48 protein-coding genes and 2 tRNA genes (2 of these 50 cut by a window edge) are annotated in these 57,671 nt (G+C 32.8%); 17 read left to right on the top strand and 33 right to left on the bottom strand.

Annotation, left to right across the window (positions count from 1 at the left end):
- Positions 1-187: the final stretch of a hypothetical protein gene (locus tag AC4FQX_RS09635; RefSeq protein WP_491167479.1), read on the top strand. The gene continues 308 nt to the left of window position 1, outside the view; only the last 187 of its 495 coding nucleotides appear in the window; the start codon falls outside the window, past its left edge; it ends in the stop codon at positions 185-187.
- Between the two features lie 97 nt (positions 188-284).
- On the opposite strand, the gene era is transcribed toward AC4FQX_RS09635, so the two are convergent.
- Entirely contained in the window at positions 285-1,166 is an 882-nt protein-coding gene (gene era / locus AC4FQX_RS09630; RefSeq protein WP_491167478.1) for a GTPase Era, read from the bottom strand.
- 118 nt (positions 1,167-1,284) lie between these two features.
- Here era and AC4FQX_RS09625 point away from each other — a divergent pair.
- Positions 1,285-1,357 (top strand) — tRNA-Met (locus tag AC4FQX_RS09625).
- A 71-nt stretch (positions 1,358-1,428) separates the two neighbouring features.
- On the opposite strand, the gene AC4FQX_RS09620 is transcribed toward AC4FQX_RS09625, so the two are convergent.
- The 5 genes from AC4FQX_RS09620 to AC4FQX_RS09600 all read right to left on the bottom strand — a co-directional run bounded on the left by AC4FQX_RS09620 (position 1,429) and on the right by AC4FQX_RS09600 (position 9,571).
- On the bottom strand, positions 1,429-4,491 hold the full coding sequence (locus AC4FQX_RS09620) for an RCC1 domain-containing protein (RefSeq protein ID WP_491167477.1): 3,063 nt from the start codon (positions 4,489-4,491) through the stop codon (positions 1,429-1,431).
- A gap of 36 nt (positions 4,492-4,527) precedes the next feature.
- Positions 4,528-5,130, bottom strand: a complete 603-nt coding sequence (locus AC4FQX_RS09615; protein ID WP_491167476.1) for a phage tail-like protein — start codon at positions 5,128-5,130, stop codon at positions 4,528-4,530.
- Positions 5,131-5,992: 862 nt separating this feature from the next.
- Positions 5,993-8,188, bottom strand: coding sequence for a multicopper oxidase domain-containing protein (locus AC4FQX_RS09610; protein WP_491167475.1), 2,196 nt, complete (start codon positions 8,186-8,188; stop codon positions 5,993-5,995).
- 53 nt (positions 8,189-8,241) lie between these two features.
- On the bottom strand, positions 8,242-9,081 hold the full coding sequence (locus AC4FQX_RS09605) for a DUF3347 domain-containing protein (RefSeq protein ID WP_491167474.1): 840 nt from the start codon (positions 9,079-9,081) through the stop codon (positions 8,242-8,244).
- Between the two features lie 100 nt (positions 9,082-9,181).
- Positions 9,182-9,571, bottom strand: coding sequence for an HYC_CC_PP family protein (locus AC4FQX_RS09600; RefSeq protein ID WP_491167473.1), 390 nt, complete (start codon positions 9,569-9,571; stop codon positions 9,182-9,184).
- A 146-nt stretch (positions 9,572-9,717) separates the two neighbouring features.
- Between AC4FQX_RS09600 and AC4FQX_RS09595 the strand changes: the two genes are divergently transcribed.
- Positions 9,718-9,790 (top strand) — tRNA-Met (locus AC4FQX_RS09595).
- Positions 9,791-9,966: 176 nt separating this feature from the next.
- On the opposite strand, the gene AC4FQX_RS09590 is transcribed toward AC4FQX_RS09595, so the two are convergent.
- Complete coding sequence (locus tag AC4FQX_RS09590) at positions 9,967-11,874, bottom strand: ABC-F family ATP-binding cassette domain-containing protein (protein WP_491167472.1); 1,908 nt, start codon at positions 11,872-11,874, stop codon at positions 9,967-9,969.
- A gap of 78 nt (positions 11,875-11,952) precedes the next feature.
- On the opposite strand from AC4FQX_RS09590, the gene AC4FQX_RS09585 reads away from it, so the two are divergent.
- Positions 11,953-12,348, top strand: coding sequence for a DUF983 domain-containing protein (locus tag AC4FQX_RS09585; RefSeq protein WP_491167471.1), 396 nt, complete (start codon positions 11,953-11,955; stop codon positions 12,346-12,348).
- Here the strand turns inward: AC4FQX_RS09585 and AC4FQX_RS09580 are convergent.
- From AC4FQX_RS09580 to AC4FQX_RS09545, 8 genes are all read right to left on the bottom strand, one after another.
- Positions 12,342-13,379, bottom strand: a complete 1,038-nt coding sequence (locus AC4FQX_RS09580) for an NAD(P)/FAD-dependent oxidoreductase (protein WP_491167470.1) — start codon at positions 13,377-13,379, stop codon at positions 12,342-12,344. The genes AC4FQX_RS09585 and AC4FQX_RS09580 overlap by 7 nt on opposite strands.
- 68 nt (positions 13,380-13,447) lie before the next feature.
- A complete protein-coding gene (gene porN, locus AC4FQX_RS09575) occupies positions 13,448-14,338 on the bottom strand; it encodes a type IX secretion system ring subunit PorN/GldN (RefSeq protein WP_491167469.1) in 891 nt (296 codons plus the stop codon).
- A 54-nt stretch (positions 14,339-14,392) separates the two neighbouring features.
- Positions 14,393-15,937 (bottom strand): type IX secretion system motor protein PorM/GldM, encoded by a 1,545-nt coding sequence (gene porM, locus AC4FQX_RS09570; protein ID WP_491167468.1) that lies wholly within the window; start codon positions 15,935-15,937, stop codon positions 14,393-14,395.
- Positions 15,938-15,993: 56 nt separating this feature from the next.
- Positions 15,994-16,647 (bottom strand): type IX secretion system motor protein PorL/GldL, encoded by a 654-nt coding sequence (gene porL, locus AC4FQX_RS09565; protein ID WP_491167467.1) that lies wholly within the window; start codon positions 16,645-16,647, stop codon positions 15,994-15,996.
- Positions 16,648-16,763: 116 nt separating this feature from the next.
- Positions 16,764-18,128, bottom strand: coding sequence for a T9SS ring complex lipoprotein PorK/GldK (porK, locus tag AC4FQX_RS09560; protein ID WP_491167466.1), 1,365 nt, complete (start codon positions 18,126-18,128; stop codon positions 16,764-16,766).
- Positions 18,129-18,260: 132 nt separating this feature from the next.
- The gene (locus AC4FQX_RS09555) at positions 18,261-19,412 is read right to left on the bottom strand and encodes a formimidoylglutamase (RefSeq protein ID WP_491167465.1); all 1,152 of its coding nucleotides are present in this window, start codon (positions 19,410-19,412) and stop codon (positions 18,261-18,263) included.
- A 3-nt stretch (positions 19,413-19,415) separates the two neighbouring features.
- Positions 19,416-21,929, bottom strand: a complete 2,514-nt coding sequence (topA, locus tag AC4FQX_RS09550) for a type I DNA topoisomerase (protein WP_491167464.1) — start codon at positions 21,927-21,929, stop codon at positions 19,416-19,418.
- A gap of 64 nt (positions 21,930-21,993) precedes the next feature.
- Positions 21,994-22,764, bottom strand: a complete 771-nt coding sequence (locus AC4FQX_RS09545; RefSeq protein WP_491167463.1) for a hypothetical protein — start codon at positions 22,762-22,764, stop codon at positions 21,994-21,996.
- A gap of 143 nt (positions 22,765-22,907) precedes the next feature.
- Here AC4FQX_RS09545 and miaB point away from each other — a divergent pair, with 143 nt between their 5' ends.
- The 7 genes from miaB (at position 22,908) to groL (ending at position 29,588) form a co-directional block, all read left to right on the top strand.
- The gene (miaB, locus tag AC4FQX_RS09540) at positions 22,908-24,353 is read left to right on the top strand and encodes a tRNA (N6-isopentenyl adenosine(37)-C2)-methylthiotransferase MiaB (RefSeq protein ID WP_491167462.1); all 1,446 of its coding nucleotides are present in this window, start codon (positions 22,908-22,910) and stop codon (positions 24,351-24,353) included.
- A 93-nt stretch (positions 24,354-24,446) separates the two neighbouring features.
- Positions 24,447-25,706 carry a sigma-54 interaction domain-containing protein gene (locus tag AC4FQX_RS09535; protein ID WP_491167461.1) on the top strand — a complete coding sequence of 420 codons (1,260 nt, stop codon included), beginning with the start codon at positions 24,447-24,449 and terminating at the stop codon, positions 25,704-25,706.
- A 25-nt stretch (positions 25,707-25,731) separates the two neighbouring features.
- Positions 25,732-26,238: an LptE family protein gene (locus tag AC4FQX_RS09530; RefSeq protein WP_491167460.1), complete on the top strand. Its 507-nt coding sequence runs from the start codon at positions 25,732-25,734 to the stop codon at positions 26,236-26,238.
- Between the two features lie 16 nt (positions 26,239-26,254).
- A complete protein-coding gene (locus tag AC4FQX_RS09525; protein ID WP_491167459.1) occupies positions 26,255-27,127 on the top strand; it encodes a tetratricopeptide repeat protein in 873 nt (290 codons plus the stop codon).
- A gap of 3 nt (positions 27,128-27,130) precedes the next feature.
- On the top strand, positions 27,131-27,478 hold the full coding sequence (gene secG / locus AC4FQX_RS09520; protein WP_491167458.1) for a preprotein translocase subunit SecG: 348 nt from the start codon (positions 27,131-27,133) through the stop codon (positions 27,476-27,478).
- Positions 27,479-27,626: 148 nt separating this feature from the next.
- Complete coding sequence (locus AC4FQX_RS09515) at positions 27,627-27,902, top strand: co-chaperone GroES (RefSeq protein WP_491167457.1); 276 nt, start codon at positions 27,627-27,629, stop codon at positions 27,900-27,902.
- Between the two features lie 54 nt (positions 27,903-27,956).
- Positions 27,957-29,588, top strand: coding sequence for a chaperonin GroEL (gene groL / locus AC4FQX_RS09510; RefSeq protein ID WP_491167456.1), 1,632 nt, complete (start codon positions 27,957-27,959; stop codon positions 29,586-29,588).
- A 238-nt stretch (positions 29,589-29,826) separates the two neighbouring features.
- On the opposite strand, the gene AC4FQX_RS09505 is transcribed toward groL, so the two are convergent.
- From AC4FQX_RS09505 to AC4FQX_RS09485, 5 genes are all read right to left on the bottom strand, one after another.
- Positions 29,827-30,519 (bottom strand): DedA family protein, encoded by a 693-nt coding sequence (locus AC4FQX_RS09505; protein WP_491167455.1) that lies wholly within the window; start codon positions 30,517-30,519, stop codon positions 29,827-29,829.
- A 22-nt stretch (positions 30,520-30,541) separates the two neighbouring features.
- The gene (locus tag AC4FQX_RS09500) at positions 30,542-31,789 is read right to left on the bottom strand and encodes a dicarboxylate/amino acid:cation symporter (protein WP_491167454.1); all 1,248 of its coding nucleotides are present in this window, start codon (positions 31,787-31,789) and stop codon (positions 30,542-30,544) included.
- Between the two features lie 326 nt (positions 31,790-32,115).
- Positions 32,116-32,454, bottom strand: coding sequence for a heavy-metal-associated domain-containing protein (locus tag AC4FQX_RS09495; RefSeq protein WP_491167453.1), 339 nt, complete (start codon positions 32,452-32,454; stop codon positions 32,116-32,118).
- A 26-nt stretch (positions 32,455-32,480) separates the two neighbouring features.
- Positions 32,481-34,733 carry a TonB-dependent receptor gene (locus tag AC4FQX_RS09490; RefSeq protein WP_491167452.1) on the bottom strand — a complete coding sequence of 751 codons (2,253 nt, stop codon included), beginning with the start codon at positions 34,731-34,733 and terminating at the stop codon, positions 32,481-32,483.
- A 77-nt stretch (positions 34,734-34,810) separates the two neighbouring features.
- A complete protein-coding gene (locus AC4FQX_RS09485; RefSeq protein ID WP_491167451.1) occupies positions 34,811-35,233 on the bottom strand; it encodes an HYC_CC_PP family protein in 423 nt (140 codons plus the stop codon).
- A 200-nt stretch (positions 35,234-35,433) separates the two neighbouring features.
- On the opposite strand from AC4FQX_RS09485, the gene AC4FQX_RS09480 reads away from it, so the two are divergent.
- The 4 genes from AC4FQX_RS09480 to rlmB all read left to right on the top strand — a co-directional run bounded on the left by AC4FQX_RS09480 (position 35,434) and on the right by rlmB (position 39,661).
- The gene (locus AC4FQX_RS09480) at positions 35,434-35,889 is read left to right on the top strand and encodes a GAF domain-containing protein (protein WP_491167450.1); all 456 of its coding nucleotides are present in this window, start codon (positions 35,434-35,436) and stop codon (positions 35,887-35,889) included.
- A gap of 177 nt (positions 35,890-36,066) precedes the next feature.
- Complete coding sequence (rpsO, locus tag AC4FQX_RS09475; protein ID WP_491167449.1) at positions 36,067-36,336, top strand: 30S ribosomal protein S15; 270 nt, start codon at positions 36,067-36,069, stop codon at positions 36,334-36,336.
- Positions 36,337-36,480: 144 nt separating this feature from the next.
- Positions 36,481-38,625, top strand: a complete 2,145-nt coding sequence (locus tag AC4FQX_RS09470; RefSeq protein ID WP_491167448.1) for a polyribonucleotide nucleotidyltransferase — start codon at positions 36,481-36,483, stop codon at positions 38,623-38,625.
- 298 nt (positions 38,626-38,923) lie between these two features.
- Positions 38,924-39,661 carry a 23S rRNA (guanosine(2251)-2'-O)-methyltransferase RlmB gene (rlmB, locus tag AC4FQX_RS09465; protein ID WP_491167447.1) on the top strand — a complete coding sequence of 246 codons (738 nt, stop codon included), beginning with the start codon at positions 38,924-38,926 and terminating at the stop codon, positions 39,659-39,661.
- A 301-nt stretch (positions 39,662-39,962) separates the two neighbouring features.
- Here rlmB and AC4FQX_RS09460 read toward each other — a convergent pair whose 3' ends face one another.
- Together AC4FQX_RS09460 and AC4FQX_RS09455 are read right to left on the bottom strand one after the other, a co-directional pair.
- A complete protein-coding gene (locus AC4FQX_RS09460; protein WP_491167446.1) occupies positions 39,963-40,628 on the bottom strand; it encodes a hypothetical protein in 666 nt (221 codons plus the stop codon).
- Between the two features lie 252 nt (positions 40,629-40,880).
- Positions 40,881-41,627: a rhomboid family intramembrane serine protease gene (locus AC4FQX_RS09455; RefSeq protein ID WP_491167445.1), complete on the bottom strand. Its 747-nt coding sequence runs from the start codon at positions 41,625-41,627 to the stop codon at positions 40,881-40,883.
- Positions 41,628-41,857: 230 nt separating this feature from the next.
- On the opposite strand from AC4FQX_RS09455, the gene AC4FQX_RS09450 reads away from it, so the two are divergent.
- Positions 41,858-43,135: a replication-associated recombination protein A gene (locus AC4FQX_RS09450; protein ID WP_491167444.1), complete on the top strand. Its 1,278-nt coding sequence runs from the start codon at positions 41,858-41,860 to the stop codon at positions 43,133-43,135.
- A 201-nt stretch (positions 43,136-43,336) separates the two neighbouring features.
- On the opposite strand, the gene AC4FQX_RS09445 is transcribed toward AC4FQX_RS09450, so the two are convergent.
- The 8 genes from AC4FQX_RS09445 to AC4FQX_RS09410 all read right to left on the bottom strand — a co-directional run bounded on the left by AC4FQX_RS09445 (position 43,337) and on the right by AC4FQX_RS09410 (position 52,470).
- Positions 43,337-44,083, bottom strand: a complete 747-nt coding sequence (locus AC4FQX_RS09445; protein ID WP_491167443.1) for a hypothetical protein — start codon at positions 44,081-44,083, stop codon at positions 43,337-43,339.
- A gap of 27 nt (positions 44,084-44,110) precedes the next feature.
- Positions 44,111-44,806, bottom strand: a complete 696-nt coding sequence (locus AC4FQX_RS09440) for a YjjG family noncanonical pyrimidine nucleotidase (protein WP_491167442.1) — start codon at positions 44,804-44,806, stop codon at positions 44,111-44,113.
- 105 nt (positions 44,807-44,911) lie between these two features.
- Complete coding sequence (locus AC4FQX_RS09435) at positions 44,912-46,135, bottom strand: ABC transporter permease (RefSeq protein WP_491167441.1); 1,224 nt, start codon at positions 46,133-46,135, stop codon at positions 44,912-44,914.
- On the bottom strand, positions 46,132-46,761 hold the full coding sequence (locus AC4FQX_RS09430; RefSeq protein ID WP_491167440.1) for an ABC transporter ATP-binding protein: 630 nt from the start codon (positions 46,759-46,761) through the stop codon (positions 46,132-46,134). The genes AC4FQX_RS09435 and AC4FQX_RS09430 overlap by 4 nt, the downstream gene beginning before the upstream one ends.
- 95 nt (positions 46,762-46,856) lie before the next feature.
- Positions 46,857-47,552 (bottom strand): RadC family protein, encoded by a 696-nt coding sequence (radC, locus tag AC4FQX_RS09425; RefSeq protein WP_491167439.1) that lies wholly within the window; start codon positions 47,550-47,552, stop codon positions 46,857-46,859.
- A 208-nt stretch (positions 47,553-47,760) separates the two neighbouring features.
- Positions 47,761-49,116, bottom strand: coding sequence for a UDP-N-acetylmuramate--L-alanine ligase (locus tag AC4FQX_RS09420; RefSeq protein ID WP_491167438.1), 1,356 nt, complete (start codon positions 49,114-49,116; stop codon positions 47,761-47,763).
- A gap of 128 nt (positions 49,117-49,244) precedes the next feature.
- Positions 49,245-51,497: a hypothetical protein gene (locus AC4FQX_RS09415; protein ID WP_491167437.1), complete on the bottom strand. Its 2,253-nt coding sequence runs from the start codon at positions 51,495-51,497 to the stop codon at positions 49,245-49,247.
- Positions 51,457-52,470 carry a hypothetical protein gene (locus AC4FQX_RS09410; RefSeq protein ID WP_491167436.1) on the bottom strand — a complete coding sequence of 338 codons (1,014 nt, stop codon included), beginning with the start codon at positions 52,468-52,470 and terminating at the stop codon, positions 51,457-51,459. Before AC4FQX_RS09410 ends, AC4FQX_RS09415 begins: the two co-directional genes overlap by 41 nt.
- A gap of 436 nt (positions 52,471-52,906) precedes the next feature.
- On the opposite strand from AC4FQX_RS09410, the gene AC4FQX_RS09405 reads away from it, so the two are divergent.
- Positions 52,907-54,016, top strand: a complete 1,110-nt coding sequence (locus tag AC4FQX_RS09405; protein ID WP_491167435.1) for a porin family protein — start codon at positions 52,907-52,909, stop codon at positions 54,014-54,016.
- A 63-nt stretch (positions 54,017-54,079) separates the two neighbouring features.
- Here AC4FQX_RS09405 and AC4FQX_RS09400 read toward each other — a convergent pair whose 3' ends face one another.
- From AC4FQX_RS09400 to AC4FQX_RS09390, 3 genes are all read right to left on the bottom strand, one after another.
- On the bottom strand, positions 54,080-54,991 hold the full coding sequence (locus tag AC4FQX_RS09400) for an N-acetylmuramoyl-L-alanine amidase (protein WP_491167434.1): 912 nt from the start codon (positions 54,989-54,991) through the stop codon (positions 54,080-54,082).
- A gap of 376 nt (positions 54,992-55,367) precedes the next feature.
- A complete protein-coding gene (locus AC4FQX_RS09395) occupies positions 55,368-56,333 on the bottom strand; it encodes a hypothetical protein (RefSeq protein ID WP_491167433.1) in 966 nt (321 codons plus the stop codon).
- Between the two features lie 187 nt (positions 56,334-56,520).
- Positions 56,521-57,671 carry the 3' portion of a S46 family peptidase gene (locus AC4FQX_RS09390; protein WP_491167432.1) on the bottom strand. The gene runs 994 nt beyond the window's last position, so only the last 1,151 of its 2,145 coding nucleotides appear in the window; the start codon falls outside the window, past its right edge; it ends in the stop codon at positions 56,521-56,523.

Raw genomic sequence — 57,671 nt, 5'->3', positions numbered from 1 at the left:
TACTGTATTTGGAATTATAGTGTATTCCAAATGGTCAATGAATCAGCCTTTTACTTTTGATATTTTCGTTATGATCGTTATGATCAATCTTTGGTTATTACTTTATTTCATTGCCCGGTTAAATAGAAGAAAAGGAATGCACCAGACTCAGGAATTGATAGAAGTAATGGAACAAATACTGCATTAGATAAAATTTAAAGAGTTTAAAATTTAAGATTTCAAGTTTTTTCACAGATCGTTAAACTTGGACACTTTAAACTTTAAACTCTTTAAACAAAATATTTTTATTGATTGTAACCGAAACGTTTTAACTGATTCGCATTACTTCTCCAGTTCTTGTTTACTTTAACATACAGTTCAATATGAATTTGTTTACCAAAGAATTTTTCCAGATCAGCTCTTGCTGCTACTCCTACTTTCTTTAATGCCTCTCCTTTATGCCCTATAATAATTCCTTTCTGGGTATCACGTTCTACCATAATCAATGATCGGATACGAATGATATTCTCATCTTCAAAAAATTCTTCTGTAACAATCTCCACCGCATAAGGAATCTCCTTACTATAGTTCAATAATATTTTTTCACGAATGGTCTCATTAACAAAAAAACGTTCCGGTTTGTCTGTCAAAGTATCTTTTGGATAAAATGGCGGTGATACAGGAAGTAAATCTATAATACGTCCAAATACTTCTGTAACATTAAAATTCTCTAAAGCTGATATTGGAAATATCTCTGCATTGGGAACTTTGGCCGTCCAGAAAGCCACTTGTGATTCTAACTGTTCCTGATTAGATTTATCAATCTTATTCAGCAGTAATAATACAGGAATCTTCGCATGAATGATCTTATTAAAAAAAGCTTCATCTTTTAATTCCTGCTCTCCAATCTCAACCATATAAATTAAAATATCTGCATCTTCAAAAGCGGACTTTACAAAATCCATCATAGAAGCCTGCAATTCATAAGCCGGCTTAATAATCCCGGGAGTATCTGATAATATAACCTGAAAATCCTCTCCGTTAACAATCCCAAGAATACGATGACGGGTAGTCTGCGCTTTTGAAGTGATAATAGATAAACGTTCTCCTACAAACGCATTCATTAGCGTTGATTTCCCTACATTGGGATTCCCTATAATATTAACAAAACCTGCTTTATGTGACATTTTAAAATATATTTATGCTACAAAGGTAGTTATTATCAGTTGAATAGAGGAAATAAAATATTTTCATCTAAAAAAAATTGTTTATTGAAATATCCATCGTATCTTTGCACCCGAACATCGCGGGATAGAGCAGTAGGTAGCTCGTCGGGCTCATAACCCGAAGGTCACTGGTTCGAGTCCAGTTCCCGCTACTAAGCAAAAGCCACTCATTTCTGAGTGGCTTTTTTTATTGGTTTTTGCTTTATTTAATAATTTAAAATATCTATTTTTCTACTTTGGAACTAATACTCATAGGATTAATCATTATATAATTATTTTTAGCACCACCAATCTCAAGATTACAAAAATCTATATTGGGAGTATTTGTAAAATCATACTCTAGTATAGTACCACTCGATCCTGTTCCTATTCCCATACTACCATTTACTAGATGCCCTATATATCCAAACTTACCAAGTCTTTTATCCATAAGAGGAGTAACATGCCCCCCCATTTCAACATAAATAACATCATGAAAACCAGGAGTTATACCGTAAGGCACGCTTGGAAGGGACTGAGTGGACCAAGCCGAAGATCCTAAACGACCACTATCCGCATAACCCCAAAAATAAGGCACTCCTCCCTCATTAATCGCCCCAACAGCTCCACTATAAGTATCATGAGTGGTTGCGTTTATAAATTTAATGTTCTCCAATGCTCCCACACCTCTTTCATCTCTAACTACCTGCCAGGTACTTTGAGTTACAATACTCCCTATACCCAATATTCCATAAGTATTTATCCCTAAAGAGTAAACTCTTTTATCATCTCCTAAAACAAAATAAGAAGGCACTGTACCTGAACCAGATAAAGCAATCATTTTAATTTCATTAATTGTAGAAGGAAGAATCATTTTAACTGGGATTCCTACATCTTTAGGTGAACTTCCGTCCCCTAAATAAGTGTTTCTTCCCCATGTATACAATTCCCCTGAAACCGTTAAAGCTAACACTTGTCCATAAGCAGTAACTTTAACCGATTTCACATGAGAAACTCGCGCTTTATGCCATAATTCGTCTATTACTAAACTATTATCTCCATAAACAAAACGCGAAACACTACCTCCAATATAAACATCTCCACTTTTAGTTAAAACTAATAGAGCCTGACAAGCTCCTTCTATACTTTTTACATGGCTAGGTAAAACTCCTTCCGGCAATGCAATTTGCTGAAAATATGCCGAAGACGGTGTCCAAGATGTCGGAACAACTCTACCTTTATAACCCCAGGCATATAACCCTTTTGTCGAAAGTATAAAAAACTGATCTGTTGATGTAGTTACTCCTGCTACCCCTCCTAATGTGACATCCACTATATCACCTTCATAATAAAAACCATTTGCGGGAGTCATTTCTACAGGTTCAAAAAGATGATCCGGTCTAATTGGATTTGCTCCCTGACCAAATATAGAAAACCCTGTTTTTGTTCTTACCATTGTAGTATGGAAGGAAGATTGAGCCAGACCATAGTCATTTGTAATTTCATCTAAATTTATACAATGAGGATCCCCAATAGGCAACCCCTCTCCTGTACAAACATCTATTTTAGAATTTAAAAAATACAGATTATTCGGTGTTATATACCCTATTTCTGAAGTAACAGCCCCATATTCATCTACTGTAACCGGACCATTCCCTAATATACCGTCTCTATCCGGATCTTTGAATCCAGCCTCCAACACATCATCACAACTATCACCATCTGAGTTTAAATCCTGATGATTAAATTCACCATCACCATCTACATCTTCTCCTTCACATATTGACTTCGGATACAAAGAAGGCATATAATCCACTATTTCTCCTGTAATTTCTCTTATATACCTTTCTGGGTTTATTGTCTCCCCAGATTTCCCTAACAAACGATAAATCCGATAAAAATCCTCGTTTTTAGTTATAGAAATCCTATAAGAAGCAGGAGTAGTGGGTTTTCCCAGCTCAAGAACATCTGTCAAATCTACCCAAGTAACCCCATCCTTTGAACCCTGTAAAACAGCTGTTGCTGTTGAAGCAAAAAAACCTGTAGTACTAAATTCCAGCATAAAAGAAGAAAATTTCACACCTACAGTCAGTTTTGTTTCTAACTTAAACACTTCTAAATCAACTATAGAACTACGTGCTTTAACAACAATACCATTTGTTGTCGTACGAAGCCCATCAATCAACTGCTCCAGAGTCCCTTTATAAGACAGCTCAGTACTAACATTAAATAACTCTGTCCTGTCATCTGTTTCATAAAAATTTTTTAGTAAATAAAAACAGGACGGAGATTCAATATGATCATAAATACCATCATTATCATCATCAACATCAGCGAAATCTAAAACACCATCTCCGTCAGTATCTTTTGCTACATTAATATCTTTTAATTTATAAAACTCCAAAGGATGTATATAACCTCCTGCAGAAACAACAGCTCCATAAGAATCTACAGCAGCAGGACCATGACTGCTTCCTAACATGTTATCTCCATCCGGATCCGAAAATCCCGCTTCTAACACATCTGACCCCCCGTCTCCGTCTGAATCTAAATCTAAATGATTAGGCTGACCATCCCCATCAATATCCTCACCTATACAATCCGGCTTCAGCTTCGGATATAACGAAGGCATAAAATCACCTACCTCTCCTGTAATTTCCCTAATAGATTTAACACCAGAACCATGAATAGCTCCGGCTATTCCAAATACACGATAATGCTTATATATACCTCTATACGGATGATTTACAGCTAGCTCAAATTTAATAGTAGGAGAAGTTCCTAAATCATTGATACCATCTGTTAAATCTACCCAAGTAACCCCATCTTTTGATCCTTGCAAAATTGCCCTGGTACCTGTAGCAAAAAAAGACATACCATTAAACGTTACTGAAATTGAAGTATATTCTATACCTAAAGCTAGTGTAGTGGTTAATCGAAATAGCTCCTGATCTACTAAAGATGTACCAGGCGTAAAACCAATTGCATTTCTATTATTAATTCCATCTACTGCCTGCTCTAAAAAACCCGTATAAGCTAGTGTTGAACTAACATCTAAAAACAGGGTTCTATCTCCACTTTCATATAAACTCTTATCCATATAGAAACAACTCGGAGATTCAATATGGTCATAAATACCATCATTATCATCATCGACATCATATAAATCTAAAACACCATCACAATCAAAATCATCAGGACATCCCGTGGTTTGGGCATAAATAATTGAACTGCTAAAATTAAACAACAAAATCAACAGCAGAAAAAACTTTATTTTCCCTTTTGTTAATGTATAAAAATACACCATAATATATTATTTTTAATTGAATTAAAGGGTATCTCTCTACTTGACTACTAAGACAATATTCATAAAATCACACGCAGTACTCTTGGACTGAGCATCTTTATGTACTGTATAAGTCAATATACCCTCAGAGCTTACTTTTACACTATTTTCAACAAAAACAGTTTTACTATAATCTATTACATAGTAATATAAGTCTGAGGCATTTTTAAAAAAAGGAATTGAATCTGGTGCGCCCGGACTTCTCGCCTTTGGTTTTGCAAATTGCTCTTGATAGAGCCCAAACAGGTTATATTCTCTTTTTCCTCCTTCAGAAATATCCAGCTTTACTGACGGCATATAAAAGAATTTTACGACATTACCACTAATACATCTCCAATCCGGAATAGTATCAGTACCTATATTCTGACTCAAACAATTTCTATCTATATCATATACTAATAGACCATTAGCAGGGTTTTTTATCGTATCTTCTATCTTTGAAACTCTGGGAATCAGAACACCCATATTCTCACTTGCCACTTCTAATGCAGAAGATTGGTGTGGATTAGTAGTCCCTATCCCTGTAGATTTTTGAGCAAATGAGCCATAACCCTGTAAAATAAGAAATAATACTATTATTTTTTTTAATAAAAACTTCATGATTTTTTTAATTTAAACTTTATATTTTTTGACATACCTAACTCTAATTGTACTAATTCAGAATTAATTTTATAAAAATTATTATATAGATATATATTTATTGAAACTTATATTATAATTTAAAATCTACTTCAATTAAGGGTCTAATAGAATTCCCTTCAGGGATCCTTGTTGTTTGAATAATATATTTTTATAACATCAATCATTTTTTTAGAGTTTGATAAAATTTGCATTACTTAATATATCCAATTATATTATTTTTTTTATTTGCAAAAAAAACATTTAATCTTTAATTATTTAACAATAACCTAGTAAAATAAATAAAAGTAATATTTTGTATCGTTAAACAATACAAGTATTATAAATACTTAACGGTAATTAAGTTTGGATAAAAAACACTTAAACTGAAGTTTGTATCAAACAACAATACTCGCTATCTAAAAACTTAATAGCAACTAAACAAAGAAATATTGAAATCACTTATAGTATTTTTTAACAATACATAAAAATTACATATACATATAGGATTTTAACAAAAATATTAAATAGCATTAATATTTCAAAACTATTTGACATTCAAATTTAGTTAAAAACCTTAATAAACTAATAACCAGCGAAATATACAGTGTATTTATTTTTAATATATACGAAAATTATATTTTTATTTATATTTAAAATCAACATGTTTCATAAAAAATAAATAATTTAATAGTATATTTCACAAACTATTATATAACTATTCCCCAACAATACCAGTAAAGAAAAACAAAATATACATTCATATATGAATGTATATTTTGTTTAATTTATACAAAAGTGCTATTATTGAAACGGAAAAACCTACATAAAGCTTTTAATTCTTCTAGTATATAAATGCTATTCCTACCCCTAATCCCATATCACTATCATAATGACTGGATAATGAAATATTTTTTGTCATTATATATCGTGCACCAATACTGTATTCGAAATCGGTATTCCACGTTCCACTCATACGTAAACGGGAAGTTATCGGAATATCTTCTCGTGCTAACTGCACTCTGGCTTTTCCTTCATGATCGAGCCTTACATCAGCATTAATTAATCCGGGTAATATGTAAATCACTCCTATACAGAGAACAGCTCTTTTATTTTGTGTATTTTGCTGTCCGAAAAGATTTTTTTCTTTTTCATCTGAATTTCTGTATCTCACATCGACTCCTGCATAAGCTGCAAAAAATTGTTTTTCATCTAAATATCTTCCTATATGGATTTCGCTTTCGTAACCTTTTTTATCATCTAATCCTAAACGCCAGTCTAATTGTACAAAATTACGAGTATTTTCTAATCTGAATTTCGCATCACTTCCGTTACTTTCTAAGCCTACATCAGCAGAGAAATAATATCTTCTGTCTTCATTATACACTTTTTGTAAGGCAGAAGCTTCATCCGGTATTTGTGGATTAGGTGGTGAATTTTCATAACTGAATATCCTTCCCATCCCGGACATCATATGATACAGAATATGACAGTGAAAATACCAGTTTCCATATTCTTCTGAAGCATGGAATTCTATAACATCCGTTTCCATTGGCATTACATCAATAACATTTTTCAGAGGAGCATATTCTCCCTGACCATTCAATACTCTGAAAAAATGACCATGTAAATGCATCGGATGTCGCATCATGGAATTATTTTTAATAATAATTCGGATATTCTCTCCTTTTTTAATCATTATTCTGTCTGTTTCAGAAACCGTCTTATTATTAATCGTCCAAACATAGCGATTCATATTTCCCGTTAATTCAAAAACCAGTTCTCGAACAGGACCTTCCGGTAAAGTTGTTTTCACGGGAGACTTCAACATTCCGTAATTCAGCGTAACAATCTCCGGGTTTTGCTGTCTATGACCGGAGTGATCTTCTCCTTCTTTAGTTTCTTTCTTTTTCTCTTTTTCAGATTTACCGGTAATCTCTTCATACATCACGGTATTCATATCCATTTTCTGCATACTCATATTCATCCCCATATCTTTCATATTACCACCAAGAGTCATCATATCATTCATCATTTTCATACCTTCAAAATATTTTAGTTTGGGCAATGGAGCCTTTAATTTCTTAATACCATTACCTAACCATAATGAAGCATGAGAGGTTCTGTCTTCCGCAGTTGCCACAAATTCAAAAGCCGTATTTTCTTCCGGAATAGTAACTTCAACATCATATGTTTCTGATGTTCCTACTATCAGCCTGTCTACTTCTACAGGAACTACATCCATTCCGTCAGAAGCTACTGTCGTGATCTTTCCTCCGGCATAAGTAAGCCAAAAATACGTTGATGAACTACCGTTAATTACTCTTAAACGTACTTTTTGCCCTGGTTTAAACTGAGGAGCTTCGTCTTCAACTTTCCCATTTATCAAAAATCGTTCGTAGTAAACATCACTGACATCCATTGCTTTCATTCGCTTCCATTCATTCGTCAGTTTTGTTTTAAGATGTCCTTCTTTTATCGCCTGAACATAGTTTTGAGTAGTTCCCTTCTTAATCGCATACCAGTCAGATCCTTTATGCAACTTACGTTCAACCTCATGTGGGTTTTCATCTGTCCAGTCACTTAAAAGAACAACATATTCCGGTATCTTAGGCGCTTCTTTTTTATGGATTACAATTCCACCATACATCCCTATCTGTTCCTGAAGCATGGTATGAGAATGATACCAATAGGTTCCGCTTTGTTTTATCGGAAACTTAAAGGTATGTGTAGACATCGGTAATATAGGGGCTGTTGTCAAATAGGATACCCCATCCTGTTCATTAGGCAGGATCAATCCATGCCAGTGAACAGAGGTTTCATGATGCATCGTATTGTGTACTCGTATTACAGCAGTATCTCCTTCTGTAAAATATAATGTAGGTGCAGGTATCTGTCCGTTTATAGCAATTGCTTTTACAGATTTACCGGTATAATTTACGACTGTATCTCTTACATACAGATCGTATTCTTTTATGTTTTGAGCAAAACTAAATGAAGTCAGAAAAACAAAACAAAGCAAGATTATAATTCGTTTCATAATAAAATTGGAATTAAATAGAACGGGATTAAACTCATTCTACGGATAACTTCTTATTTGATTGTCTCTACTGTATTACCACAAGTCAGCATTGATGAACCATAAAAAGGATTCTTAATAGCTTCCTCTCTGCTTAACCAGTTTGATCCTTTATTAAACATCGGACAATACTGATAATAAATGGTTTCATTCGTTTTAAATACTTTTAGTACGGAAAACATATTTACAGACAGTTTAGCAAACTGCTCTCTCTGTAATTTAATCTCTTTTGATGTTGAAATCAATTTTGCTTCTTTTTGTATACTCTGAAGAACATTCATCCAGACCGTATGTTGTTCCGGCTTCATATTATCCATCGAAACTCCTGCTATTGCTTTTGACAAATGACCTGCATGTTCCGAAACTTTCGCTGCATCACCTGCAATCAGAGCGTCTTTCACAGAAAAATATAAGGTATATACATTATCCATTACACCTTTTTGCACAAATTCTTCTTTTACAGATGTATCTGTATGTTTGATATGATGTTCCTGCTGAGTGTTTGTACTTTTAGAAGGTCTGGTGTACTGACAACACTCTTTTAGATCATTATAAACTTCATCGGGAGCTAAAAAACGATCACTGTCATAACCTGCATAAGCTACTCTCTTTAATACAGCATCTGTGTTCGTTTTTTTAGCATCATAAGTTATTGCCAGTAAATCACTTTCAGGATTCCATTCTGCTTTTACAACACCTTTTTCATTAGCTGCTTTCTCAATTGTTTTTTTACACATTTCACAATTGCCATACACTTTTACCGTTTCTGCTTTCAGATTCTTAATTTGAGCTTCACAGCTTACTATTGACAGAAAAACGATTACTGCCATTATTATTTTATTCACTGATTCCATGATTATTTTGTTTTAAATTTAAAATTGATTTTAAACTGTATAAATACAGTCATCATCCGTCTACATAAATTGTATCGGATCATTAATTCTAATTAAAAAATCAAATTCGAAATACCTGATGAATCAAATAAAGAGGTGCCGCAAAAAGATCAGGTGGATGTACTAAATTATGATTTAGTTCATTAGAACTTATAACAGAATATGGACTTGCGAAAAAAGAATCCGGTATTAGCTGTAACAAGAAAGAAGCAACAAACTTTTGAGAAAGCAACTCTGCCTGTTGCTGACTATCTTTTATTTTAAAAGATAGTTGTTTATGTTCGCAACAACTTTTCTTTACTGTGTCTTTTCCGCAGAAATGATCTTTATTCTCTTTGTAAGAATGGGATATAAAAGCCAGTTCATTACTACAAAAATGTGCTGATATCGTAACACCAACTGCTGGTATCAGATATAATGTTGTCAATATTGTAATAAATAACTTCCTCATATTAAGACTGTAGAGTTGTAAAATTATATATTATTACCTGTAAAGTTAATAATTATTTGTTAAAACCTTCTAATAATTCAAACCTCTAAATATAATAACATTATTTTGGTCAGTTTGTAAATTGTTCTTACCTTTGCACCGAACATCGCGGGATAGAGCAGTAGGTAGCTCGTCGGGCTCATAACCCGAAGGTCACTGGTTCGAGTCCAGTTCCCGCTACTAAAAAAAGCCATTCATTTCTGAGTGGCTTTTTTCATTTAAATAAATTACGGAAGAATAAGTAGTTTATTCTCTGGAAAATTTAAGTTATATCAATAATTATATATCCTACAAGATTCAAAAAAACCTTGCAGGATAATCAATTCTTGGCTCTTTGTTCTAAAGCACCTCAAGCTTTATGCTTTATCAATCTCCTCCTGAACAACTTCCCATTCATTTAATAACTTATCCAGCTCTGTTTTTTTAGAATTATAAGCCTTAAAGAATGAAGCATCTTCAATATGTTTATCATAATTTGAAGCCAGCATTTTATCATCTTTCTGAATATCAATCTCTAATTGTTTGATCTGACTTTCAATCTTACTCAACTTATTTTGTAAAGTTTTTGACTTCTTCTGTTCTTCATAAGACAATTTATTATTTTCTTTTGGAGTTGCATTTTTAATAGTGTCTTTTTTCTCCACTTCACGCATATTTTCCAAATTACGCTGCTCTAAATAATAATTGATGTCTCCCAAATATTCTTTGATCTTTGTATCCTTAAATTCAAAAACCGTTTTAGTCATTCCCTGTAAGAAATCCCTATCGTGAGAAACAATAATCAGCGTTCCGTCAAACTTTTTTAAAGCTGCCTTTAATACATTCTTAGACTTAATATCAAGGTGATTCGTAGGCTCATCCATCATCAGCACATTAAACGGCTGTAAAAGCAATTTACAAAGCGCCAGGCGGTTTCTTTCTCCTCCGGAAAGGACTTTTACCTTCTTCTCTACTTCGTCTCCCCTAAACAGGAAAGAACCCAGCATATCACGAACACGGGAACGATTGGAATCCGTAGCAGCATCTTCCATCGTCTGTAATAAAGTAATTTCTCCGTCTAAATATTCTGCCTGATTCTGAGCGAAATACCCCACCTGTACATTATGTCCTAATTTTACATTTCCGGTATATTCAAATTCTTTATTGATCAGTTTTATCAATGTCGATTTACCCTGACCATTCTGACCAACGAAAGCGATCTTACTTCCTCTTTCTACTAATAAATCAATATCTTTCAGAATGACATGATCTCCATAACTTTTTGATACCCCTTCTAATTCGATTACCACTTTCCCCGGAGTCAGCGAAACCGGAAACGTAATATTCATTACGGAATTATCATCTTCATCTACTTCTATTCTCTCTACCTTATCCAATTTCTTGATAAGAGACTGTGCCATAGAAGCTTTTGAAGCTTTTGCTCTAAATTTTTCAATCAGTTTTTCTGTTTCTTCAATCTTCTTCGCCTGATTTTTCTGAGTAGCCAGTTGTTTTTCACGGATCTCGTGTCTCAATCCTAAATATTCAGAATAGGGTTTATTAAAATCGTATATCTTTCCTAAAGAGATCTCAATAGTTCTGTTCGTCACATTATCCAAAAACATTTTATCGTGAGAGACAATTACTACAACTCCCGGATAACTTCGTAAAAACTGTTCCAACCAGATAATTGATTCGATATCCAGGTGATTCGTAGGCTCATCCAGTAATAATATATCATTAGATTGTAACAATAATTTAGCTAACTCAATACGCATACGCCATCCTCCTGAAAATGTATCAGTCAAATTATTAAAAACTTCTCTTTTAAAACCTAAACCTAAAAGAATTTTTTCTGTTTCTCCTACATAATTATACCCTCCTAACAATTCAAATCGATGTGTATAATCGCTAAGATCTTCTATTATCTGACTATACTCATCACTCTCATAATCCGTACGGGTCACTAACTGATGATTAATATCTTCTAATTTTTTTTCAACTTCTTTAATCTCTACAAAAGCCTGATATGCTTCTTCAAGAACGGTACGTCCCTGTTCAAAATCAATATCCTGTCTTAGAAAGCCCATCTTCACTTCTTTCTCTGTTGCTATACTCCCTGAATCAGGAGCAACATCTTTAGAAAGAATTTTAAGCATCGTAGATTTACCAGCACCGTTTTTACCTACTAACCCCACACGGTCACCTGCACCTAATCTAAAGGTTACTTCTTCAAACAAATAAGTTCCTCCAAACGAAACTGATAAATTATGTATGTTCAGCATTATTTTCTATTTTGTATAATTGTTCTATGTTATTCTGTAAATGTATAGTAAATTTGCAATTCACTAATTTTTTTGCAAATGTTAAAAAAAGGATCCAAACTATATAGCATTTTAACAGGAAGTTGTCCTAAATGCCATAAAGAAAGTATGTATGAAGAAAAAAACCCATATATACTCTCTAAAATCTTTAAAATGCATGAAACCTGTTCCCATTGTGGCACAAAATATAAAATCGAACCATCTTTCTTTTTTGGCGCAATGTATGTCAGTTACGGGGTAGGAATCGCTTTTGGAGTAGCTGCATTTATTATTTCTTATCTTTTTATAGGTACAAATTTAAAAACTGCATTTATCTCCATTATAGCTACATTAATTGTTTTTATGCCTTTTATCATGAGAGTATCCCGTAATATCTGGATCAATTTCTTTATAAGCTATGATAAAGACGCTGTCTCAAAATATAAAAATCAATAATACCTATTGATATCTATTTCTTTATCAAGCGGTTTCTGAAATTCAACAAAATCATACAAAACCTCTGCCATTGTAGGTCCTAACATCACTCCTCTTGTTCCCAGACCATTTAATAAAAAAACATTTTTATACAAAGGATGTACTCCTAATAAAGGTCTGCGATCTTTAACTGTAGGTCTTACTGCTGCTAAATGTTCTACTACTTCAAAATCACAGTCTATTAACTCTTTTACTTTCTCTACCAGCTCTGCTTTACCTTTTTCTGTTGGTATATCTGTTTTATCATTCGGGTTATAAGTAGCACCTATTTTATATAGATCATTTCCTATCGGTAAAATAAAAACACTCGTTTTAACAATTACATCCAGATCTAAATCAGGTGTTTTAATAATCAGTAATTCTCCTTTTGTTCCATCTAATGGTAAATCTCTAAATAACGGATTAAAATGCATCCCAAAGCCTTCTGCGAAAACAATACTCTTTGCTTTTACATCTTTATACTGAACAAAATCTTCTTTTATTTCTAACAAATCGTAATCAAAAGAAGTCTCGCTCATAGAATCTATGGAATGGAGATATTTTTTATATCCGTCTAATAAAGTTGAGATCTCCAGATAACCAGTTTGTAAAACTTCACCATAACCAAAAGGAGAACGGAAATTTTTATATTTTTTATTTTTTAACTGCGTTGATAGAAAAGGTGCCAATGAAGGTTTATCCGCAGCAATAAACCAATTATTTTGCTCTTCAACTGAAAAAAACTTTCTGTAAACAGGCATTTTAAAATCCAGCTTAAGGCTTAATTTATCTTCCAGCCTATGATAGAAATCAGCTGCTTTTTTTATCTGTTCCTGCGCACCCCAGACTTCACTAAAACGTTTTAAGATCACAGGATTATAAAGTCCTCCTGCAACTCGGGAGGAATGTTGGGAATCATTATCAAACACAACGATGGATTTATTATTCTGCAAAGCTGTTTCTGCAAAAGAAACACCCGCAAGACCACAACCTACAATTATATAATCTTTCATAATTACAAAAATAAAAAACTCTTACCCCAAAAAGGTAAGAGTTATATTTGAATTGGAGAAACTTCTTATTAATAGTTCCACATATCCTGTTCGAAGTTGCGGATTTTATCTTTTATTCTTTCAGACTCTAACAATTGCATCTGCGCATTGTCTTTCATGTAATCTTCAACTTTTCTGTCACCATAAACATTTTCCTCTTTATAGATAACACCATTAAATCTTCTTGAATTCAGTAAATGATCAAAAGAGATCGGCATTGCTGAATTTCTGTCATTAAAAGCTTTCGCTTCATGAAGTACTTCACGAGCATCAGGGAAATATACCCAAAATAACTCTACATAGTCTTTTTCTTCATTATCTATTGTATAAACATCCGGAGCAATTGGAGCAATTCCAATCAATCTGTATTTTAACTCACCCTGACGTTTATCAAAATACCAGTATCCCATAATTTTATAATCACTGATATCTTCAGATGTTAAATCTCTTCTTACGATATATTCGTCAGAAATCTTCTCACCGGCATTGAATTGCTCTCTACCAGTATCTGTAGTATCAACTTTTGACAAAGAAGCCTGAATATCCTGTAACGATTTTTTTGCAATAAAATAACTATCTGTGTATACTTCTGTTATTTTACCGGATCTCATACCTGCTGATAAGGCATCATATAATGATCTTCTCTCTTTACCAATATTCATTGTATCAATAGGGTAATACAGCGGGAAATTAATTCTTTCGTCAAGATCAATAATCTCCCATACTTTTTTCCCCATTAACACATCTCTATCATCAACATAACCATAAGGTAATGGTTTGTCATTATCAGCTAAATCTTGTGCTTCAGACTTCACACCAATCTGATTTGGTGTTTTGGCATTAAGCAAATTAGATTGTGCAAAAGAAGTCATGCTTCCTAATAAAAGAACGACAACTGATAAAAAATTTCTCCAATTCATATTTTTAAATTCTAAGTTGTTTTTAAGTAAAGCGTCAAAGCTAACTTAAAATAATTATTGTATTTCAAATGCTACCGGAGCTGTTTTAGGTAACATATAGTTTCCTGCCCCGTCTAATTTTGTTTTAATCTCAGAAATAATAATCATATCGCCTCTGCTTGCTTTAGAAATAGCTGCTTTAGCTCTTGCATCTAATTTATTTCCTGAAACTACAACTGTTGGTTGTCCAGGTGCTTTAATATTAAATCCTGTAACTGACAATCCTATATCAAAATCAAAATCTTCTAATTTAGCACCTATTGTAGAAACTTCTAAGTTAGATTTAGGTCCTTTTACAGTTCCTGTTTCTCCTCTAACGGTTCCTACCGGGCTAGGAATTCCTTTAACTCTGAATGTTTTTGCATCAGTGACAGTTTTTCCATCAGGTAATTTACCTGTTACATTAATTGTAACTTCACGTCCCTGTACTGTAGTAACATCCATAATATATTTACCAGTAGTACCTGATTTAGATAATCCGGGACCACTAGCTGTTACACTATTATCAGCCACTCCGGCAAATGAAATCGACATAGGGTTTTTAACTCCTCTGTATACAACATTCATTTTATCTGCAGAAATTGTAGCAGAATTAGGTCTTGGTACAACAACATATTTTCCTTCAAACTTCAGAGGAATACTTTTTCCGTCCTCTAAAAACGAAAATTGTCCGTTAATTGATTGTTCTCCTATGCCACCTGCAGTTAATGAAATAACAGCTTGTCCGTTTATTAACTGACCAGGACCTTCAAACGAAGTGGGTTTAGTGTTTTCGTCATAACGACCTAACACAACTTTACCTTTAACCTCTTCACCTTGAAAATAAGCATTTTTCTCTAAAACTACGATCGCTTGATAATTGCTGTAAGATGCTGCCTGAACTGCTGCTTTTCCTAAAGCAGCACTGATTACATCAGACTCAGCCTTCTTAACATCACTTTGCCATGCTGATAATTTTGCTAAAGAGGCAATTGCTGGAAAGCCTTTAAAATGGTAATTTAAAAACTTATCTTTTAAACCATCTTTAGTAATAACATCAGAAACATCAAACGATTTATTAACTTGGTTTAATATTGCAACATATTTTTTTTCATCACTAAGAGCATTTTTCATTTCAGTTTTATAAACAGTAATAGCACTCATTACCTCATTACCTCTCTTCGTGTATCCGTCACCTGTAAACCAACTATTATCAAGATTATCTGCTTTATCCATTGATTCATAAGGCAGTTTACCTTCTACTGGTTCTACACCTACTAAAGCTTCTGTTTTTAAAGTAGCTATAAAGTCATAAAACTTTTTTGTCGCATCCTGAACTTTATGTGCTGTTGCTGCAGCAACGGCAAACTGACCTTTAGCTTCTACAGCTTTAGTGTCTAATGCCTGCATCATTTCCTCATTCGTAAAACTTGAAGATTCATTTGCTGCTTCAAATTTCTCATTCATCAATCCAAAAGCCGATAATACTTCTTTGGACATATTCAATGCTAACATCGCGATAAAAACCAGATACATCAGGTTTATCATCTTTTGTCTGGGGGTTAATTTTCCTCCTGCCATTCTATTTTCTAATTAGTTTTTTTTGTGAATAAATTTAATTTTATTAGTATAACTAATTAGCCTTTGTTAGTCATTGCAGAAAGCATACCACCATAAACATTATTTAATGAAGATAAGTTTGCACTTAATGAACTCATTTGTGCTTTTAACTTATCAGCATTTTCAGCTACTTCTTTATTAATTTCAGTATTTCTTGAAACACTTTCTAATTGCACTTTATAAAGACTGTTCAAAGATTCCATTTGTGCAGCAGCTAAAGACATCTCTTCACTATATTTTCTAGTAGAAGCTACTGAATCTACAGTTGGAGCAATTCCTTTTGCAGCTACTTCGAAATTTTTAATACTATTTCCTAAACTTGCCATTAATTCTCCATCAATTTTAGCATCTTTTAATAAGCTATCTAATTTTTGAGATAATAAACCCTGTGCTTCTGTTGCTTCCTGAGTATCTTTCTTAACCGTTTTGTTAGAAGCATTTCCCCCTGCAAGCTCCGGATAAACAAGAGACCAATCTAATTCATCATCAACAGGTTCAAATGCAGAAAGAGCAAAAATAGCCGCTTCCACAACAAGACCAATTGTTAACATTAAATTCCCTGATATTGGTCCAAATTCTATGTGAGTAATTTTGAATAATGCTCCAATAATTACAACCGCAGCTCCCATACCATATGAGAAGTTCATTACTTTTTTGCTTAAAATCGCCATTTTTTAATCTTTTTTTTGTTAATTTATTTTTCTTTTTTTGATATTCATAATAATCATCCATAAAGAATAAGTATTATATATTATATTACGATGTATAAGGAAATAAATATAATTTCTTATTTTCCAGTTACCTGAGTTCCCATATAATCCTGAACTGTTCTGAAACCAATATAACTTCTTGCTGAATCAGCATACTCATAATCTCTTGTACTTACCTGCAAGAAATAAGCAACATCTTTCCACGAACCACCTCTTGTTACTTTACGTTTATTAGTTGCATCAGAAACATTTGGATTCATAGTAGACACAAACTCATAAGCTCCTGCCTCATAGGATGAATCAGTCCATTCAGCAACATTACCTGCCATATTATAAAGGTTATATCCATTTGAACCATATGATTTTGCTTCTACTGTATATAAAGCACCATCAGCAGCATAATCTCCTCTATTTGGTTTAAAGTTAGCTAAAAAACAACCTTTGTCATCTTTAGCATAAGGACCACCCCATGGATAAGTTGCAGATTCTAAACCACCTCTGGCGGCATACTCCCACTCTGCTTCGGTTGGTAATCTAAAAGAATTTATCTGATCTCTTCCTTTTCTTTTCTTGATATAAGCATTTTTATACAATGTTCTCCATGCACAGAAAGCTTTTGACTGTTCCCAGCTCACTCCTACTACAGGATAATCGCCATAAGCCTGATGCCAAAAATAATCATTGTGCATTGGCTCATTATATGAATAAGCAAAATCTTTAATCCAAACAGTAGTATCAGGATAAATTAATTTTTCTTCAATTCTGATAAAATCTCTACGCTTACCTCCACCTTTAACTTTTGCAGCTGCCTGAATATCCATCCAGGTATAACGGAACTTTAATTTATTAACATCAACCGTTCTTCTTCCATTATATGATTCTTCTGCAGGAATGTACATAGAGTCCATTACTTCTACATAATACTCATCAGGATATTTCTGAGGATCTGTTATTAATTTCGCCTTACGATTTAATTTTCTGCCAGCATACGGATCATCATCCGTTCCTACACTATAGTAGTTCTCGTACATATATTTATCATAAGCAGATAATTTCGCTGGATCAGTATCACTAAAAGCATATTCACCGATACCACCTGTTCCGGCAGTCTGACCTAGCTCATCAGCTAAAATAGCTAACCTAACTCGTATTATCGAATCCTTAACCCATTCTACGAATTGTCTGTACTCACTATTAGTAATTTCAGTTTCATCCATATAAAAGGCCCTAACAGTAACCGTTTTAGTAGGAGCATCTTGTATATTAGCTAAATCATCATCTGATTTTCCCATAATATAAGATCCCCCAGGAACTAATGTCATACCAAAAGGCTTCTCTGGATGCCATTTTTTACCTTTAACACCTACTAATTCGCCTCTGTCGCTTGATCCACAACTAAACATTAATGACAAAATTGCTGTTAATGCAATGAACTTCTTCATATAAACTTGGGTATTATGTATTTAATTTTGAGTGCGCAAACCTATTTATTTATTTTTTAAAAAACAATTATTTTGTTAAATAAAACTTAAACCTCGCAAATCTACACTCTCCTTTTTCTGTTATTATTATTTTTAAAAAATATTTTTTCTCTGTGTTTTCCACCATCTTTCAGGCAATTCCTGGTTACAGGCACCTAAATAATCTTCATGTGTACATGGTAATAACGTATTTCTTTTTAATTTATTATTAACATTTGATATAAATGGTATTTCTATCCACCATCTTTCCGTTTTATTGCTTTTAAAAAAGATCAATTCTTCTTCTTCAAAAGGAACAATATACTTTATGTACTCCTCTCTACCGCCAAAAGGATACTCATTGGATCTATAATGAAAACCCTCTATGAAATACCACACAATCTGAGACATAAGCATTGCTTCTGCTTTAGAATTTTTATGATTAAACACACCAAAAGCAGAAACTTTGTCACTTATTCCAGCATATCTTGACAAAGAACAAATCTCTTTTCCATTGAAGCCATTTGGCACAAAAGTAATAAAATTACCTGAATCAGAGGATTTAACAACGGATAAATCTAAACTTACTAAGTCTGCATCTCTGAAAACAGGCTCCGCAATCGTCTGATTACCAGTTACTTCACCTAAACGATAAGCCTCAAAAAATAATTTTTCTATCAAATCAATTTCTTCTTGTGAATTATAGTAGGTCTGATAACCTATGTTGCTGTAATTAAACAAATTATTTGGTTCATCAACAATCATTTTCGTCAAATATGACGTTGCTGGTTCTGTTCTTTCTTCTTTTTCAAAATCAAACTTACTATCTATTGCAACCAAATTGACCATTTGTTCCAATTCATCGTATGCACGATACATAGCATAAGTCAAGTCCTGTGAGCCTCCTATAACAATTGGCACAACCCCGGTTTTTATAAGACTTGCAGTTATTTTTTCCAGTACATAATAAGTATCTGTTAAAGAATCTCCTGCATCTATATTCCCTAAATCTACAATTCTCGCATCCCAGTTTCCGGGAAACAACCTGTAAAATTCTTTTCTGAAATGGTTCAAATTTACTTTTCCTTCTTCGTCTTCCAACCCACGATTTTCTAAAACGCCAATAATTGCAATCTTAGTATTTGTCAATTCAGGAAACTCTTCTTCTGTATGCAGAATGACTTTATTCCCTAAAGACTGCTGAGAAGAAGCTTTGATAAATTCCAACATTTCCGTATCTATCGGTTTCAGAAAATCAAATTCCATTTCTTATTTCTTTTTAGTTACTGTTTTTTTTGCAGTAGTCTTTGTTGTTGTTGTTGTCTTAGTCGCTTTCTTTTCAGGAGTTTTTTTAGCAATCATTTCTTTCACTTCATCTAAAGTCAGCTTTGCAGCATCAACATCTTTACTTAATTCAATCTTTATTTTTCCTTTAGTAATTACTGATCTGCCCCAACGTGCTTTTTCTACCTTAATGCCTTCTGCTTCCCAGTTATGAATTACTTTATCAATATCTTTCTGTAATTTATCTTCTATTAATTCTACAATATCGGATTGAGATAAATTATCAAAATTATATTTCTTGTTTACATTAATAAACATTCCATTCCATTTAATGAAAGGACCAAAACGCCCTACTCCTTTTTGTACAGCTTCATTTTTATAAGTTGCAATTGGAGCATCTGCCTTTTCTTTTTCTTTAATCAGTTCTTCTGCTCTTTCTAATGTTACATCCAGTGGATCTTCTCCTTTTGGTAACGAAATAAAAGTTTTACCATGACGTACATAAGGCCCAAAACGACCATTATTCACTTCTACCTCTTCTCCTTTATAATTCCCTAAAGCCTTTGGAAGTAAAAATAAATTCAAAGTATCTTCAAGTGTAATTGTTCCTATATTCTGATCGGACATTAAACTTGCGAATTTTTTTTCTTCATCATCTGCTTCCCCAATTTGTGCCATAGGACCAAACTTTCCTAGCCGAACACTTACCTTTTTTCCGGTTTTAGGATCTATACCTAAAACTCTTTCACCTGATTCTCTTTCTGCATTTGCTTCTACTTCAACAACTGTTGGATGAAATTTATTATAAAAATCTTTCATCATTTTAGTCCAATTCTCATTTCCGGAAGCAATTTCATCGAAATCCTGCTCTACCTTCGCAGTAAAATTATAATCTAATATCGCTTCAAAATGATTTACTAAAAAGTCATTTACAATCGTCCCAATATCTGTCGGAACTAATTTTCCTTTATCTGAACCAACATTTTCTTTTAATTTTTTCTCTACTATTTTTCCGGATTGAAATACTAATTGAATATATCCTCTTTCCTGACCTTCAAAATTTCCTTTTTCAACATAATTTCTATTAATAATAGTAGAAATTGTCGGAGCATAAGTCGATGGTCTACCTATTCCCAGTTCTTCTAGTTTTTTCACTAAAGATGCTTCTGTATATCTGGCAGCCGGTCTTGTAAAACGTTCTGTTGCTGTAATATAATTATTCAATAACTTTTCATTTACTTTCATTATAGGTAACATTCCTTCCTGCTCTTCCTCTTCATCATCATGTCCTTCAAGATATACTTTTAAAAATCCTTCAAAAAGTAAAACTTCTCCTGTTGCTGTAAATAATTCTTTATGATTTGATGCTTCTATCTTAACATTTGTTCTTTCTAACTGCGCATCACTCATTTGAGAAGCTAAGGTTCTTTTCCATATCAGATCATACAATCTTGCCTGATCCCGATCTATATTAACAGAGTGTCTTGACATGTCTGTAGGACGAATTGCTTCGTGTGCTTCCTGTGCTCCTTTATTTTTATTAGCAAAAGTTCTCGGTTTACTGTATTCTTTACCATATGACTTTATAATTTCTTCCTTTGCTGCTTCTACTGCATCATTAGACAGATTTACACTATCTGTTCTCATATAGGTAATTAACCCAGCCTCATATAGTCTTTGCGCCATCATCATAGTCACTCCTACAGGAAAATATAATTTTCTTGCCGCCTCCTGTTGTAAAGTAGAAGTTGTAAAAGGTGCTGCCGGTGATTTTTTTGTTGGTTTTGTCTCCAGATCAGAAACTTTGTAATCAGAACCCGTATTTTTATTTAAAAATTCTTCCGCTTCTTTTTTTGTAGCAAAATTCTTTGGTAGTTTTGCTTTAAACACTTTTCCTGCCTCATTCGAGAACTCTGCAACAATACTATAAGAAGCTTCTGTTTTGAAATTCTGGATTTCACGTTCTCTTTCTACAATCAACCGAACAGAAACAGACTGTACTCTTCCTGCTGATAATCCTCCTTTTACTTTTTTCCATAACACAGGAGAAAGCTCATACCCCACCAGTCTGTCTAACACTCTTCTTGCCTGTTGCGCATTAACCAAATCGTAATTAATACCTCTTGGATTTTCGATTGCTTTAAGAATAGCTGATTTAGTAATCTCATGAAAAACAATACGTTTTGTTTTCTTCTCATCTAATTTTAATTCTTCTGCCAAATGCCATGCAATAGCCTCTCCTTCACGATCCTCATCACTCGCCAACCAAACAGTATCTGCTGCTTTAGATAAATCTTTAAGCTTTTTTACTAAAGCTTTTTTATCAGAAGAAACTTCATATTTAGGTTTAAAATCTTTCTCAACATCCACACCTAATTCTTTTGAAGGCAAGTCAGCAATATGTCCGTAACTTGACTCTACCTGAAAATCTTTTCCTAAAAATTTTTCTATAGTTTTAGCCTTAGCAGGCGACTCCACGATTACTAAATTCTTTGCCATTTCTCTTATTTTTGTGGGACAAAAGTATATGATTTTTTATAAACAATGATACCCGAACAATTAATTAATCACTTATTCCCTCTTCAATTCGTCCAATTTCATCAATTTCATCTTCTTTTTCAAAACCTATAAAAGCCTTGTAACTCAAGTATATTGGCACATAAGTATAAGCCACTGTAAACAAAATTCCTATACCACAAAGAAAAATCCCCATCTGTGCGATCATTCCTGCAACTAAAGTCAACAAGAAAGTCATTATCCAGTTTTTATTCCCTATTTTGAAGGAAACCTTCACAATTTCAGAAACAGATAACTCCGGATTAAAAGCATAAATTACAATTAAATAACTTAACGGGACAGACAGATATATTAAAGGGAAGAAACAAAGCATATATCCAATAATCATTATTCCAAAATATATTGTTCCCAGAATAAATGTTTTTAAAATATATTTTCCGGAAAAAAACCGAAATAAATCTCCGGAACCGGAATTTTCTCCAAAATCCTTCTCTTTACATACTGTAAAAAACCCTGCTATGAAACCAATCATTATAGCACATATCACAAAAAACCCTACAATTATTGAAATAATCAGAATAATTCCTCCTATTATATCTGAAACACCGTCTGAAACAATAGATTCCCCATCCATAAAAATTATCAGAGGAAATACAATAATCCCTACAACTACCATCATCATTACAAACATAGCCAAAACCATCAGAAATCCCTGAACCCATACTTTTTGAAATAAATCGAATGATTTACTCAATATGTTGCCAAAATCCATTGGCTTACTATTCTCTATCTTAGAATTTATTACTGAAAAATCCATAATTATATATATTAAAAAGATTATATTAAAAACTGATGCAATGATATAAAATAAAACTAGATTTTTACTCTGTCATTATGTCACCTTTTATTTTATAAATTCTATCTTTGCAAATTAAGGAACAATTCCCTAGTTGATACTTTATGGAAAAGATAATTGAAGAAGATAAACAAGGTCAGACTCTTGTATTAGAACAAAAACAAAATAATAAACGTAAGTTATTTATAGAAAGTTATGGTTGCCAGATGAATTTTGCAGACAGCGAAATTGTCGCTTCAATCATGGCAAATGAAGGTTATAATACAACTCAGATTCTTGAAGAAGCAGATTTAGTACTGATAAACACTTGTTCTATCCGGGACAAAGCAGAATTAACAATCAGAAAAAGATTAGAAAAATATAATGCTGTAAAAAGAACCAACCCTAAAATGAAAGTAGGGGTACTAGGCTGTATGGCAGAACGTTTAAAAAGCCAGTTTCTTGAAGAAGAAAAAATAGTAGATCTTGTAGTAGGTCCTGATGCCTATAAAGATTTGCCGAATCTACTTTTGGAAGTAGAAAGTGGAAGAAATGCAGTAAATGTTATTTTATCTAAAGATGAAACGTATGGAGACATCTCACCTGTTCGCTTACAAACTAATGGCGTTTCTGCATTAGTTTCTATTACTCGTGGTTGTGACAATATGTGTACTTTTTGCGTAGTACCTTTTACTCGTGGTCGTGAACGTAGTCGTGATCCTCAAAGTATATTAGAAGAAATAACTGATCTGGAGAATAAAAATTTTAAAGAAGTTACATTATTAGGTCAAAACGTAGACAGTTATTTATGGTATGGTGGCGGATTAAAGAAAGATTTTGAAAAAGCCAGTGAAATACAAAAAGCAACTGCCACTGATTTTTCTCAATTATTAAGTATGGTTGCCAAAGCCTTTCCTAAAATGAGAATTCGTTTTTCAACGTCTAATCCACAGGATATGCATGAAAGTGTTTTACACACTATTGCTAAATATAAAAACATCTGTAATCATATTCATCTTCCCGTCCAATCCGGAAGCACCAGAATTTTACAGGAAATGAACCGTCAACATACTCGTGAGGAATATATAGAACTTATTGATAAGATTAAAACAATTATTCCGAACTGTGCCATATCTCAGGATATGATTATCGGTTTCCCAACAGAGACAGAACAAGATCATCAGGATACTTTAAGTTTGATGGAATATGTACAGTATAATTTTGGTTATATGTTCTCCTATTCTGAAAGACCAGGAACTATGGCTGCCAGAAAAATGAAAGATGATATCCCTGAGGAAGTAAAGAACCATCGTTTACAGGAAGTTATTGATCTGCAACAAACACATAGTTTAAACAATAATAAAATGTATATAGGCAAAACAGTTGAAGTTCTTGTTGAAAGAATATCAAAAAAATCAGACATGCATTGGTCCGGAAGAAATTCGGAAAACACTACTGTAGTTTTCCCTAAAGCAGATTTTAAAATAGGTGATTTTGTACTAGTTAAAATAACAGACTGTACATCCGGAACACTGATAGGTGACCCTGTTTCAATAGCACTTGATAATTAAACCATAATCTTTCTGTTTTCTATTCTTATATCCTAAGAAATAAAACAGAAAATAAAATACAAACTCCGAATATCGGAAATTAAAGAATAATAAATGGAGTCTATTCAAGCAACAAAACAACGATTTGAAATTATCGGGAATGATCCGAAATTAAATCGTGCAATAGAAAAAGCTATTCAGGTTGCTCCTACAGATATTTCTGTATTGGTTACCGGAGAAAGTGGAGTTGGTAAAGAAAGTATTCCTAAAATCATACATTCTCTTTCACACAGAAAACATGGTAAATATATTGCTGTAAACTGTGGTGCAATCCCGGAAGGAACAATCGACAGTGAACTTTTTGGCCATGAAAAAGGATCTTTTACCGGTGCTACAAGCACTCGCGAAGGCTATTTTGAAGTAGCTGACGGTGGTACTATCTTTTTAGATGAAGTAGGTGAATTGCCTCTTACCACACAAGTACGGCTATTACGTGTTCTTGAAAATGGAGAGTTTATTAAAGTTGGCTCTTCCCAAGTACAGAAAACAAATGTAAGAATTGTAGCTGCAACTAACGTTCAGATGTTTGAAGCAATAGAAAAAGGACGTTTCAGAGAAGATCTTTATTATAGATTAAGCACAGTAGAGATAACACTTCCTCCTTTAAGAGATCGCAAAGAAGACATTCATTTGTTATTCAGAAAGTTTGCTTCTGATTTCGCTCATAAATACAAAATGCCTGTTATCAGATTAGAAGATAACGCTGTTGAACTATTATTAAAATTCCGTTGGAATGGAAATATTCGCCAGCTTCGTAATGTTGCCGAACAGATATCTGTATTAGAAACCAATAGAAATATTTCATTAAAAACATTACAATCTTACTTACCTCATGAAGAGACTAATCTTCCGGCAATAATTAAAAATAAAAAGAACGAAGGTGACTTCAGCAATGAAAGAGAAATTCTTTATAAGGTGCTTTTTGATATGAAAAGCGACCTAAATGATCTAAAAAAACTAACTCTGGAATTAATGCAGAAAGGAAGTCTTAAAACCCAGGAAGCTAATCAGAATCTGATAAAAAAAATCTATGGTTCTTATAATGAAAATGAAATTGATTTTGAAGAAGAACCACATGTGTCTGTTTTAAGACCTCCGGTTAATAATCAAAAGGAAGTCTTTGAGGAACCGGAAGACAATTACCTTTTTGCAGAAACAGTTGAAGAAGAAGAAACATTAAAATTAGAAGAAAAAGAAATCGAATTGATAAAAAAAGCCCTAGAAAGAAATAAAGGAAAAAGAAAAGCTGCAGCGGATGAATTGGGTATTTCCGAAAGGACTTTATACAGAAAAATAAAACAATTTGATTTATAGTTTATTTAAATTTTCAAAAAAGAATATGAGTAAAATTAAAAACATAACTTTTATTATAGTAATTTTATTTTGTTTCAGTAGTTGTTCTGTTTACAACTTTACCGGAACCGGAAAAATTGACGCTAATACTTTTCAGGTGAATTACTTTCAGAACAATGCTCCCTTAATTGAACCGGGAATTGAAAGAACATTTACACTGGAATTACAGGATCTAATCCAAAATCAAACTAACTTAAACCTGGTAACTTCCGGGGGTGATTTAGTATATGAAGGTGAAATTGTTGAATACAGAGTAAGTCCAATGACTGCTACAGCTAATCAAACTGCTGCTCAGAGTAGGCTTTCTTTATCAGTAAATGTCCGTTTTACAAATAAAAACACACCTACTGATGATTTTGAAAAAAGATTTTCTTTTTACTATGATTATAATGGAACGGAATTATTAACAGGAGCAAAACTAAATGAAGCTTTAGATGCAATCTTTGAAAGAATTACACAAGATGTTTTTAATGCTTCTCTAGCAAAATGGTAATACTAAAATTTTAATTTTGAATTTAACAGATTACATATCTTTACTAAATAACTCAAATGCTATTAATAACGAGCAGACTCTTTCTTTGGAAAAAATTTTGGATGAATTTCCATATTTTCAGAGTGCAAGAGCCTTACGCTTAAAAGGATTGTATGATCAGAATAGTTTTAAATACAATCATGCTCTGAAAATTACTGCTGCTCATACTACAGATAGAACTGTCTTATTTGATTTCATTACCTCTGATCATTTTATTTCTGTTCAGAAAGAACCTGTCTCTACTATAGAGGAGATACCTTCTCATATTGAAACTACAGAAAGTATCAGTACTGAAAAAGAAAAACAGGAACTACCGACCAACACTCTCGAAGAATCTATAAAAAATACCATAAAAGAAGCTTCACTTATTATAGAGAAAGAATCAACAGAAGAAAGTAAAGAAGATACGACTGAATCAATAGAAGAAAAATTATCTATCGGAAAACCTCTGGATTTTTCTAAAGAAGAGAAATATTCTTTTCAGGAATGGCTTCAGTTATCTAATTTTCATACTGTAAAAAGAGAGGATGATCCAATAAAAGAAGATTTTTTTGACGAATTAGATCCTGAAAGACAAAAAAAATTAGACCTGATTGATAAATTTATTGAAACCAATCCAAAAATCATAGCCAGTAAAACAAGTACTATAAACATTGCGATTTCAGAGAAAAACATTCAGGACAGCGCTTATTTAATGACCGAAACTTTAGCTAAAGTATACCTTGAACAGAAAAAATATCAAAAAGCAATTCAGGCATATGAAATTTTAATTTTGAAATATCCAGAAAAAAGTACTTTCTTTGCAGACCGAATTGACGATATAAAGACATTACAACAAAATAATAATTAAACGATGAATACATTTTCAATTTTTTTAGTTTTAATAACAATAGTTTGTTTCCTATTAATCATAGTTATTATGGTACAAAACCCTAAAGGTGGTGGATTATCTTCTACTTTTGGAAGCTCTCAGATGATGGGTGGTGTACAAAAAACTACAGATTTCTTAGATAAAAGTACTTGGGCTTTAGGTACCATACTAATCGTTTTAATTTTATTATCCGGTTTAAGTTTTGATGGCGGAAGTGCCGGAGGTTCAAAAATCATAGATGAAAAAGCGATTCCTACTGCTACCGTACCACCTGTACAAAAGGAAGTACCGACTGCAACACCAACAACTACTACTGAAAAAACAGAATAAATAATAGCATAATAATATTCTTAGTTATAGAAAATGTCAGCATGTCAGTGTTGACATTTTTTTTTAACCAAAAATGGCAATTTAACCAATTGGCATAATTTCTGTCTATTTCATAGCAATCAATTAAGTAATAACAAAATCATATATTATGGCATTAAAAATCAAACCTCTTTCAGATAGAGTTCTTATTGAACCTATAGCAGCAGAAACAAAAACAGCTTCTGGAATTTTTATTCCCGATACTGCAAAAGAAAAACCACAACAAGGTACTGTAGTAGCTGTAGGAAACGGTTCTAAAGATCACACAATGACTGTAAAAGTTGGAGATACCGTTTTATACGGAAAATACTCCGGAACAGATTTAAAACTTGAAGGTAAAGATTACCTTATCATGAGAGAAGATGATATTCTTGCAATAATCTAAAAAAAATATAGAAATTTTAACTTAAATGTTTAAAAGCAAAAAAAGACTACTAAAATGGCAAAAGAAATAAAATTTGATATTGAAGCTCGTGACGGTTTAAAACGCGGAGTTGATGCATTAGCAAATGCAGTAAAAGTAACTTTAGGACCTAAAGGTCGTAATGTAATTATTGGAAAAGCATTTGGCGGACCAACTGTAACAAAAGATGGTGTTTCTGTAGCAAAAGAGATCGAATTAAAAGATACTCTGGAAAATATGGGAGCACAAATGGTAAAAGAAGTTGCTTCAAAAACAAATGATTTAGCAGGAGACGGTACAACAACAGCTACTGTACTTGCTCAGGCAATTGTAAAAGAAGGATTAAAGAACGTTGCTGCAGGTGCTAATCCAATGGATTTGAAAAGAGGTATCGATAAAGCAGTAGAAGCTATCGTTGCTGACTTAGCGAAACAAGCTAAAGAAGTGGGTGGATCTTCTGAAAAAATAAAACAAATTGCAGCTATTTCAGCTAATAATGATGAAATCATTGGTGAATTAATTGCTACAGCTTTTGATAAAGTAGGAAAAGAAGGTGTTATTACTGTTGAAGAAGCTAAAGGAACAGATACGTATGTAGATGTTGTTGAAGGTATGCAGTTTGACAGAGGATATCTTTCTCCTTACTTTGTTACTAACTCAGAAAAAATGGAAGTAGAACTTGAAAATCCATATATTCTTTTATATGATAAAAAAGTTTCTTCTCTAAAAGAATTACTTCCTGTATTAGAACCAATCGCACAATCAGGAAAACCTTTACTTATCATTGCTGAAGATGTTGACGGTGAAGCTCTATCTACTTTAGTAGTAAATAAACTAAGAGGTTCTTTAAAAATTGCAGCTGTTAAAGCTCCTGGTTTTGGAGACAGAAGAAAAGCAATGTTAGAAGATATTGCTATTTTAACCGGAGGTACTGTAATCGCCGAAGAAAGAGGGTATACCCTTGAAAGCACTACTCTGGAAATGTTAGGTACTTGTAACAGAGTAACTATCGATAAAGACAACACAACGATCGTTAGCGGTAGCGGTGAAGCAGAAATGATCAAAAATCGTGTAAATCAGATTAAAGGTCAAATGGAAACAACAACTTCTGATTATGACAAAGAAAAATTACAGGAACGCTTGGCTAAATTGGCTGGTGGTGTTGCCGTTCTTTATGTTGGTGCTGCTTCTGAAGTAGAAATGAAAGAAAAGAAAGACAGAGTTGATGATGCATTACACGCAACCAGAGCCGCTGTAGAGGAAGGAATTGTTGCTGGTGGTGGCGTAGCCCTTTTAAGAGCTAAAAACGCCTTATCTTCATTAAAAGCAGACAATGCTGATGAAGCTACCGGTATTCAGATTGTATCTCGTGCAGTAGAAGCTCCTTTAAGAACTATTGTAGAAAATGCTGGTTTAGAAGGGTCTGTGGTAGTAGCTAAAGTAGCCGAAGGAAAAGGTGATTTTGGATACAATGCAAAAACAGACGAATATGTAGACTTGTTAAAAGCCGGTATTATTGATCCTAAAAAAGTAACTCGTGTAGCTCTTGAAAATGCTGCTTCTGTTGCTGGTATGATCCTTACTACTGAATGTGCTTTAGTTGACATTAAAGAAGAAAATACTGGTGGTGGAATGCCTCCAATGGGTGGTATGCCGGGCATGATGTAATATAAAATAATTAATTTTCTAAAAAGCAGGTTGTTTAAAACAACCTGCTTTTTTTATTCATTTATCCTAATACCATAACGCATCCATCCTGTATCTGTAGTAGAGAGGCACAGCTGTGCCTCTCTACTACAGATACAGACAGGCATATGTTTTTATATGAAATAATTACACAAAAACAAAACAGGCTGTTCTATGAACAGCCTGTTTATATTAATGAAGCAGAAATACAATTCTTATACTACAATTGTTCCTCTTCTTTCTTTGGTCCCTTTTTTAATAATTTGAACAATACAGGAACGGTTGTAAACAACACTATAACAATAATGATGACCTCTATATGCTCCTTTAAATCAATCCCGAATTTCTTTAGAAAAATATCATATAAATAGTGCCCTGCCAATAATAAGCTGAAAGACCATAATATGGAACTTACAATATTATACAACATAAATTTTTTCTTATCCATCAAAACAATCCCGGCTACAATAGGTGCAAATGTTCTGAACACCGGTAAGAACCTAGCAAAAACAATTGCTCTTCCTCCATACTTCTCAAAAAAGTCTCTGGACTGAAATAAATATTTTTTCTTAAACCAGAATGTATCCTGTCTATTATAAAGATACTCTCCACTTTTTGCTCCAAACCAATATCCTACGATATTACCTAATATACCTGCTAATGCGATCATACTGGCTAAAAGAGCAACATTTAAAAAATCACTTTCAACTACAAATAACAACTCAATCAGCTGTCTGCTGTATATACCTGCTAAAAACAGCAAACTGTCTCCAGGCAAGAAAAAACCAGCAAATAGCCCTGTCTCTGCAAAAATTATAAAAAGAACCACATAAAGCCCAATACCTACTCCTCCGATTTCCATATTAATATAGAATTCCGGATTTATAAGCTGTTTCCAATCAAAATTATCCATCTAAAAATATCTAAAATAATAACTACTCTTCTTTGCTCCCTATTCCAAGTTCACCTTCCCATTTACTTACTGCACTAGTAGATAATGCATTCCCTAATACGTTTGTCATACTACGCGCCATATCACAGAAATGGTCTATCGGAAGTATTAAAAGTATTCCTTCCGGTGGAATTCCAAACATAGTACATGTTGCCACAACCACTAATAAAGAAGCTCTAGGCACACCTGCAACACCTTTACTGGTAATCATCAACACTAATAACATGATGAACTGCTGACTAAGAGGCATGTGCACTTCATAAACCTGTGCAATAAAAATACTTGCAAAAGTCATATACATCATACTTCCGTCTAAATTGAATGAATATCCTAATGGTAAAGTAAAGGAAACTATTTTACTTGGACAACCAAATTTTTCTAATTCTTCTGTTAATTTTGGAAAAACAGCTTCACTACTGGTTGTCGAAAAAGCAATCAACAAAGGACTCTTTATTCTTTTCAGTAATTCCCATAAACGATTCCCTAAAATCAAATATCCTATTATTAATAGAACTACCCATAAAGCAAGAATACCTAAACTGAATGCAAACAAGTATTTTGCATATACAACAAATATTTCGAAACCATAACTTGCTACAGCTGCAGATACTGCTCCAAAAACACCGAATGGCGCTACCCACATAATATAACCAACCATATTCAGAATTACTTTTGCAAGTGCTTCCAATAATTTCATAAGAGGTTTCCCCACTTTTCCTAATGCTGCTAACGCTATACCAAATATTATAGAGAATATTACAATCTGAAGAATTTCATTAGTCGCCATCGCCTCAAATATACTTTTGGGAACAATATGAACTACAAATGTTTCTATTGAAAATTCATGACTCGTTTTTAATAATTCTTTTGCAGCTTCTAAATTTGCTTCAGGTGGCTTAACATCTTTTCCCGGCTCTAGCCAGTTTACTAATATCAATCCTATTAACAAAGACATCCAGGAAGCTGATATAAACCAAGCCATTGCTTTACCTCCTACTCGTCCCACCATTTTCATATCTCCCATCTTTGCTATTCCAACTACTAAAGTTGAAAAGACCAAAGGAGCTATAATCATTTGAACCAAACGGATAAATATAGTCCCTAAAAGTCCTACATTTTTAGAAAACTCTTTTGAACTGATCTGTTCATCATAGTGTATCCACCCTCCTAAGGCTACTCCTAACACTAACGCTATTATTATTGCTATAAATAGCTTATTGTTATTTTTCATTTAATTCCGTTTTAGGGTCGTGAAAGTAATTATAATTTTTTTGATTTAAGTTAAAAAATGAAAAAAAAACATAGTCCTTGAATCGAAATTACTTTTTTATCACAATGATTTCTTCGTAATAGCTTACAAATGAGAAATTTTAAAAATCTCTTATAAAAATCTGCTCTAACTTTTTTCAACAGTCTGATCACAATATTAATTCGGTATTACCTGATAATTATCAAAACCGACTAGCAACCATCTCTCTTTTTCACTTCCTTTTTTCACTCCTGTAAACCCAGAATACAAAAAAAAGTCCCAAATCATAATTTGGGACTTTTTTTATTTTAGTTTCTCTCATACATACAACAATGATGCAAATTATTATAGACTTCATCTGTTGCTTTTATTTCATCTGTATCATGACCTACTTTAGCAACTGCCGTCTTTACTGCTTTTTCATCAGCTTTTTGCTCATTCATAATCAAACGTAATGTTTTATCTTCCGGCTGCCAGACTGCAGACTTTACTCCTGAAACACTGTATGCTGCTTTTTCAATTCTTTTTTTACATAGCTCGCAATTACCATTTACTTCAATCTCATGCTTAGCATTTTTCTTTTTTTCCTGTGCAAATACTGACACACTCATTAATATTGTTAACAGAATAAAAACTATATTTTTCATATTTATTTATTTTTAAATTTTCTTATTTATTTTATCTTGAAACGTAAACCGGCATAATACATACTTCCATAAATTGGAGCATATATCATTGAACTATCAAAATAAGTACCAAAAGGATCATTACTTCCTACTATTGCATTTTTTTGTCTGTAATTTGTGATATTCTCACCTCCTACATACACTTCAAACGTTGAAGAAAAAGCTCGTGTTACCTGAGCATTCATCAAAGAAAAGGCAGAAGAAAAATTTGGTAATCTGTATTGTTCCGGATTAGATGCTGTATTTGGTAATTTTTGTTTTCCCATCCAGTTATAGGTATAATCGACCCTCCATTGCTGTCCTTTCTCTCCTACATGGGTTTCATAGGACAAATTTGCAAATAAACGATTTTTAGCCTGCAAGGGCCTTTCATCTTTACCACTCAGGTAATCTGTCTGAATATCATAATATTTATAAGCTGTTCTTAAGCTTAAATACTGACTGAATTCATAATTAAACTCTAACTGAAAGCTATTCGCGTACGATTTACCATCTAAATTATAGAATAAAACCTGTTGTGGTCCCTGATATAAATCTACTACAGCCTGATTCTGAAAATCAGTTCTGTAAAAATCTACTACTACTTCTGCTTTTTTATGAAAAAGGGAGAATCCCTGCATAAAACTAATACCATAATTCCATGCAATTTCCGGATCCAGACCATATACTTTTCCATTTGCATTCAGAATTTCAAATTTTCTTGCTGAAGCAAACAACTGCTGATTTTCAGCAAAGATATTTGCACTTCGTTTTCCTCTTCCGGCAGAAACTCTAAGTACCGCTTTTTCCCATGGATTATAGCGCATATGAACTCTTGGAGTAAAAAAGGTTCCCAATCTGTTATGTGTATCTAATCTTCCTCCTGCTACAAAGCTGAAATTATCGGTGTTATCATAAGTATATTCAAAAAAAGCACCAATGGAATTATCGGTTCTTCCAAAATCACTTGTGTTTACAAATTCATCATAATGATCATACATAAAATTCAGACCTGTCGCAAATTTATGCATTGTATTGCTTATAATAGAATTGAATATCAGATTGGAGTATAAACTTTTATGGTCTATATTATATTGATTTAAACCAAAATAAGAATCTTGTTTGTGACTATTGAAAGCGGTTTGAAATCCAATACTCTGAAAAGGCATATCCGGAAAAACATACCCCAGTTTTGTAGAAACATCTATTTTCTCTGTATTTACTTCAGACCCCCAATAATTTGTAGTAAGTTTATCTCTTTTCTTATCAAAATCCATTTCCCCAGCCTGTTTTTCATCTTTCATATAACGGAAATTTAAAAAACTAACCCAACCTTTTTCTGCATTGGTATATTGCCAGCGGTTTAATACATTTATCTGTTTCCCTAACGGATTGTCTAAAAATCCATCGTCATTCATATCATTTTTTGCAACTCTTGCATTACCATGAAGAAATAAACTGGTACTCCATTTATCACTTATCTTTTTATTAAAATGGGTATTCAACTCAAATCTACTATCTGTTGAACCATACAGATTCAGAAAAAACGGAATATCATTTATCGGTTTAATTAATTCTGTATTGATCTGACCTGAGATACTTTCAAAGCCATTTACAACAGAACCGGCTCCTTTAGTAACCTGAATACTTTCTACCCAGGTTCCGGGAGTAAAAGACAATCCATAGGCTTGTGAAGCTCCTCGAACAGAGGGAATATTTTCTTCAGTAATCAGAATATAAGGACTGGTCAATCCCAGCATTTTTATTTGTTTACTCCCTGTAATAGCATCTGAGAAATTAACATCAATAGACGGATTTGTTTCGAAACTTTCTGAAAGGTTACAACAGGCCGCTTTTAATAATTCTTTACTGCTTAACGTCTGAACATTTGCTGTTTGCAGATAAGAACGTTGCAGACTTTGTCTTTTCTGACGTATTACGATTTCTTCTAAAGAATTTTCTTCTGAAAGAGCATGTTTTATAAAATTGGTATTATGAACTGTAATAGTATCTGTTTTAAATCCAACAAAAGTTACAATCAATCGATTATTCTCCTGGTTATAGGGTATTGAGAATTCTCCTTTTTCGTCTGTTTGTGTCCAGATACTTGTATTTAACCAGCCTACATTGGCTCCGAATAACGGTAATTTTTTATTTGTAGCGGATGATGCTTCATATAGTATTCCTTTTAGAACTGTTTCCTGAGAAGAAACTGAAACAGAAAATATTACAAATAATAAAGCTATAATTTGTTTATGCATAACAATAATTTTAATGTTTTAAAAATTTAAAAGGATCGCAAAAAAATACGATCATATCGTCTTAATAAACATTAAAATTAGGCGTAAAGAGTATATTGGCAATAGAGCTTAAAGAGAGGTGGTGCATTCGCATCACAATAGTAAGTCACAGGTGAATTTGAAATTGCAACTACATCAGTTAGAAAAAACAACGGCTTCCATTCTTCAAAAAAGAAAAAAGAGTCAACATTAAAAGAAAATGTTTTAACAATAACCGTATCTGATTTATCCTGTAAACTGATTATTTCATCATCGCAACATTTAGAATGATTTTCTTCGTTTTCCGCACAATGAGATTTCTCAATCTCTTTAACTGGCATCTTACAACTTTCATCTATAGAATAAATAGAAGAAACAGAAGCTATTTCTCCTCCACAATAATGCACACTAAGAGCCATACCACTGTTAGATAACAGCAGCATAAGAGTCAAAAAGTAAAGTGTACATTTCTTGATATTCATCTATATAACCATGATTTGGGCGCAAAAGTACTTAAAATTTTAAAAATAAACATTATTTTTAATGTGAGATGTGAAATAGGGGAATATAGAGGAAGGAAACCGATAGCCCTCTTACCTTTCTCACAAAACATTTTACCTCTTATAGAAAACATCTCACAATTTCATAAAAAACAGCTACTTTTGTATAAAAAGCAACCCACATGAATTTTGAACAACTAAAACCAAAAGTAACAGATATACTCTCTCATAATAAAACAATAAGAGAAGAAAAGCTTTTACAAATCTGTCACTTACTGAGAGATAATATTGATTATTATGACTGGGTCGGCTTTTACTTCCGAAACGGAGATAAAGAAGAACTTATATTAGGACCTTATGCCGGAGAACCAACTGACCATACTGTTATCCCTTTTGGAAAAGGAATCTGCGGACAGGTGGCTGTTTCAAATGAGAATTTTGTTGTTCCGGATGTAAAAGCACAGGATAATTATATTGCCTGTAGTTTTACCGTTAAATCTGAAATTGTAATTCCTCTGTTTGTTGAAGGAAAAAATATAGGACAAATCGATATCGACTCTAATGTACTTGACCCTTTTACAAAAGAAGATGAGTACTTTCTGGAATTTGTAAATCATTCTATTGCAAAATTATTTTAAAGATCATCTAAAACATTAGGCTTTAAATCATTAAACAAACAAGACACAGAATCAACTTATTAATAAACAATTGAACAATTTTTCATTTTTTAATTGTCTGTTCAAAAATAAATAGTAATTTTGCGCCTTGACATAATAGATATGTCTTATACATAAGAATCATTAAATAATATTGGCATGTATTTAACTAAAGAAGTTAAAAGCGAAATTTTCGCAAAACACGGTAAAACAGCTACAAACACAGGTTCAGCTGAAGGACAAATCGCCCTTTTTACTTTTAGAATTAACCACTTAACAGAACACTTAAAAAGAAATCGTCACGATTATAATACTGAGCGTTCTCTTGTAAAACTAGTAGGTAAAAGAAGAAGTTTACTGGATTACTTAAAGAAAAAAGAGATCAATAGATACCGTGAGATTATCAAAGAATTGAATATTAGAAAATAATCAACATAAAAAGAGGCGCCAACGTGCCTCTTTTTGTTTTTATATATTTTGCCAAAAAAAAGTTTGGTTTTTCATTGGGTTACAGATAACTACACACAACAACTACACAACTAAGACCCATTGTTTAATTTAGAATTTAAATTTATGATTCCTAAAGTTACCAAAGAAATTATCGATTTAGGAGATGGAAGAAGCATCTCAATCGAAACAGGAAAACTGGCAAAACAGGCTGACGGTGCTGTAATGGTACAAATGGGAGATACAATGTTGCTTGCAACAGTAGTATCTGCTCGTAAAGCCAGCCCCGTTGACTTTTTACCTTTAACGGTAGATTACCGTGAAAAATTTGCCGCTGCCGGACGTTTCCCGGGAGGTTTTTTCAAACGTGAAGCCCGACCAAGCGACAGCGAAATATTAACCATGCGTTTAGTGGATCGTGTTTTACGTCCACTTTTTCCGGATGATTATCATGCAGAAACACAAGTTATGATTCAGTTAATGTCTCATGATGATACTGTTATGCCGGATGCTTTAGCAGGATTAGCCGCTTCAGCTGCATTAGCTATTTCTGATGTTCCTTTTGCAACATTGATCTCAGAAGTACGTGTAGCAAGAGTTGACGGTAAATTCGTAATCAACCCAAGCAGACAAGATTTAGAAAGATCTGATATCGACATGATGATCGGTGCTTCTAAAGACTCTATTGCTATGGTAGAAGGTGAGATGAAAGAAATTTCAGAAAAAGAAATGGTGGAAGCTATTAAATTTGCTCACGAAGCTATCAAAGTTCAGATCGCTGCACAGGAAAGACTAAAAGCTATTGCTGGAAAAGGTGAAGTGAGAACGTATGAAGGAGAAAGAGAAGATGCAAATATTCTTTCAGCAGTTCACACTGCTGCTTACGATAAAGTATATGCTATCGCAAAAGAAGGAACTTCTAAACATGAAAGAACAGAGAAATTTGATTTAGTAAAAGAAGAAGTAAAAGCTTTATTCTCTGAGGAAGAATTAGCAGAAAACGAAGATTTAGTTACTAAATATTTCTACAAAACTCAAAAAGAAGCGGTGCGTAATGTTATTCTGGATTTAGGCTTACGTCTTGACGGAAGAAAAACAACAGAAATCAGACCAATCTGGTGTGAGGTGAATTACCTTCCTTCTGTTCACGGTTCTGCTTTATTTACAAGAGGTGAAACTCAAGCTTTAGCTACTGTAACATTAGGTACTTCTCGTGAAGCTAATGTTATTGATTCACCGACAGAACAAGGTGAAGAAAAATTCTACTTACACTATAACTTCCCTCCTTTCTCCACAGGTGAAGCAAAACCTTTAAGAGGTACTTCAAGAAGAGAGGTTGGACATGGTAATTTAGCACAACGTGCTTTAAAAAACATGATTCCTAATGAGAATCCATACACCATCCGTATTGTTTCAGAAGTATTAGAATCTAATGGTTCTTCTTCTATGGCAACTGTTTGTGCGGGTACATTAGCATTAATGGATGCAGGTGTTCAAATGATTAAACCGGTTTCCGGAATTGCAATGGGATTAATCTCTGACAGCAAAACAGGAAGATGGGCTGTATTATCTGATATTCTTGGCGATGAAGATCACTTAGGAGATATGGACTTTAAAGTTACAGGTACTGCTGACGGTATCACTGCTTGTCAGATGGATATAAAAATCGAAGGTCTTGCATATGATATTATGGAGAAAGCTTTAGAACAGGCTCGTGATGGTCGTTTACATATCTTAGGTAAATTAACCGCGGTTATTGCAACTCCAAATGCTACTGTTAAACCAAAAGCCCCAAAAATCATTAAAATGGAAATCCCTAAAGATTTCATTGGAGCGATCATCGGACCTGGAGGAAAAAACATTCAGGCTTTACAGGCAGAAACAGGAACTACAATTGTTATTAATGAGGAAGGGGATTTAGGTATTATCGAAATCCTGGGAACTGATCCTGATGGAATCGAAAAAGCTATCTCTTCTGTTCAGAACTCAATATTCTCACCGGTTGAAGGAGAAACATACACTGTAAAAGTGGTAAAAATCCTCGATTTTGGTGCTGTTGTAGAATTTGTTCCTGGTAAAGAAACATTACTGCATGTATCCGAAATTGACTGGAAACGCATTGAAAATGTTGCTGATGTAATGAAACTAGGTGATGTTTTTGATGTGAAATACATGGGTATCGATCCAAAAACTAAAAAAGCAAAAGTGTCTAAAAAGGCTTTATTGCCAAGACCTCCGCGTGAGGAGAAAAAAGATGCTCCACAAGCATAATTAGAATAAGGTTAATTCATAGAAAACCCCGTATCCAAATTTTTGGATCGGGGTTTTTGCGTTTTTTTAGTGGATAGTTTTTAATTGATAGTTCTCAACTTTATTACACATCATTATTATAAGAATTTATTTTATTCAGAACACCTACAAGGTTCAAAAAAACCTTGCAGGAAGAAATCTCATTATATTTATTAAAGATTAATAACCGACAATCAAGCAACAGAAACAACTAAAACAAAGAAAATGAATTAACCCAAAATACGTCTTTAAAGAACCCTCTTTTTTATATCTTTGCCAAATGGAAAAAGAACATCAGATATTTGGAATCAGAGCGATTATTGAAGCGATACAGTCCGGAAAAGAAATAGATAAAGTATTTATACAAAAAGAGGCTCAGGGCGAGCTGATGAAGGATTTAATGAAGGTAATGAAAAGAAATAACATCAACTTTTCATATGTTCCTGTTGAAAAACTAAATCGTCTTACTCCTAACAATCATCAGGGAGCTGTGGCAACAATCTCTCCTATCGCATTTCATGACATGGAAAGCCTAATCAATACGGCCACTGAATCAGGAAAAACACCTTTATTTTTAATACTGGATCAAATCTCTGACGCCAGAAACTTTGGCGCTATTATCAGAACAGCTGAATGTACTGGTGTAAATGGAATCATTATTCAGAAACAAGGAGCGGCTCCTGTAAACGGAGATACGGTTAAAACATCTGCGGGAGCTGTATTTAACATTCCAATCTGTAAAGTAGAACATATCAAAGATGCTATTTTTTATCTTCAGGGTTCGGGAATTAAAACAGTGGCTGCAACTGAAAAAACAGATTCAAATATCTATGATATCGATTTAACAGTACCTGTTGCTATTATCATGGGATCTGAAGACAGAGGTATTAATCCTTCTGTACTTAAATTCGTAGATGAAAAAGCAAAATTACCAATGTATGGAACTATTTCTTCTCTGAATGTTTCTGTTGCTTGTGGTGCTTTTTTATATGAAGCAGTAAGACAAAGAATTCTATAAAAGATATTTCATATTATCCGATTATTAAATCATTCGATTAATTAGACAGTTCTAAATTATATCGATCCTACATAAAAAATTAAAAAAAGCTTTCTGATTAAAACTCAGAAAGCTTTTCTTCTTCTAGTAGATTTTTACCCCTATATCCTTTAAATGAAATACCAACAAGCTAAAATATTTTATCTTGTTCTGAAATTATTATTTTCCCCAACGAATTCTATAATAATAACCAATATCAGGATTAAGTAAATGATATTCATAGCTTTTAGTACGGCTATCAAAAGAGATTTCTTTTATTTTTTCAAAGGAAGGACTTAAATTTGAATTGATACAACATTCTCTCTAAAATTGCATTTTGAGTATACTCTAAGGGTTTATTTTTAAGTATGATTCGATAATGTATTATATCAACTTCTGTTGTTACTCTAGTTTCTACATGAGGTTTTGATTGTTGATCTACATCATCAAGTCTTGCTTTAAAATGTAAAACTAAATTTTGATTGTAATAAATTGGTTTTTTAAACCTCAATAATGCTCTGTCATATTTTGTTGGATCTTTTTCATCAACAATATCTATAACTTCTTGTAAATCGGAAGTTATTTTTGGTAAATGAGTTCCGGTCCATTTAAAATTATAGTCTGTTTCTGTAAGAACGGGTACTTTTACTTGGATTAACTTATACGTTTCATAGATAATTTGCTTCTCATCTAAAGTTTCATACTTTATAAAAGTTGACCTATTTTCATAGTTCATTTTTTTTATGAGTAAATTCTTGTAAAGTACATAAACAAGATAAGAAGTGAAAACCAAAAGCATTATACAAAAGAAACATAACGCTATTAATATAGCCCAACTCTCCGCGATAAACAATGTTATTAAACCTAAAATTGAAGCTAAAGAAGCGAAAAAAGCAAATTTTCCTGAAAATAAAGCATTAAGTGTTGTAGTAAAATTATAATTACTCATAAAATGTAGTTTACACAAAACTACATTTTTTTCTTATATTAAGCGTCTCCTCCCATAATATTTCTATTGATTTAATATTATAACACATATGTAAACTACATATATGTTGTACAAATATACAATAAATTTTCTCCTAACAACTTCTATTATATACATTTTATTCAGTATTTTAAACATCTCTGTCAAAGCATAACCTTTATCTAAATCGTACCAAAACCTTCAAAATTTTGAAAATTTTTAAAAAACAAGAAGCTACAAATCCTTTTCTTCTTTCTTTTCTACTAAATTATAAATTACTTCTTCTTCTCCTGTTGACGTTTGCTCTGGGAACTGAATAAAATTACCATCCTCATCAAAATGACGCATGAAAGGATCTAACTGTGGATTAAAATCAGGATGTTCCCAATCATATTTTATTAATTTCTTATAAGCTGTTGTTTTATAAACTGCTGCTAAAACAAATCCTGTAATAAATCCCGACAAATGTCCTTCCCATGAAACTCCATCTTCTACAGTTGGATTGGGAAATGCATACCAGATTAGTCCACCATAAAGAAATACTATAATAAGCGACAATGCCATTAACTGATAATGTTTAATCATCATTCCTTTGAAGAAAACAAAACTTACGAGAACATAGAACAAACCACTGGCTCCTATATGATAAGAAGGTCTTCCGATAAGCCAGGTCAGAAAACCGGATAACAGAATTCCATAAATTACGATCTGAAGAGATTCTTTTTTAAAAAAATAACGAAGTATTCCTAACAGGAATAACAACGGAATAGAATTATTATACAAATGTTTAATGTCTCCGTGTAAAAAAGGACTGAAAACAATCCCTCTCAGACCTGAAAAGGTTCTGGGATAAATTCCGTATTCTGTAAGATGTAAGTTAAAGCGAACTTCAATCCAGAAAACGATCCATAATGCCATAACAAAAAAAAGCGGTAAAGCAATTACGGATGGTGTAAATTCTAATTCTTTATTTTCCTGCATTATTTTAGCTTTCTATATTGGAATTCCTTCTGTTTTAGTTTATTTCTTATAACAACACAGAAATAAAAATAATTGTTATGAAATAAATATCAAAAACGTATCCAATTTAAAATCAATGCTATTTTGGCAGAAACATCTTGTCACGAATGAAACCGATCCAATCCCCTTCGGAAGTCAGGAAGTAGGACAACACGTCTTTAGTTATTGATAAAATCTGTATTTTTGTAGTTATGAAAGCACCATTAGCAGAAAGAATCAGACCGGAACAATTAGCTGACTATGTGAGCCAGGAACATCTGGTGGGACCTAACGGTTCTTTGACTCAGCAAATTGCAAAAAGTATTATTCCGTCACTAATCTTATGGGGACCTCCGGGAACAGGTAAAACCACTCTGGCACAGATTATAGCTCAGGAATCAAAACGTCCGTTTTATATCCTGAGTGCGATCAATTCCGGGGTAAAAGATGTTCGTGATGTCATTGAAAAAGCAAAACAAAGCGGTGGTCTCTTTACTACAAAAAACCCTATTCTGTTTATTGATGAAATTCATCGTTTCAGCAAATCACAACAAGATTCTTTATTAGGAGCTGTAGAAAAAGGCTGGGTAACTTTAATTGGGGCAACAACGGAAAATCCGAGTTTTGAAGTAATACCTGCATTATTGTCACGTTGCCAGGTTTATATTTTAAATCCTTTTACAAAGGGAGATCTGGAAGCTCTTTTACAACGTGCGATGACTAAGGATGAATTTTTAAAGAGTAAAAAAATAGAATTGAAAGAAACGGAAGCTCTGATACGTCTTTCGGGTGGTGATGGAAGAAAATTACTGAATATATTTGAACTGGTCATTAATGCTTCTAATGAAGATACGATCACAATTACTAATCAGAGAGTATTTGATCTGGTACAACAAAACACGGTTTTGTATGACAAAACGGGTGAACAGCATTATGATATTGTATCTGCTTTTATAAAATCAATAAGAGGAAGTGATCCCAACGGGGCAGTTTACTGGTTAGCAAGAATGATTGAAGGTGGTGAAGATGTTAAATTTATTGCCAGACGTATGCTTATACTTTCTTCTGAGGATATTGGAAATGCAAACCCAACAGCTCTAATCATGGCTAATAATACGTTTCAGGCTGTAACAACGATTGGTTACCCGGAATCCAGAATCATTTTAAGTCAGTGTGCTATTTATCTGGCTACGTCTCCAAAAAGCAATGCGAGCTATCTGGCAATAGGAAAGGCACAACAACTGGTAAAACAAACGGGAGATCTACCTGTCCCGATACATTTACGTAATGCACCCACAAAGCTGATGAAAGAACTGGGGTATGGTGATGAATATAAATATGCTCATGATTATGCTAATAATTTCACTGAACAGGAATTTTTGCCGGATATTGTAAAAAACACCTCTTTATATGAACCGGGCAACAATGCAAGGGAAAATAGTACGCGTGAATTCCTTAAAAATCGCTGGAAAGAAAAATATAACTATTAATATACAATTTACGATATTTTAGAGAAAAGAGGAAAGAAGAAAGAGATTTACGATATTGTAATAAAAATTTTCAGTCACAGCACTCAGATCTAAAATAACTATGTTCTTCAAATCCAGAGACTTTGAAGAACTGAGAAACAATACTTTAAAAGAAAAATAATACAATAAAAAAGGGGAAATCAAATGATTTCCCTTTTTTTATTAGAATTTGATTGGTACTGATTCAACAATCAGTTTATCATTTTTATAATATTCGAGTAACCATTTATCTTCTTTTTTATATAAAATTCCCTGATACTGATCACCCACAGCTATATAATAATCCGGTTGAGTGGTCTTATATATTTTTAAAACTACTTTTGGGGTAGTATCCACTAACTGATATCCGTTATTTATAGGTTGAGCAAATAAATAATTTTCATTTACTTTCACGGCAGGAACCAATTCTGTTAACGACACTCTAGTATTTACTTGTACTGTGGGAGTTAATTTAGTTGCTGGAACAGACGTTCCAACTTCCTTTCCATTATAAGCATAATGCAATGCTTCTACCGGTTTAAAAGCATTCCTTAAAGCTTCTGTATAAGCTTTTTTAAAATCTTTCTCCTTGCTCTTTCCTTCTGTTCCTTCAAACAGTACTTTTCCGGAACAATCTTTTAAAGTCACCTTTAATTTTGTAACCAGAAAACCTTTTACTTCTTCTACATTTGCCAACAAAGCATTACATCTGTTATTTGCCAAATCTACCGGGAAATCCTGATTAGACATTACAGTCTGAAATCCGTACTTAGCAAATAAGAATTCAGCCAAAGAATTCAGATCATATTTGTTCGCTTCTTTAAAAAAATCAAACTTATCCGGAACAATAATATATTTATAATCATTAACAGTCTGTGCAATACCTAATGTTGAAACAAATAAAAACAGAAACAGAATATATTTTTTCATATAAAGTAAATTAAGTAGTTATAGTTCTTAAAGATAATTTTTTAAATCTAATAAATGACTGACCTTTTTAATATTTTCAGAAACTTCTTTATGCTCTTCATTAAAGTAAATAGCATCTATTCCACAGTTCAGTGCTCCATAAACATCTGAATCAATACAGTCCCCGATCATAATACTATTAGCCGCATCTGCATTTGCTATATTCAACGCATATTGAAAAATAGCCGGATTCGGTTTTTTAACGCCTGCCAGATCTGAATCGGTAATCGTCTGAAAATATGATTTAATAGCTGAATTTTGGATTTTTGCGTTTTGTGCCTGATGAAACCCGTTGGTAATAATATGTAAACGATATTTTGTTTTTAAATATTCCAGTATCTCAATAGCTCCATCAAACAGATTATTAAACTGTGGCAACTGCTCCAGATATTCTTTTGATACGATAGAAATAACCTCATCTGAAACAGTATAATTCAACAGATTAAACGTATCTCTTAATCTACCATATCGCAACTGTTCTGCGGAAATCTGCTCTTCTCTAAATAATTTCCAGTAATCAAAATTAATTGGTTTATAGAATCCTAAAAAATCCTGAATATTAACGTTTATCTGTTGTTTTTTTAAAACAACTTCAAAGGTTAAAGCTGAATTTCTTTCAAAATCCCATAAAGTATGATCAAGATCAAAAAAAACATCTGTTATAATTTGTTTCTGTCCTTTCATATTATTTTTATTTGATTATTACTGCATCTTCTATATGATAGATCTAGCCATCTATATTTGACTCTCAACCTCAACGTTCCTTCAAGTGTAACATACTGATCTACTCTATGCATTGGTTAATGTTTTTGAAATATTTAATTTATATGCTTTAACTGCCGGAATTAATGCCGCCAGAACTCCCACAAATATGGTTACAATAAACAAATAGCCTTCTTTATCCCATATAAAAACAAATGGATTAAAAACAAATTTATACTGTTCTTCGGTTGAACTAGAGATAAAGCACAATGCTATTCTACCAATAATCGTACCTAAAACGAATCCTACGATACAAAGTAAAACACTTTCAAACAAAACTAAACCTAACAACTGTATGCGGCTTGCTCCTTCTATTCTTAATAAAGCAAATTCATATTTACGTTCTTTTAGGGTATTAAATAAAGTAATAAATATACTAATCCCTGAAATGAACATAATTCCATAGGCTAAATACTGTAAAGCCTGTAAACCTATTCCAAAAAGAGAAAACAATCTATTAATTTCAATTACAGGAGATACTACCTGCATTTTTGTGTTTTGTGCAATTAACCGTGGCCACTGAATAATTCCCGTTTTATTTTTAAACTGAATCAATACTGCGGTTATCTGCATTCCTTCAAGTGAAGTCTCATCTATTTTATAACTATGTTCTAAAGGAGTTGTGGATTTATGATCATGTTTGTGTATTGACCACACACTTGGAATATTACTTAAGATAAGATTATCAATAACTCTTCCTGTGGGCGTCAGAATACCTTTTACTACATATGCGTATTCTTCATGCACACAATCTCCTTCTCCTCCGTTACCATGAGAACCATAAAAACAATCTCCTACTTTTAATTTTAATTTTTTTGCAACTGAATTCCCTAAGGCAACTTCAAAATCATTTTCAAAAACATTACCCTGTGCAAATACTGCCTGATATTTTTCTATATAATCGGAATTGGTACCTACAATTTTATATCCTTTATAATTATCTCCAAAGACTAATGGAATAGCGGATTTAACGAAAGGGTGTTTCATCCATATCTGTGCTTCTCCATAATTGATATTACCGGTTGGAGCATCAATTTGATAAACGGAAGACAGAATTAATTGTAAAGGACTTCCCAGAGCACCTAAAACCAGATCAACTCCTTCTACATTCTCTAAAAATTTTCTCTCGAGCTGATCCTGTAACAGGATTAATAATGAAATTATAGCTACACTTGCTGTTAACAGAATCACGCTTAATATAGTATTAAGCGGTTTATACAGTATGTTTTTCCAGGCTATTCTAGCAATCATAATAATTCGATATGGTTAGCAAAACGGTCCTTAAGTCTTTGATCGTGTGTAACAATAATTAATGCCGTTCCAAATTTTTTAGACAAATCTGTCAGCATATCGGCTACTTTAAAAGCATTTTCATCATCTAAACTTGAAGTTGGTTCATCTGCTAACAGTAACTTCGGATCATTAATTAAAGCTCGGGCTATGGAAACTCTCTGCTGTTGTCCTATACTTAAATGAGAGGGCAACTTATACATCTGATCTTCCATATCCAGTTGCTTTAAAAGATCTTTTGCTTTTGTAATATCTTTTTTACGCCTGGCAAACCAGGAGGCTAAATATACATTTTCCAAAACACTTAATGATGAGATGAAATGAGATTGTTGCAATACTAATCCGATATTCTTTCCTCTGTAACGATCCAGATCTTTTTCTGAAAGACTTTCTAAATGAGTTTTCCCTATTTTTATTTCTCCCTTCTGAGGTCGTAATAACCCTCCCAGTAAATGCAGTAAAGTTGTTTTCCCTTTTCCTGAACCTCCTATAATAAGTAATGTTTCTCCTCTATCGCAGGTAATATTAGGAAAGTTAAAAGTGACATCTTCCGTATAAGAAAAAAAGATGTTTTCAGCTCTGATCATGACAACAATTATTTAAATCTTTCTGATGTAAAAAAGAGTTGTAAGATAATTAATTAGAAGATCTTTTTTTGTTAAAATTCCGTTAATGGATTTTCCTACATTATACCTTCGTCAGCGAAGCTATAATAAGATTTATCTGTAACAATAATATGATCCAAAACTCGGATATCCAGACTTTCTGCTGCCGATTTTAGTTTTTTTGTAATCTGAATATCTGATTCACTCGGATATAATGTACCCGAAGGGTGATTATGACTTAATATTAAGTTAACTGCTCCGTTTTCTAAAGCTGTTTTTAACACTAATCGAACGTCTACTAAAGTTCCTGTTATGCTTCCTTTGCTTAATAAAGATTTACTGAGAACCTTATTGGAGTTGTTTAAATAAATAATCCAGAATTCTTCATGAGGCAATTCTCCAATCACAGGCTGCATCATTTCAAAAATAGATTTACTGGAAGAAGCTCCTTCTAACAATATTGTTTCTTCTATACGTTTTCTCTGTCCTAATTCTAATGCTGCAATTATCGTTATCGCTTTTGCTTCTCCAATTCCATAAAATGCTGTAAGCTGTTTAATGGAAAGTTTTCCCATCGCATTAAGATTATTCCCTGAACTAGCTAATATTCTTTTACTTAATGCTACAGCTGATTCATTTTTATTTCCTGACCCAATAAGAATGGCGATCAGTTCTGCGTTACTTAGCGTTATTCTTCCTTTCTCTTGTAATTTTTCTCTGGGCCTGTCATCTCTTGACCATTCACGGATTGGAAAGGATTTTTCTTTACTCATATTTAAAATAATTTACCACAAGTTGACAATATTACATTAAACAAACAACAAATAAGCATTAGTAAAAACAAAAAGATTTACTTATAGTTAAAAAATGATTAAAAATACACTTTCATCACTAGAATAAAAAAATGACCTTATATCACTATAAGATCATTTATAATTCTAATTGCAGAAAAACAACCGGATAATTCTTAATAAGAGTGTTTTAACTAATTATTTTTTTTACTTCATCAAAATTTAGCCCACCATAGTTTCCGGAACTCATCAATAATAAAACGGAATCGTCCATATCCAGATGGAATAGATATTCTTTAAAATCTGCAGGATTGATATAAATAATAAGATCTTCTCTGTTAAAAGCAGTTGCTATTTGTTGTTGGGTTACTTCTTCAAGTTGTTTTATTTTAACTGCATCCGGTGAATAGAAAACAACTGCAACATCTGCTGCATTCAGAGCTCCTTCATACTCTTTTAAAAACTCAGCATTCAGACTACTGTAAGTATGCAATTCTAAACAGGCAATCAATTTTCTGTCAGGATATTGTTCTTTAACTGCTTCTGTTGTTGCTTTTACTTTACTTGGTGAATGTGCAAAATCTTTATAGGCTACTTTATTTTTGCTTTCGGCTATTTTCTCCAATCGTTTGGAAGCCCCTTTAAAAGTGGCAATTGCTTCATAAAAATCAGCTTCATCTACTCCCATAATCTGACAAAGCCATTTTGCTCCTGCAAGATTATTTAAGTTATGTTTTCCAAAAACTTCTATCGGCATGGCTCCATCGGGAGTTGTCAAATAGGTTATGCCATTCACAATAGTATATTCCGGTGTGGAATAAGGCAGTTTACGAATTGGACTGGTTGCTACTTCAACAATTCTTTTTACTTCGGGATCTTCTTCATTATATACTAATACGCCTCCATTGGTAATTTTACTGATAAAGATTTCGAACTGCTCTACATAATTCTCATAAGTTGGAAAAACATTAATATGATCCCAGGCAATTCCACTTATTAAAGCGATGGTAGGCTGATATAAATGGAATTTTGGTCTTTTGTCCATCGGAGATGATAAATATTCATCTCCTTCGAGAACAATAAAGTCATTCTCCTCAGTTAAATGCACCATAGTATCAAATCCTTCTAGCTGCGCTCCTACCATATAATCTACTTCAATATCACAATATTGCATCACATGAAGTACCATTGAGGTAATAGTTGTTTTTCCATGGGAACCACCTATAACAACACGAGTTTTTCTTTTGGACTGTTCATACAAAAACTCCGGATAAGAATAAATTTTCAATCCTAACTCCTGTGCTTTTAATAATTCAGGATTATCAGCTTTAGCATGCATCCCAAGAATAACGGCTTCTATATTTTTTATTATTTTCTCCGGAAACCATCCCATTGCTTCGGGCAACAATCCTTTTGCTTCTAATCTTGATTTTGAAGGTTCAAAAACAGCGTCATCACTACCTGTAACCTGATATCCTTTCTGATACAATGCTAGTGCTAAATTGTGCATCGCACTGCCACCAATTGCTATAAAATGTATGTGCATTCCTTATTATTCTTTTTTAGTTGATAATTTTTAATTGATAGTTGATAGTTCTTTGCAAGAGGTGAAATGCTTTATGTAAAACGTTACATTCTCTTGTTTCTTGATTCTTTCCTCTAAAAATTTAATTTCTATTGCTGTTTGAGATATTTTCTAAAATAACCACATTCGTTAATTACTTGTTGATAATATCTTGTGTTACTGTATTCTTTTTCTAATTTTTTGAAACCTTCCCATGCTTTAAAGAGGGTTCTGTTTCCTGAATAATCATATCCGCTATAATTCTGACTATTATAAAATTCATTACGTTCACACTTTGCTCTCATATAGGAACATTTTGCTTTTTGTTCTGCTGTAGTGGCTGCATCAAAGGCTTTTTTATAATACATATCTGCAATGGAACAGTTCAGGAGTATCTTCTGATTGTACTCTGACACATAAGGTGATGAAGAGTTCTCTGCCATAATATTTGCTTCATAAAAAACACGGGCATTGCCATAATGGGTAATATTGTAAAAAGCATTTCCTAAAAGTATATTATTATTATATACATCTTCTCCACTATTTACTTTTTCCTGCATCTCTTTTACTTTTATCAGAAAATTGAGTTTAGAATATTTTATACGTTGAGGAGCCTGATGATCACAGTCATGACAATCTTTAACACTTCCATTAAACGGATTTCCGTATAATTCTATATCTTTTGATTTTTCTGCTTTTTCCATAAAAGCAATAGCTTCTTCTATTTTATTATTATAGGTGCTGGTAATTGCCTGAAACTCATAAATATCTCCCAGAGTAACATTATAGATATTTTGTGCCAGCTGTTCCCAGGCTGTTTTATCTTTTTCAGCCAGAAAGGTTTTCATACTCTCCAATTGTTTTGAATTGGTATAAAAACTATTGTTTCTGTTGAACAGCTCAGAGAAAACATCATTCTTTTTTGCTTTATACAATGATGCTAAATATTCTTTTGACCAAGCACTTGCTTTATAATATCTAAATTGAGACACTTCTACACTACTATCTTTAGGTAATGTGAAATAAAGCCACTCTAATTCCGGAAGCAGTTTTTGCTCATTCTTAGTATCAATGACATCCAGCTCACTAATGGTATTAATCAGTTTTAATAAACGCAATTGATTTTTTGCTAATACTGTATTTGGAATCTGACCTTCTGATGTTTTAAAATAATCTGCTGCTACTTTGAAGTTCCCATTATAGGTTTCAAGATAACCTGCTGCAATATTCCATAAATACGGTTTTGCAGTTTTCTGACTTTTTGCAATGGAACTCACTAAAGCATAACTTTCTTTATCGAGTTCTTTTTTAATATCTTCTCTGTACTTTGCAGCATCTGTAAAAGAAATATTTGCTAAACGGGATTCTTCTTTATTGATTAATCGAGTCAGTAAATAATCTAAATGGGGATTCTTCGGGTCGATTTTAAAGATTTCTTTAATTGCTGTACGCTCATCAGCATAATATCCCAACAACGCCCAGAGTGCTGCTTTCTCATTATTATCTTTTGTCATTTGCAGAGAGGCATTAAAATCGGTCTGATTCTGAGGATGGAAATTATAAACGGTTACGACTCTCATTTCAGGACACTTATCAAAAACCACACTGTATAAATAATTAGCCACTGTATAATCTTTGTTCTGATAATGAATTCCTGCTACATAGGACAAAGCTCTGTAATACAGAATATTCTTAGGTTCTTTCTCTTTTGTTCTTTCAAAAAAAGATATTGTTTCTGCTGAATTGTCCCCATAGAAATAGGCTTTCATTGTCTGAAACCAATATCGGTTCTTCAGAAACGAATCTTTTGTAGCATTATATTTTTTTTCAAGTGACTTAGCCAAATCTGCGCTAAGATAAGATCTTTCTCTATTTTCATAATCCCAATAATCATACTGAGAAACGGAACTTGTTTCGACCTGCTTTCCATAATTCATAAAAGTAAAGAACTCCTTTACTTTAGCGTCTTTAATATCTAATTTATTTTTCCATTTCGAAACTTCTTTTTTACTAACGGAAGCTTTATACAACTCTGAAAGATCTGCTTCTGCCTTATTATCTAGTAAGAAATATTCTAAATCCGCTACATTGATCTTATTTTTCAAATAACTACCCCAATCTTTAACGATATCTTCATTAAATCTGGAGTTATGCTTGGTATCAAACCCTACTCCATAGAATACTTCACCTTGTGAGAAAAACAAAGGAGAATAGGATTTATCTACATATGATTCAGGAGAAAAACTGGAATTACCATCCCACCATCCCCAATCTCCACCACCGCAAGCAGATACTACTCCATAGGTTACTGCTCCCAATAAACTAAAAGCGGCTAATGATTTTTTGAAAAAAAGATTTGTCATTGTTATATTCTTTAAAATTGAATGTATCGAGGTCATAAAAAATAATCTCTTGTGGTGTCTCTTTAAGATGTTTTTTCAAATCTGATGCCATTTCTAACAAATCCTTTTCGGTAATTGCTTCTATCTTAAAAACATCATTTGTTTTGAAATACTTCCCGTTTCTGATTGTATTGTTTTTCACTTTAAAAAAGTGAACTTTCGTTTCAACAAAATTATTATCTTTCTGAAAATCAGCAACGTCCATTTTACTAATCAGATCAATAACTTTATTATTCCGAATATGAATTGCCCAGGAATAAACAGGTAATGCAATATCTAATGGTAATGGATAAGTTTTCAAACTTTCAATATAACTCTCCGCTATCCTTCGGTCATAAATAGAGTTCAGAGAATCCGGGGCAATTTTTCCCATATTATAATACATCAGTACTCCTCTGTCTACATTGGGGATCTTAGTTTTTTTATAATATTTTATCTGATGAAGCCGAATTGTTGCAGATAATTGTTTATTACTTATTCTTTTAAAGACCTCTATAAACTTCAGATAAACATCTCTGGTCTGCAACGTCCAGTCACAATCAATCTGAATCTCTTTACTGACAAGACTATTCTTTTTATTGATCTGACTGATATAATTATAAATATTATGAGCTGTTTCTTCAAGATCAATATCTTTCAGTATAAACACTTCATTTTTAATATAAACCACCGGAACAACTTCTATATCCTTTAAAGAATCTTGAAATAAAATAGGGCTTAGCGGATAAGGTTGATTCGTTTTTGAAAGCACATCTACATCAAAATATCGAATGTAAATCCGGCTAACTTTATTTTCTTTCAGTATCTGCTTTTCGGATGCTGTCAGTTTAAAAACCGTTTTCCAGTAATAAAACGAAACCATTGGTGGCTCACTTGTTTTTCCACAACTGACAACAACTAAGAAAACAAAAAAAAGACAGGTCAGTTTTTTCATGAAATTAAATTATTCACCAGATTAGAAATAATGGGTTAAAGTTAAGTAATTTGCTTTTACTTCTCTTCACAGATCAATTCTAATATTTTCATTTTTATTGGTATTCAGAACACCGCTTTATTTCTACAAAAATTAACTATTGTTAACATAAATTTGTAGTATTTTGTCTCTATATGCTTTTTTTACACGCCTGAGAATCAAACCACGATACAAAGCAAACAATTATTTCATCTACACAAATAGCACAAATAAAATATTATTTCTATTATTTCCTTATAATAATACAATATACCTAAAGAAACAATCTGTTTTTTTAATTTTTATTAAAAATCTAAACAATAGTAGCATATATTATTGAAAAAGTTATCTTTAAAATTCTTAAGATTCAGACTTATTATCTCCTGATAAATATTAAAACGGACAAAATTAATTACTTATGAAAACAAAGATACTATCTCTATTACTATTATGCAGCTTAAAGTTTTCTGCACAAATAGCAGAAACTCATACCTCGACTTTATTTACAGAGGAATCCTCTGATGACACCTTTAAAAGAATATTGGAAAAGGTATTTGAAAACGATAAAATACTAAATATTTATTTCGATACCCGAATTGATCTTAACACTACCGCTATTAATGGAAAAACAGAAAAATCTTTATTTGAAGGTCATACTGCAAAACTTGTATTCTCAGGAGAGGTATATCCCGGAGTTCGCTATCTGATTCGCCAAAGACTAAATAGCTCTCCGGTTGCATTGAGGGACAATTACGGCCCGGCAACGGATTTTGCTTTTATAGAACTTGATGCCGGAGAAAAATGGTCTTTCAGAATAGGAAAACAATGGGCTCAACTCGGAACATTTGAAATCTTCTACAATTTTGCAGACGTTTATTTATCCAGTTTAATAAATACTGATATAGACGCTTATAAAACCGGTATAAATACAGCTTATAAAATAGGAAACCAAACTTTTAATTTTCAGGTAATCAACTCTGATTCACCTCAATTTACTGCGGAAAAATACTTCGATAAAGCTTTTGCAGGACTTCTTTTATGGGAAGGAAGTTTATTTAACGGGGTTATCAAAACAAGATATGGACTGGCAGCTTATCAATATGATGCTAAAAAAACATATAACTGGCTAACAACAGGAACTCAGATTAATATCAAGAATTTTACAACTGAAATTGACTGGTATATGGGAGACAGAAATGTAGAAGTACTTCCCAATACAGAAATAGAGCCTGTAAAGAATCGTTCCTTAGCCATAAACCTAAAGTACAATATTGGTTCTTTTGTACCTCAGCTAAAAGGAGTCTGGGATAAGAGAGAAAGTAAACAGATAAATGGATTCTATGAAAATATAGGTATTCAGGGAGCTCTGGAATATTATCCATTTAAAGAAAAAGCATTAAAAGACCTGCGATTTCATGCTGTTTATATTTACAGTAACCGAAATTACTGTGCTGATTTAAGCTCTATACCAAATCAGGACACTAATACTTTCTTAGTCGGAATGAGATGGTTCTTTAAAATAAAATAAACCTGTCTTATCTTCCTTTTGTAAAACAAGATAGGTTTATCATACATTAGACTTTATAAAAAATCAAAGAGGTGATTCCATAATTTTTTTCCAAATATTATATGCCACCTCTTTATCATACTGTGTTATGATTGCACTAATATCTTTTTGCACAAAATGTCTTTTAAAAGCTACTATAGCCGCTGCTTCATCACTAATATCATATCCAATCATTTTTAATGCATGCATAAAATTGAAATCTGAAGGTGGGGGAAGTAAAACTTCGTCTCTCCAATAACCAAATTTATGTTCTGCAAGTCTATCCCAAGGAAAATAAACACTTGGATCTTCTTTTCTTTTCGGAGCGAAATCACTATGTGCAATAATATTTGCTCTGGCAATTTTATATTTCTTTTGTAAACTGTCCAACAAAACAATAAGACTTTTTATTTGACCTTCTGTAAAAGGTTCTGATCCGTTATTATCTATTTCTATACCAATAGAAGAAGAATTCATATCAACAACATTACCCCACTTTCCCGATCCTGCATGCCATGTCCTTAAATAATCATTACATAATGTATAAACATTACCTTCTTTACAAACCAAATAATGGCTACTAACCTGTTTCTTTTCTGAAGAAAATGTTTCTAATGTTTGTGAACAGGAATCCTGCGCTGTATGATGAAGCATAATAAAATCAGGTTTCCGCATATTAAAATTCACTGTAGCATACCATCTGTTTGGGATAACAATAGCAGAATCAGCGATTAAATCAATCGGGGTTCTATCTTTTATTATTTTAGCATATCCTTTTGCTAATTTCTTATATGTTTTTTCCCCAGGGGAAGAAACATGATTATAACTTATCTGCTCAGCATTATATTTATTTGTAGAGCTACAAGAACTAATCAGCATTACAAACAACATAACTACAGCACCAAAACCAAATTTAGAAAATTTACTTGATTTCACTATTTCTTTAATTTTCCTCATAACTTACTTTTATTTTATACTATAATTTGAATCAACTTACATTTGAGTCAATTTACAATCTTATCTTATAAAAACAAAAAAGAATTTATTTTTTTTAACACCTGATAATATTAAATCATCAATCTTATTAAAAAACAAACCCCATAAATACACTGAAAAACAGTGCGTTATGAAATATTAGCTATTTAAAAAAAAATCAAACTACTTTAACATTTGCAGCACAGAAATTATTCCACTGATTTCAGGTCTACATTAAATCAGAACGCTCATACTCTCTTAGTTAGAATGAAATAGTTGTTTATGATTAAATAAAACTAGAGAAACCTCAGCTTAATAATGCTAAGGTTTTCACATACAAAATAGTAAAACAAACAACTTAGGCTTCTGTTACCTGAACTTCTTTGCTTGGTAATGCTAACAACACAAATCCCAATACAGTTATAATGTTTACCAGCCAGTAATAAAACTGTGGTATAAAAGCATATAACACAATAGAATTATAAGAAATAGACTCTTTAACAAAATAGACCATTCCTCCTGTAGTCATTATATAAACAAAAAGAATACTTAAAAAAGTTATTATATTAACACCAGCATCCAGTGCTCTTCGTATGGTTATAGCAATATAAATACATAAATAGACAAAGAGAAGAAATGCCTGTATCATTGCTAATTGTCCAATAACATACAGGTCATTTCTTGACAAAAGCAGAGACCATATCACCACAATAACCCCTATAACTACATAAACAACGATCAGCTTCCACAAATCAAATATATACCTGAAAGGATCATATCTTTTTGAGATTACAACAGTGTCATCCGGCTCTACTTTCTGAGAAAGAACGATGATCAGTATGATACCCAGTATAATAAAAAGAGCCAGAACACCTGCTAAATACAACATTACAGGACGTATTCCCTCTCCTCTTAACGAGGAGTAACCTGTTAAATCAGAAATCACCACTCCTATATAAGGCAATGTACGCAATGCTGCAAACAGTAAATAGGTAAACAGTCCCAATATCCACCCTGTATATGTATGATGACCTAATGTTCTACATCGTTTTATTGTAATAACAAATGAACCAAACAGAAGTATAAAAACATAGGGAATAAATTCCGGTTGAAGCATGTTTAATGCTCCTCCAAAATGAACGGAAAACAAAAGTGCTTCCGAGCTGTGCTTTCCACTTAATACACTACTAAACAAACTGGAAACCATTCCGATCAAACTGGCTGATGTTATCATCAATAGAAGTATCAGCCCAGCCCAGTATTCACGACGTGTTATAGTGCCACAAAAATCAAAAAGTATTCTAAAAATTTTGTTATCTAACATAATTACTTGTTGTGTGGTCTATTTATTAATCACTATAAATATAAAATAATCCTGATAAACAGGATATGACAATTATCATCATAAAACTATCTGCAAAACGAAACAGGTTGTTAAGGCTTCATATTAAAAAACCTGTACTAATTGCTTAGCACAGGTTTCCGAACCGATTAAATCTTTTCTTTCGCTGTTACTTAACGATAGTCAACTCATCTATAATATTTGTAGCTCCTGCATATTTATCAATGATAAATAACACATAACGAATATCTACATTTATAGTACGTTGTAATTCCGGATCAAAGATCACATCTCCTGCCATAGCTTCAATATTACCATCAAAAGCCAAACCGATTAGCTCTCCTTTTCCATTAATTACGGGAGATCCTGAGTTACCTCCGGTAATATCATTATCTGTAAGGAAGTTTACCGGCATATAACCATTTTTATCTGCATACTGCCCAAAGTCTTTTTTATCATTCAATTCAATCAGTTTTTTAGGTAGATCAAACTCTTCATCATTGGGTTTGTATTTCGCAATTGTACCTTGTAAAGTAGTATAATAATTTACTTTGGCGTCATTTCTTTTATCTGTCGGCAATGAAATTACTTTCCCATAAGACAAACGTAATGTACTGTTTGCATCAGGATAATATTTTGTAGTTGGATTTGCAATACGCATTCCTTCTACTAATAATCTGAATGATCTCTGGAAATCATTATCAAGCTGAACCTGATCTTCGGTTTTCTCTCTATATCTGTTTAGTAAACTTGAAGACAGTTTATATAACGGATCATTTTCTACTGTTACTCCATTTGAGTTTTTAAGATACTCTTCAAATTTTTCTTTTGAAGTAAAAATACTTTTATCAAATGCATCATTTACAACAGAGGTAAAATCTCCATTATTCGATTTTGCCAGTTCAGCAATATAAGGAGCTAAACCTGCTCCGGTTGCTTTAGCTGCATATAGATTTAATTCTGCTATTAATATATCTTTTTCAGTTGCTGTATCTGTTCCATCATACATATCCGTAATTTCAGACTGTATTTGTGAAGATACCATAGCTTTTCTTGCTTCTCCTAATTTAGCATATTCATTCGCCATACTTCCTAATCGGTATGGAAGAGCTGCAAAAGTACTGCTTCGCAATAAACCGGTCAGATAATTATCATGGCGCGCTTTTTCATTGGTTTTAGCATAATAGTTATCTATTGTTGCTATTACATTACCATACTTTTCTTTATTTGCTTTTTTGTTTGCCCATTTGTTGAACTTCGCTTCATTGGCTTTTTTTGCTTTAGCAGTCTGATGTTGCGTTAAAGCATCGATCATACCCT

The sequence above is a fragment of the Flavobacterium sp. AK-301 genome (assembly GCF_058310215.1).
The sequence above is the reverse complement of the archived record's forward strand: the minus strand, read 5'-3'. Positions and strand labels throughout refer to the sequence as shown.

Bases quoted from the DNA above. Each gene is read 5' to 3' on its own strand.
- era (WP_491167478.1), bottom strand. From the start codon at position 1,166: ATGTCACATAAAGCAGGTTTTGTTAATATTATAGGGAATCCCAATGTA.
- AC4FQX_RS09620 (WP_491167477.1), bottom strand. From the start codon at position 4,491: ATGGTGTATTTTTATACATTAACAAAAGGGAAAATAAAGTTTTTTCTG.
- AC4FQX_RS09615 (WP_491167476.1), bottom strand. From the start codon at position 5,130: ATGAAGTTTTTATTAAAAAAAATAATAGTATTATTTCTTATTTTACAG.
- AC4FQX_RS09610 (WP_491167475.1), bottom strand. From the start codon at position 8,188: ATGAAACGAATTATAATCTTGCTTTGTTTTGTTTTTCTGACTTCATTT.
- AC4FQX_RS09605 (WP_491167474.1), bottom strand. From the start codon at position 9,081: ATGGAATCAGTGAATAAAATAATAATGGCAGTAATCGTTTTTCTGTCA.
- AC4FQX_RS09600 (WP_491167473.1), bottom strand. From the start codon at position 9,571: ATGAGGAAGTTATTTATTACAATATTGACAACATTATATCTGATACCA.
- AC4FQX_RS09590 (WP_491167472.1), bottom strand. From the start codon at position 11,874: ATGCTGAACATACATAATTTATCAGTTTCGTTTGGAGGAACTTATTTG.
- AC4FQX_RS09585 (WP_491167471.1), top strand. From the start codon at position 11,953: ATGTTAAAAAAAGGATCCAAACTATATAGCATTTTAACAGGAAGTTGT.
- AC4FQX_RS09580 (WP_491167470.1), bottom strand. From the start codon at position 13,379: ATGAAAGATTATATAATTGTAGGTTGTGGTCTTGCGGGTGTTTCTTTT.
- porN (WP_491167469.1), bottom strand. From the start codon at position 14,338: ATGAATTGGAGAAATTTTTTATCAGTTGTCGTTCTTTTATTAGGAAGC.
- porM (WP_491167468.1), bottom strand. From the start codon at position 15,937: ATGGCAGGAGGAAAATTAACCCCCAGACAAAAGATGATAAACCTGATG.
- porL (WP_491167467.1), bottom strand. From the start codon at position 16,647: ATGGCGATTTTAAGCAAAAAAGTAATGAACTTCTCATATGGTATGGGA.
- porK (WP_491167466.1), bottom strand. From the start codon at position 18,128: ATGAAGAAGTTCATTGCATTAACAGCAATTTTGTCATTAATGTTTAGT.
- AC4FQX_RS09555 (WP_491167465.1), bottom strand. From the start codon at position 19,412: ATGGAATTTGATTTTCTGAAACCGATAGATACGGAAATGTTGGAATTT.
- topA (WP_491167464.1), bottom strand. From the start codon at position 21,929: ATGGCAAAGAATTTAGTAATCGTGGAGTCGCCTGCTAAGGCTAAAACT.
- AC4FQX_RS09545 (WP_491167463.1), bottom strand. From the start codon at position 22,764: ATGGATTTTTCAGTAATAAATTCTAAGATAGAGAATAGTAAGCCAATG.
- miaB (WP_491167462.1), top strand. From the start codon at position 22,908: ATGGAAAAGATAATTGAAGAAGATAAACAAGGTCAGACTCTTGTATTA.
- AC4FQX_RS09535 (WP_491167461.1), top strand. From the start codon at position 24,447: ATGGAGTCTATTCAAGCAACAAAACAACGATTTGAAATTATCGGGAAT.
- AC4FQX_RS09530 (WP_491167460.1), top strand. From the start codon at position 25,732: ATGAGTAAAATTAAAAACATAACTTTTATTATAGTAATTTTATTTTGT.
- secG (WP_491167458.1), top strand. From the start codon at position 27,131: ATGAATACATTTTCAATTTTTTTAGTTTTAATAACAATAGTTTGTTTC.
- AC4FQX_RS09515 (WP_491167457.1), top strand. From the start codon at position 27,627: ATGGCATTAAAAATCAAACCTCTTTCAGATAGAGTTCTTATTGAACCT.
- groL (WP_491167456.1), top strand. From the start codon at position 27,957: ATGGCAAAAGAAATAAAATTTGATATTGAAGCTCGTGACGGTTTAAAA.
- AC4FQX_RS09505 (WP_491167455.1), bottom strand. From the start codon at position 30,519: ATGGATAATTTTGATTGGAAACAGCTTATAAATCCGGAATTCTATATT.
- AC4FQX_RS09500 (WP_491167454.1), bottom strand. From the start codon at position 31,789: ATGAAAAATAACAATAAGCTATTTATAGCAATAATAATAGCGTTAGTG.
- AC4FQX_RS09495 (WP_491167453.1), bottom strand. From the start codon at position 32,454: ATGAAAAATATAGTTTTTATTCTGTTAACAATATTAATGAGTGTGTCA.
- AC4FQX_RS09490 (WP_491167452.1), bottom strand. From the start codon at position 34,733: ATGCATAAACAAATTATAGCTTTATTATTTGTAATATTTTCTGTTTCA.
- AC4FQX_RS09485 (WP_491167451.1), bottom strand. From the start codon at position 35,233: ATGAATATCAAGAAATGTACACTTTACTTTTTGACTCTTATGCTGCTG.
- AC4FQX_RS09480 (WP_491167450.1), top strand. From the start codon at position 35,434: ATGAATTTTGAACAACTAAAACCAAAAGTAACAGATATACTCTCTCAT.
- rpsO (WP_491167449.1), top strand. From the start codon at position 36,067: ATGTATTTAACTAAAGAAGTTAAAAGCGAAATTTTCGCAAAACACGGT.
- AC4FQX_RS09470 (WP_491167448.1), top strand. From the start codon at position 36,481: ATGATTCCTAAAGTTACCAAAGAAATTATCGATTTAGGAGATGGAAGA.
- rlmB (WP_491167447.1), top strand. From the start codon at position 38,924: ATGGAAAAAGAACATCAGATATTTGGAATCAGAGCGATTATTGAAGCG.
- AC4FQX_RS09460 (WP_491167446.1), bottom strand. From the start codon at position 40,628: ATGAGTAATTATAATTTTACTACAACACTTAATGCTTTATTTTCAGGA.
- AC4FQX_RS09455 (WP_491167445.1), bottom strand. From the start codon at position 41,627: ATGCAGGAAAATAAAGAATTAGAATTTACACCATCCGTAATTGCTTTA.
- AC4FQX_RS09450 (WP_491167444.1), top strand. From the start codon at position 41,858: ATGAAAGCACCATTAGCAGAAAGAATCAGACCGGAACAATTAGCTGAC.
- AC4FQX_RS09445 (WP_491167443.1), bottom strand. From the start codon at position 44,083: ATGAAAAAATATATTCTGTTTCTGTTTTTATTTGTTTCAACATTAGGT.
- AC4FQX_RS09440 (WP_491167442.1), bottom strand. From the start codon at position 44,806: ATGAAAGGACAGAAACAAATTATAACAGATGTTTTTTTTGATCTTGAT.
- AC4FQX_RS09435 (WP_491167441.1), bottom strand. From the start codon at position 46,135: ATGATTGCTAGAATAGCCTGGAAAAACATACTGTATAAACCGCTTAAT.
- AC4FQX_RS09430 (WP_491167440.1), bottom strand. From the start codon at position 46,761: ATGATCAGAGCTGAAAACATCTTTTTTTCTTATACGGAAGATGTCACT.
- radC (WP_491167439.1), bottom strand. From the start codon at position 47,552: ATGAGTAAAGAAAAATCCTTTCCAATCCGTGAATGGTCAAGAGATGAC.
- AC4FQX_RS09420 (WP_491167438.1), bottom strand. From the start codon at position 49,116: ATGCACATACATTTTATAGCAATTGGTGGCAGTGCGATGCACAATTTA.
- AC4FQX_RS09415 (WP_491167437.1), bottom strand. From the start codon at position 51,497: ATGACAAATCTTTTTTTCAAAAAATCATTAGCCGCTTTTAGTTTATTG.
- AC4FQX_RS09410 (WP_491167436.1), bottom strand. From the start codon at position 52,470: ATGAAAAAACTGACCTGTCTTTTTTTTGTTTTCTTAGTTGTTGTCAGT.
- AC4FQX_RS09405 (WP_491167435.1), top strand. From the start codon at position 52,907: ATGAAAACAAAGATACTATCTCTATTACTATTATGCAGCTTAAAGTTT.
- AC4FQX_RS09400 (WP_491167434.1), bottom strand. From the start codon at position 54,991: ATGAGGAAAATTAAAGAAATAGTGAAATCAAGTAAATTTTCTAAATTT.
- AC4FQX_RS09395 (WP_491167433.1), bottom strand. From the start codon at position 56,333: ATGTTAGATAACAAAATTTTTAGAATACTTTTTGATTTTTGTGGCACT.